This is a genomic window from Streptomyces sp. NPDC002669, assembly GCF_042889165.1.
In the GTDB taxonomy this organism is placed as follows: Bacteria; Actinomycetota; Actinomycetes; order Streptomycetales; family Streptomycetaceae; genus Streptomyces.
The window spans coordinates 170,080-218,876 of the sequence record NZ_JBIAQQ010000014.1; the positions used below are offsets into that span (position 1 = coordinate 170,080).

Consider the following 48,797-nt stretch of genomic DNA (forward strand, 5'->3'; position numbering starts at 1 on the left):
GGGCCAGGCCGGCGCCACCGAGGCGACGCTCACCCTGCCCCCGTTGCGGCTCTCCTCGGGCCGGGCCCGGCTGGACTCGGCGCTGTGGTGGGACACCGAGCCCGGGTCGGACTTCGTCTTCCTGGAGGCGTCGGCGGACGCCGGGGCGACCTGGCAGCCGGTGCCGTTCGCCACCGCGCCGATGGCGCGAAGGCCCCGCCCGGAGCCGGAGGCCCACCCCACCGGCTCCGTCTCCGGCTGGTCCGGCCGGGTGTGGCACCGGCTGGAGGCGGACCTCGCCCCGTGGCGCGGCAAGGAGGTGCGCCTGCGCTGGCGGTACGCGACGGATCAGCTGTACGTCGGCCGCGGGGTGTACGTGGACGCGGTCCGCGTCGAGGACGGCGGCCGGACGGTCTTCGACGACAGCCGCCCGGGCGACGCGGCCCGGGTGGAGGCGCGGGGCTGGACGGCGTCGGCCGACTGACCCGGTGCGGGAGGGGTGGCGGTGTCGTCCGGCCCGGCGCCCCTCCCGCACCGGCACCGAACCTGCCGTGCCGGGGAAGGGCCGTCCCCCTCCCCCGGCACGGCAGACACACCGCGACGCGTCCCGGACCGGGCGGAGCCCCCGGGTAACGGGACGGCCGGCACCGGCGTCGGAGAATGCTCCGATGACCTCATCACCGCAGAAGATGACCTCAGCGCCCCAGAACCGGACGCGCGCCGAACGCCTCGACCCCGACCGGCTGGTGGCCGCCGTGCACGCCCGGACGGGCGTACGGCTGGTGGTCGAGGGCCCCTGTCCGGGGGGCGAGGTGGGCGCCGCGTACGTCCGGTGGCCCGACGGCCACCGGTCCGTGCTGAAGTGGCGGCCGGGCACCCGGCTCGACGCGCTGCGGGCGGGCCCCCTGACGGTGTGCGAGGTGCTGCGCGGCCGGGGATACCCCTGCCCGTCGACGGAGCTGGCGCTCCAGGTGGACGACGCGGTGGTACTGGTCCAGCAGCTCCTGCCGGGCGCGCCGCCGAAGCTGCTGGACCACCGCGGTCTGGACCGGGCGCTCGCCCTCAACGAGTCGCAGGCGGGGCTGCTCGCCGGGCACCGGGACGTCCCGCCGGTGAACCTGCACCTGCTCGACGACGGCCCCGGCTACTGCCTGCACGAACCACTGCGCCGGCACAGCCGCCGGGGCGCGGCCCTGGAGCGGCGGGTCAGATCGGTGGGCGCGGCGCATCCTCCCCTCCTGGCCGGGGACGACGTGGTGCACCAGGACTTCCACCACGGCAACCTGCTCGCCGTGGACGGCGCCGTCACCGGGGTCGTCGACTGGGACGGCGCCGGGCGGGGCGATCGCCGCTTCGACCTGGTCACCCTGCGCTTCGGGCTGCACGCGGGACGCCAGCCGCCGGGGGTCGCCCGGCGGCTCGACGCCGTCCTGGACGCCCTGCCCGAGGACGTCCTGCGCCCCTGTTGGGCCCATATGAGCCTGCGCATGGCCGACTGGGCCGTCCGGCACTTCGCCCCGGGCGAGACGGAGCACTGGCTGGATCTGGCCGAGCAACGCCTGTGACGGACCGGGGCCGCCCGGACCGGGGTAGGGTCCCGGACGACCTGACAGGGCCGCCCGCCAGGGCAGTGGCACGCCGACCGCGGAAGGACCATGAAGACCACCGCCGAACCATCCGCGCCCCACCCGGCCCCCTTGCGGGTTCCGGCCTTCCGCCGGCTCGTGCTCGCCAACCTCGTCTCGGCGGCCGGCTCTTCGATGGCACCGGTCGCGCTCGCCTACGCGGTGATCGGGCAGGGCGGCGGGTCCGGGTCGCTCGGTGTCGTGCTGGCGACGAACGCGGTGCCGACGATCGTCCTCACCGTCGCGGGCGGCGTCCTCGCCGACCGGCTGTCGCGCAGCCGGATCCTGTTCCTGGGCAATCTCCTGGCGTCGGCCGCGCAGGCGGTGCTCGCGGCGCTCGTGGCCACCGGGCACGCGACGACCTCCTCGATCGCCGCGTGCGGCTTCGCCTCCGGAATCGCCACGGCCTTCACCGCCCCGGCCGCGACGGGCCTCGTGGCGCAACTCGTCGCGGCGGAGCACCTGCAACGGGCCAACGCGCTGCTCCGGCTGCCGAGCAACGCCGTCAAGGTGCTCGGTCCCGTCGTCGGCGGAGTGGTCGTGGCGGTCGGCGGGCCGGCCTGGGTACTGGCGTGCGACGCGCTCGGCTTCCTGGTCGCGGCGCTGCTGCTGCTCGGCCTGCGGCTGAGCGCGCCGGTCACGACGAGCGGGGTCCTGGCCGATCTGCGCGCCGGCTGGTCCGGCTTCCGGCGCCGCACCTGGCTGTGGACGTACACCGCGGCCGGAACGGTGGTGGTCGCCGCGTGGCTGGCCGGTTTCCAGCTGCTCGGTCCCGTGGTCTCGGCCGAGCACTACGCGGGGGCCCGTTCCTGGGGGCTGGTGCAGGGCGCGTTCGCGTTCGGGCTGCTGGCGGGGACGGCGGTGTGTCTGCGGTGGCGGCCGTACCGGCTGCTGGCCACGGCCGTCGTCACCGGCGGCGCGCTCTGTCTGCCGCCGGCGGCGCTGGGCCTGGGTCTGTCCCTGCCCTGGGTGCTGCTCGCCGCCGTGCTCGCGGGCATCGGGGTGGACGTCGCCGTGGTGGCCTGGACCACCGCGCTCCAACAGCACGTGCCCCAGGAGGAGCTGGGCCGGATGAGTTCGTTCAACGGGGTCGGGGAGCGGATCGCCGTCCCCCTCGGCTACCTCGTCACCGCGCTCGCCGCGCACGTCTGGGCCGACCGGACCGTGCTCCTGGCCTGTGCCGGTGCCATCGTGGTGACCACCCTCCTCAACCTCTGCGTGCGGGACGTGTACCGCGTCAACCGCGCCTGAACGTCCGGGCGCGGGCGCCGTCGGCCGGACCGCACCCGTGAAGCACGCGCGCCCATGGCCCCATTGACACAGTCACCGGCGCCTCCTTACTGTCGCGACAGCATTTCGAACGCGTGACGAAATTTCGAACAGTAAAGGTGATCGCCGTGCGCATCACGGGAATCAGCACGCATGTGGTCGGGACCCCCTGGCGAAACCTGACCTACGTCCAGGTGCACACCGACGAGGGAATCACCGGTGTCGGCGAGACCCGCATGCTGGGCCACACCGACGCGCTCCTGGGCTACCTCGCGGAGGCGCGGGCCAACCACATCGTCGGCTCCGACCCGTTCGCGGTGGAGGACCTCGTACGGCGCATGAAGTACGGCGACTACGGACGGGCGGGCGAGATCGTCATGTCCGGCATCGCGGTGATCGAGACGGCCTGCTGGGACATCAAGGGCAAGGCACTCGGCGTGCCCGTCTGGCAACTGCTCGGCGGGAAGGTGACCGACCGGGTCAAGGCGTACGCCAACGGCTGGTACACCACCGAGCGCACCCCCGACGCGTACCACGCGGCCGCGCGGGCGGTGGTGGAGCACGGGTACAGGGCCCTGAAGATCGACCCGTTCGGCACCGGGCACTACGAACTCGACCACGAGCAGAGCCTGTACGCCGTGTCGCTGATCGAGGCCGTGCGGGACGCGATCGGACCCGACGCGGAACTGATGCTGGAGATGCACGGCCGCTTCTCGCCCGCGACGGCGATCCGCCTCGCCCACGAGCTGGCACCGTTCAGGCCCGCGTGGCTGGAGGAGCCGGTGCCGCCGGAGAACCTCAAGGCCCTGGAGAAGGTGGCCGCGAGGGTGGACGTGCCGGTGGCCACGGGCGAGCGCATCCACGACCGGATCGAGTTCCGCGAGCTGTTCGAGAGCCAGGCCGTCGACATCATCCAGCCCGACGTCGGCCACATCGGCGGCATCTGGGAGACCCGCAAGCTCGCCGCGACCGCCGAGGCACACTACACGCTGGTCGCCCCGCACAACGTGGGCGGCCCCGTCCTGACGGCGGCCTCGCTCCAAGTCGGCTTCACCACACCGAACTTCAAGATCCTCGAAAACTTCAACGACTTCGCGGACGCGGAGATCAAGAAGGTCGTCAGGGGCGCCCCGCAGGTCGTGGACGGCTACTTCGAGCTGTCCCACGAGCCCGGCCTCGGCGTCGAGCTCGACGTGGAGGCGGCAGCCGAGTTCCCGCAGCAGCGGGCGCGGTTCGACCTGTGGGCGGAGGGTTGGGAGAAGCGCGACCCCGACGGGGGCGCACGGTGAGCCGCGCCGTCGTCGTCGAGACCCCCGGCTCCTTCCGGCTGGTCCCGCACACCCCGCGCCCACCGGGCCCCGGCGAGGCCCTGGTGCGGGTGCACGCGGTCGGGATCTGCGGCAGCGACCGCGAGGTCCACCAGGGCAACAGGCCCGCCGGGTACGTCCGTTACCCCCTCACGCCCGGCCACGAGTGGTCCGGGACCGTCGCCGGGGTGGGCGAGGGGGTGCCGGGCGCACTGGTCGGGCGCCGGGCGGTCGGCGAGGGCTTCCGCAACTGTCAGGTGTGCGAGCGCTGCCACGCGGGCGACACCACCCTGTGCACGGCGGGCTACGCGGAGACCGGCTTCACCGAGCCCGGCGCGATGGCCCCCACGCTCACCCTGCCGGCCCGGCTGCTGCACCTCCTGCCCGACGGCGCGGACCTGACGGCCGCCGCGCTCCTGGAGCCCGCCGCGTGCGTGGCCGCCGCCGCGCTCAAGGCGGGCGTGCGCCCCGGCGACCGGGTCGCCGTCGTCGGCACCGGCACCCTCGGCATGCTCGCCGCGCAGCTGCTGACCGCCTCGTCGCCCGCCGAGCTCCTGATGGTGGGCATCCGCGCCGGCCGTGAGGAGACCGCACGCGCCTTCGGGGCGACGGCGTACCGCCTCCACGACGAGGTGCGCGGCGACGAGGGCTTCGATGTGGTGGTGGAGGCGGCCGGTGCCGCGTCGGCCGCCTCCACCTCGGCCTCGCTGCTGCGGCGCGGCGGCCGGCTGGTGCTCACCGGCATCCCCTCGCCCGGCGCGGACGGGCTCGACCCGACCGACCTCGTCGTACGACAACTGGAGGTGCACACGGTGTTCGGCGCACCACCGGGCGCCTGGGCGCACGCGGTCCGCGCCTTCGCCGCCGGACTGCTCGCGCCCCTGCCGCTGGTCACCCACGAACTTCCGCTCGCCGACTTCGGCCGGGCCATGGACCTGGTCGGCGGCGGTCCCCGCGTCGGCAAGGTTCTGCTGCGCCCCTGAGGACGGTCCCGCAACCCCCGGCGGAACAGCCCCTGGACGACGGCTTCGGAGCCGGCCGCCGCCCACGGGCACGCGCCGGTACGGGGCTCCTCCGGATTTCCGTACCGCCGCGCACCCATCCCCCGAATGCCATCCGCGCCATCGAACGACCACGTCGAACGTTCCGCAAGGAGTCACCGTGTCCCAGCCGGTTTCCGCCCTCCCCCGCCGCCCCGGCGAACCCGCGCTCAGCGCCCTGGGCATCGGGGCGCCCGCCCGCTCCCCCGTCGACGCCTCGCCGCACGTCTTCCCCGACGGCGGCCTGTGGCGCACCGAGATCCCCTCCGTCGAGGGCCCCGAGGCCCTGGCCGTCGTCCTCGAGGAGGCCGCCCGCCTCGACGTGCCCGTGCACCGCGTCAGTCAGGGCAGCGGCGTCTGGATGCTCAGCGACGCCGAGATCACCGAGATGGCCGGGGCCGCGGCCGAGCGCTCCGTCGAACTCTGCCTGTTCACCGGACCGCGCGGCACCTGGGACATCGGAGGATCCACCCGGACCGACTCGCGCGGCGCCGGGCTGCGCGCCCGGGGGCACGACGCGGTGGCCGGATGCGTCGAAGACGCCCTGCGGGCAACCGAGTTGGGTGTGAAGTGCCTGCTCGTCGCGGACGAGGGCGTGCTGTGGACGCTGCACAGGGCTCGGCTCCAGGGGCTGATCCCGGCGGACACGACGCTGAAGGTCTCGGCACTGATCGGTCCGGTCAACCCCGCCGCGTACGCCGTGTACGAGCGTCTGGGCGCCGACTCGCTGAACGTTCCGTCCGATCTGACACTCGCCCAGCTCACCGAGATCCGGAGGGTTTCGGGCGCCCCGATGGACATGTACGTGGAGGCTCCGGACGACCTCGGGGGTTACGTCCGGATGTACGAGATCGCCGAGCTGATCCGTCGCGGTGCCCCGCTGTACCTCAAGTTCGGCCTGGCGAAGGCTCCTTCGCTCTACCCCTCGGGGCAGCACCTGCGCGACACCGTGCTCGCCACCGCGCGCGAGAGGGTGCGGCGCGGGCGCCTCGCCCTCGACCTGCTGGCCCGGCACGGCGCGGAGGGCGGGATGTCCCCGCTCGGGTCGCGGCTGCCGGGGACGCTCCATCGGTTCGAGAGCTGAGCCCCCCGTACGGCAGCGGCCGCCGTCACGTTCCTCCCGGGGCGGCGGCCGCCGCCACGCGCACCGGCCCCCGGTCGGCCCGCTCGCCGGCGCGGCGAGGGACGGCCGGGGCCTTCGGGTGCCCCTCCGCCTCAGCCTCCGAACGCGGTCCCCGGCAGCCCCTGTCCGGCCCCGGGGACGACCAGCAGCGAGCCGGAGAGCGGGTGAGGTGCCGTCAGGCCGGTACGCGCCGTGGTGATGTAGAGATCGCGCAGTCCGGGGCCGCCGAAGGCGCACGCGGTGGGGCGGCGCACGGGCAGCTCGACCGTCCGGTCGAGAGCGCCGTCCGGGGTGTAGCGGCGCACCTGGCCCCCGTCCCAGAGCGCGACCCACACACAGCCGTCCGCGTCGACGGACAGCCCGTCGGGGAAGCCCTCGCCCGGCCCCAGCGTCACCAACGGCCGCCGGTCGAGCGGGATTCCGCCGCCCATGCGGCAGACGTCGATGCGGCGCGTGGGGCTGTCCACGTAGTACATCAGCGAGCCGTCGGGGCTCCAGCCCGTGCCGTTGCTGACGGCCACGGACCCGAACACCTCGGTGGCGGTGCCGTCGGTCGCGACACGGGTCAGCGAGCCGCCGCCCGGGGTCTCGTCGTAGCGCATCGTGCCCGCCCACAGCGTCCCGTCGGCGGCGACGACCGCGTCGTTGCCGCGCCTGCCGGGCACGGGGTCGCGCCGCAGCCAGCCGAACGCCCCGTCCGTCCCGTACAGCCCGATGCCGTCGCGCAGGTTCACCACGAGGCCGCCGCCCGCCCGGGGCTTCGCGGCCCCGACGTGCTGCTCGGTGACCATGACCGAGCGCCGCCCGGTGGCCGGGGCGAAGGTGTGGATCCGCGAGCCCAGGATGTCCACCCAGATCAGCCGCTCGGCCACGGGGTCCCAGGTGGGCCCCTCGCCCAGCGCGGCCTTTTCGGGCACGGCGACCTCGAAGCGCGCGCGGTCCCCGGCCCTCACCTCCCGCCCCGGTGTCCCAGGCGTTCCGACAGGTCCGCCGCCCCCCTGGCCGCCAGCCCGGCCAGCTCGCCCTCGCGCCCGTCGGTCCAGCGGACCATGGGCACGGAGATCGACAGGGCGGCGACGACCCGGCCCGAGCCGTCGCGCACGGGCGCGGCGACACAGCTCACGTCCGGGTTGGACTCCTGGTGCTCGACCGCGACGCCCCGCTCGCGCACCGCGTCGAGGGCCTCGCGCAGCGCGTCGGGCTCGACGATGCTGTTGGGGGTCATCGCGACCAGTTCCGCGTCCGCGATCCGGGCCTCGAACTCGCCCTCGGGCAGCGAGGCGAGCAGCATCTTCCCCACCGAGGTGCAGTGCGCGGGGAGCCTGCGGCCGGCGGCCGAGACCATCCGTACGGCGTGGGTGGAGTCGACCTTGGCGATGTAGATGACGTCGAGGTCCTCCAGGATCGCGACGTGCACCGTCTCGCCGCAGGTCTCGGCGATCTCGCGGGCCACCTGCCGGCCCTCCGCGGCGAGGTCGAGCTGTTCCGCGTACCGGCTGCCGAGCTGGTGGGTGCGCACCCCGAGCCGGTAGCGTCCCGGCTGGTCGGGGACCGGGACCAGGTAGGCACGGGCCGCCAGGGTGGTCAGCAGCTCGTGCACGGTGGTGCGCGGGAGCTGGAGCCTGCGGGTGATCTCGGGTGCGGAGAGCGTACCGTCGCCCTGCAGGAAGAGTTCGAGGATGTCCAGCGCTCTGGTCACCGCGGGGACGAGCCGCCCCATAGCCGCTCCACCACCTTTCGTTCGATACTCCGGCCCTTGACCGGTATGACGAACGTCAGCGTATCCAGCAGGTCAGCCGCCCGGCAATGCGCCCCTCGCCCGACTTCCGGCCCCGAACCCCGCAACTCCCCGCCCTGCACGCCCCATTGACACCCCTCGGAACCGCCGCTTACCGTCTCGCCAACATTTCGAACGTGTGTCGATATATCGAACGGGACTGATCCATGCGCACCCGTACCCCCTGCACCGCGGCCGCGCTCGCGGCACTCCTCGTCCTCTCCCTCACCGCCTGCGGCCAGGAGGCCCGCGGCGGCAGCCGCTACCGGGCCGAAACCGGAAAGGGCGGCACCGTCGGCCTCGCCATGCCCACCAAGGCTTCCGAACGCTGGATAGCGGACGGCCGGAACATGGCCGAGCAGTTCCGCAAGGCGGGCTACAGGGCCGATCTCCAGTACGGCGACGACAAGGTCGAGAACCAGGTCGCCCAGATCGAGAACATGATCACCAAGGGCCACCGGCTCCTGGTGGTCGCCGCCATCGACGGCTCCGCCCTCACCGACGTGCTGCGCCGGGCCGAGGACGCGGGCATCCCCGTCATCGCGTACGACCGGCTGATCATGGGCACCGGCAGCGTCGACTACTACGCCTCGTTCGACAACGAGCGGGTCGGGATGCTCCAGGCCCGGTACATCGCCGACGAGCTGGGCCTGGACGGGCCCGGCAGGCCGTACAACATCGAGCTGTTCGCGGGCTCCCCCGACGACAACAACACCAAGTACTTCTGGAACGGCGCCATCAAGGTCCTGAAGCCGTATCTGGACAGCGGCCGCCTCGTCGTCCGCAGCGGACAGAAGAAGCTGAGCCAGGCAACGACCCTGCGCTGGGACGGCGGCACCGCGCAGAAGCGGATGGACGACCTCATCAGCAAGAACTACGGCGACGCGCGGGTCGACGCGGTGCTCTCCCCGTACGACGGGATCTCCCTCGGCATCATCTCCGCCCTCAAGAGCGCGGGGTACGGCACCCGGGGGCAGCCGCTGCCCGTGGTGACCGGCCAGGACGCCGAGCTGGCCTCGGTGAAGTCCGTCATCGCGGGCGAGCAGACCCAGACCGTCTTCAAGGACACCCGCAAGCTCGCCGCCCAGGCCGTCCGGATGGGCGATGCGGTGCTGAACGGCAGGAAGCCCGAGGTCAACAACGTGAAGGACTACGACAACGGCAAGAAGGTGGTTCCCTCGTACCTGCTGAAACCGGTCAGCATCGACAAGACCAACACCCAACTCCTGGTCACCGAGGGCTACTTCACGGCCGGGCAGCTCTCGTGACCCGGCCGGTGCTCGAAATGCGCGCGATCACCAAGGAGTTCCCGGGCGTCAAGGCCCTCTGCGGGGTGAACCTCACCGTGCGGTCCGGCGAGATCCACGCGATCTGCGGCGAGAACGGCGCGGGCAAGTCCACGCTGATGAAGGTCCTCAGCGGGGTGCATCCGCACGGGAGCTACGAGGGGGAGATCCGCTTCGAGGGCGAGCGGGTCGCCTTCCGGTCCATCAGGGCCAGCGAGAAGCGCGGCATCGTCATCATCCATCAGGAGCTGGCACTCGTGCCGCACCTCTCCATCGCCGAGAACATCTTCCTCGGCAACGAGCGGACCTCCGCCCGCGGGATCGTCGACTGGAACGAGACCCTGCGCAGGGCGAGCCGGCTGCTCGAACGGGTCGGGCTGCGCGAGAGGCCGCAGACGCCGGTCGCCGACCTCGGCGTGGGCAAGCAGCAACTGGTGGAGATCGCCAAGGCGCTCGCCAAGGAGGTGAAGCTGCTGATCCTCGACGAGCCGACGGCGGCGCTCAACGACGAGGACAGCGCCCAGCTCCTCGACCTCATCCTGGAACTGCGCGAACAGGGCATCGCCAGCATCATCATCTCCCACAAGCTGAACGAGATCCGGGCGATCGCCGACACCGTGACGGTGCTGCGCGACGGCCGCACCATCGAATCGCTGACGGTCCGCGACAACCCGTCCGACGCACCGGCGCCGGACGAGGACCGCATCATCCGCTCGATGGTCGGCCGCGACCTCGACCAGCGCTTCCCCGAACGCACCCGCCACGACGGGACCGACGAGGTCGTGCTCGAAGTGCGCGGCTGGACCGTCCGCCACCCCGTGGACCAGCAGCGCAAGGTCGTCGACGACGTCTCGCTGACCGTGCGCCGCGGCGAGATCGTCGGCATCGCGGGGCTGATGGGCGCGGGCCGCACCGAGCTGGCGATGTCGGTGTTCGGCCGCTCCTACGGGCGGTACGAGGCGGGAAGCGTCCACCTGCGCGGGCGCGAGGTGTCCACCAGGACCGTCCCCGCGGCGATGGCGGCGGGGCTCGCGTACGTCACCGAGGACCGCAAGCACTACGGCCTCAACCTCATCGACAACATCACCCGCAACATCTCGCTGGCCTCGTTGCCCGGCATGCGCCGGCGCGGCGTCGTGGACGGACACCACGAACGCTCGGTGGCCGAGGGCTATCGCACGTCCATGAACATCAAGGCCCCCAGCGTCTTCGAGCAGGTGGGAAGGCTCTCGGGCGGCAATCAGCAGAAGGTCGTGCTGAGCAGATGGATCCATGCCGACCCCGATGTGCTGATCCTCGACGAGCCGACCAGAGGCATCGACGTCGGCGCCAAGTACGAGATCTACACCGTCATCGACCGGCTCGCCGCGCAGGGCAGGGCCGTGCTGTTCATCTCCTCCGAGCTGCCCGAACTCCTCGGGATGTGCGACCGGATCTACACCATGGCCGAGGGCCGGCTGACCGGTGAGGTCGCCCGCGCCGACGCCACGCAGGAACTGCTGATGCGCCACATGACCATGAACAGAGGCTGAGGCTCCGTCATGACCACCACGACCACTCCTGCGGCGGGCGCCTCCCCCTCGTCGTCCGCCCGCCCTTCGGCCCTGAGCCTGCTGCGGGACTCCGTGCGCGCCAACATGCGCCAGTACGGCATGCTCATCGCACTCGTCCTGATCGTGCTGCTCTTCCAGATCTGGACCGACGGCACCCTGTTGCTGCCGAACAACGTCTCCAACCTGATCCAGCAGAACGGATACATCCTCATCCTGGCCATGGGCATGATGATCGTCATCATCGCGGGCCACATCGACCTGTCGGTCGGCTCCCTGGTGGCGTTCGTCGGCGCCATGTCGGCCGTGATGATGGTCAGGCACGACATGCCCTGGGTCCTCGCGCTCGCCCTGTCGCTGCTGATCGGCGCGGCGGCGGGCGCGTGGCAGGGCTTCTTCATCGCGTACCTGGGCATCCCGTCGTTCATCGTGACGCTGGCCGGGATGCTGCTCTTCCGGGGCCTCACCCAGATCGTGCTGGAGGGCCAGTCGCTGGCACCGTTCCCCGAGGGATTCCAGAACATCGCGCAGGGCTTCATCCCGGAAATGGGCCCCTACACCCAGTACCACAACCCGACGCTCGTCCTCGCTCTGGTCGCCGTCGCCTTCCTGCTGCTGCGCGAATGGCGCGATCGCAAGCGGCAGTTGGCGTACGAGCTGGAGGTGCCGCCCACCGGTCTGTGGATCGCCAAGTGCACCGCCATGACCGCCGCGGTCGTCGCCTTCGCCCTCACCCTGGCCAGCTTCCACGGCGTGCCCGTCGTCATGCTCATCATGTGCGCCCTGCTGCTCGGCCTCGGCCACGTGATGCGCAACGCGGTCGTCGGGCGCCATGTGTACGCGCTCGGCGGCAACCGGGCCGCCGCCAAACTGTCCGGCGTCAAGGACAGGCGCGTCACCTTCCTGGTCTTCGTCAACATGGGGGTACTGGCCGCGCTCGCGGGCTGCGTGTACGCCGCTCGGCTCAACGCGGGCACGCCCCAGGCGGGGCTCAACTTCGAACTGGAGGCGATCGCGGCCTCGTTCATCGGCGGTGCGTCGATGAGCGGCGGGGTCGGCACCGTGATGGGTGCCGTCATCGGCGGCCTGGTGCTCGGCGTGCTCAACAACGGCATGTCACTGGTCGGCATCGGCACCGACTACCAGCAGGTCATCAAGGGGCTCGTACTGCTGGCGGCGGTCGGCTTCGACGTCTGGAACAAACGCAGGGCGGGGAGGTGAGCAGACCGTGCGGGAGGGCCCGGACGCCACGCGGTGTCCGGGCCCTCCCGCCCTCCCACGGGGACCTTCGGAACACGCCTCAGCGGCACGCCGGGCACAGTCCCCGGTACGTGACCTCGGCCCCGGACACGGTGAAACCGAACCGTTCGCCGTCCGGCAGCCCGGCCAGCGGGTCGCCCGTCGGACGCACGTCGCGGATCAGACCGCAGCCCGAGCACACCAGGTGCTGGTGCGGGCGATGGGCGTTGGGGTCGTAGCGCTTCGCGCGGCCGTCGGTGGAGACCTCCATGACCTCGCCGAGCGAGACCATCTCCCCCAGGGTGTTGTAGACGGTCGCCCGGGAGATCTCCGGCAGCCGCTCCGCCGCGCGGGCGTGCACCTCGTCGGCCGTCAGGTGCACGTGGTCGCCGTCGAGGACCTCGGCGACGACACGCCGCTGAGAGGTCACCCGCCAACCGCGTCCCCGCAGCCGCTCCAGCAGGTCGCTCATATCGGTTCATCCATTCAGGCTCGTTGAAGTACCGGGTTCCAGCGGCAGCCGTACAGCTTCCGACCGAATTCGGAACAGACGTGCTTCTTGACCTGGACCCTGTCGATCGTAGGATCGATCCCAGCGCAGGCCAAGGGAACGGGAAAGTCCGGTACAACGGGAGACTGAGACATGAGGGGACCACTGCGGACGTGACGAGCGGTGCTCTCCGACGAACGGCGAACGCGCATGGCACGCCCTTCAGGACCGAGGGGGACGCCCGGTGCCTGGGCGTCGGGGCGTCCCACCCGCCTCCCCGAACGCGCGCTTCGCGCGGCAGTCCGTCACGAAGTCGGTGACCCCCGTACCGGCGATTCCCGTACCAGCAGCACCCGTGGACCTGTGCTCATGGCTTCTGAACGATGTGACCCGCTCGGCCCGGAAGGATTCCCATGTCTGAGAACCACGACGCGTCCGTCACCGTCCCGGAGGCGGAGGGGGCAAGCGGTGGCTGCCCCGTCGCGCACGAGCGTGCGCCGCACCCCACGCAGGGCGGCGGAAACCGCCAGTGGTGGTCCGAGCGCCTCAACTTGAAGATTCTCGCGAAGAACCCCGCCGTCGCGAACCCGCTCGGTGAGGAGTTCGACTACGCCGAGGCGTTCCGGGCCCTCGACCTGGCGGCCGTGAAGCGGGACATCGCGGAGGTGCTGACCACCTCGCAGGACTGGTGGCCCGCCGACTTCGGCCACTACGGCCCGCTGATGATCCGCATGGCCTGGCACAGCGCCGGCACGTACCGGATCAGCGACGGCCGCGGCGGCGCGGGCGCGGGGCAGCAGCGTTTCGCCCCGCTCAACAGCTGGCCGGACAACGGCAACCTCGACAAGGCCCGCCGTCTGCTGTGGCCGGTCAAGAAGAAGTACGGCCAGTCGATCTCCTGGGCCGACCTGCTGATCCTCACCGGCAACGTCGCGCTGGAGACGATGGGCTTCAGGACCTTCGGTTTCGCGGGCGGCCGCGCGGACGTGTGGGAGTCCGAGGAGGACGTCTACTGGGGCCCGGAGACCACCTGGCTCGGCGACGAGCGCTACACCGGTGACCGGGAGCTGGAGAACCCGCTGGGCGCCGTGCAGATGGGCCTCATCTACGTCAACCCCGAGGGCCCCAACGGCAATCCGGACCCGGTCGCCGCGGCCCGCGACATCCGGGAGACGTTCCGCCGCATGGCGATGAACGACGAGGAGACCGTCGCCCTCATCGCGGGCGGCCACACCTTCGGCAAGACCCACGGCGCGGGCCCGGCCGACAACGTGGGCGCCGACCCCGAGGCCGCCCCGATCGAGGCGCAGGGCCTGGGCTGGGCGAGCACGTACGGCACCGGCAAGGGCGGCGACGCCATCACCAGCGGTCTGGAGGTCACCTGGACCTCCACCCCGACCCGGTGGAGCAACGAGTTCTTCAAGAACCTCTTCGAGTACGAGTACGAGCTCGGCAAGAGCCCGGCCGGCGCCCACCAGTGGGTGGCGAAGAACGCCGAGGCGATCATCCCCGACGCGCACGACCCGTCGAAGAAGCACCTCCCGACGATGCTCACCACCGACCTGTCGCTCCGCTTCGACCCGGTCTACGAGCGGATCTCGCGGCGCTTCTACGAGAACCCGGACGAGTTCGCCGACGCCTTCGCCCGCGCGTGGTTCAAGCTGACCCACCGCGACATGGGCCCGGTCTCGCTCTACCTCGGCCCGGAGGTCCCCGCCGAGGTCCAGCTGTGGCAGGACCCGCTGCCCGAGCGCACCCACGAGCTGATCGACGCCGCGGACATCGCCTCCCTCAAGGAGCGGATCCTGGGCTCGGACCTCACCGTCCCGCAGCTCGTGTCCGCCGCGTGGGCCTCGGCCTCGTCCTTCCGCGGCAGCGACAAGCGCGGCGGCGCCAACGGCGGCCGGATCCGCCTGGAGCCGCAGCGGAGCTGGGAGGTCAACAACCCCGACGACCTGGCGGCGGTGCTGCGCACCCTGGAGGGCATCCAGGAGTCCTTCAACTCCGCGCAGACCGGCGGCAAGCAGGTCTCGATGGCCGACCTGATCGTGCTCGCGGGCACCGCGGCCGTCGAGCGGGCGGCCGCGGACGGCGGCGTGGGCGTCGAGGTGCCGTTCACGCCGGGCCGCGTCGACGCGACGCAGGAGCAGACCGACGTGGAGTCGTTCGCCGCCCTGGAGCCGGCCGCCGACGGATTCCGCAACTACGTCGGCAAGGGCAACCGGCTGCGTGCCGAGTACCTGCTGCTCGACCGGGCGAACCTGCTGGAGCTGAGCGCGCCCGAGATGACCGTCCTCGTCGGCGGCCTGCGCGTCCTGGGCGCCAACCACCAGCAGTCCGGACACGGTGTCCTCACCGACGCCCCGGGCACGCTGACCAATGACTTCTTCGTCAACCTGCTCGACCTGGGGACGACGTGGACGTCGGCGTCCGAGGCGCAGGACGTCTTCGAGGGCCGCGACTCCGCCACGGGCGAGGTCAAGTGGACCGGCACCCGCGCCGACCTGGTGTTCGGCTCGCACTCGGAGCTGCGCGCCCTCGCCGAGGTCTACGCGAGCGACGACGCGAAGGAGAAGTTCGTGCGCGACTTCGTCGCGGCGTGGGCCAAGGTGATGGATCTCGACCGGTTCGACCTCGTCTGACGCGTCCGGCGCCCCGCCGGGCGGTGGCGGGGCCGGGCACCTTCGCCCGGCCCGGCCCCGCCCGGTCGCCGGCGACCGGCATCCGGCACCGGTCGTGCTACCGGCCGATGTCGCGCAGCGCGTTCGTCGCGCAGTGCACCTCGCCGCCGCCGAGGTGGGCCCAGGAGAAGTTCTCCACCCAGTGCACCCGTACGCCGTTCGCCGCCAGCCGCCGCTCGGCCTCCGCCCGGAACAGGTCGCGTCCGGCGATCCGGGGGCCGTGCGGCGCGGGGGCCGCGAAGTCCCCGGCCGTCAGCGACAGGCCGTTGGCCAGGGCCGGGGAGAAGGCGATGTGGCGGCCGTTAGCCCCCGGTGTGTCGGTCACCCGGAAGTAGAGCACCGGCAGCCGCACCAGTTCGGCGGGCTTCAGCCCGGTCGCCCGCAGCAGGACCCGCACCTGCTCGTCGATGCGGCGTGCGGCGTCCTCGTTGTCGCCCTTGGTGGCTTCGTGGCGCAGGAACTCGTCGACGGTGGGCTTGTCCTCCGCGTCGGTGTCGGCGAACAGCCGCTGCCCGCCCTCCCCCGCCGCCCGGACCTTCTTCAGCAACCCGATCGCGAGCCGGGGGTCGGAGACGGCGAGGGTCCAGCCGCGCGCGTTGTCGGCGCGCACGACGTGCACGGTCTCGTCGGCGTGGCCGACCAGCAGCCACGAGGTGTCGATCACCACGGGTGGCTGTTCCCGCTGGTCGCGCAGCATCCGCACAAATGACGGGTCGGGGCGGCGGTCCGCCGAGCTCCCGTACACCACGCGGCCCTTCGGGTAGCCCCGGTACGGGGGCAGCGACTCGATGTTGCCGGTGAAGTTGAGGAGTTCGTCGACGCTGTCCGGGCGGTCGGTGGTGTACTGCTGGACGACGCCCACGCCCGGTCCGCGCAGGTCCTTGAAGAGGAGTCGCCCGGCCCGCCGCAGGCTCGCACTCGTGCCGTCGGGGGACTTCCAGTAGTTCGGCGAGCGCAGCAGGATCCGCATCGTCCGCGGCCCGCCGGGGCCCGGCCTGGTCACATAGGCCGGTTCGGCGATGTCCTGCCGCCAGATGTCCTTCCACCACTGGGCGCCGCCCGGCTGGAAGTCCAGTTCGCGGTCGGGGATGCCCACGGCGCGGGTCGCGGCGCGCAGCGACCCGGCGAACTCCTTCCACCCGCCGGGCACCCGGGTGGCGGTCGGGACCTCCGCGGGCTGTCCCGGGCCCTTCCCGGGGGCGGCGGCGAAGACGTGCCGGGCGCGCTGGAGGTCGTGCTGGAGGAGGACGGGGGCGACGCTCATCGCGACCCGTGTGCCGGCGGTGCGCCCGCGGTCGGTGACGGCGAGGGTGACGACGACGCGGCCGTCCCACCGGGTCCGGTCGCGGACGACGTCCCGCCCCTCGACGGCGAGGCGCACGCCGCGGCGCAGGTCGCGTGCGGTCAGGGTCCCGTCGGCACCGAGCGGGGTGTACCGGTCGCCCTCCCGTACGAAGATCCGGGCGTACGGCCGTTGCGCGGCGGGCACCGTGAGCCTGCCGACGGCGTCCTCGCCGACCGCCGCGGGCGGCACCAGGAGCGGGGTGAGGTCCTTGGCGTCCTCGGGGCCGTTCACCACCTCGTCCGCGGCGTCGTGGCAGGCCGCGAGGCGTTCGTCCACGGCCACGTCCAGCCGGTCGAGGTCGCCGGGGAGCAGGGTGCAACGGCGCGAGTCGTCGTCGAGGTTGGGCAGGAACACCGTGCCGAGCGGTGCTTCGATCCGGGGTACGGGCGTTTCGGCCGCGGGGCGCGGGGTGGCACCCGCGTCGACCGGGGCCAGCACGGACGCCGTCACCGCGGCGCAGCAGATACCGGTCACCACGGCTCGCAGCGCGGGGCGGGGCGGGTCGGCGGAGAAGTGCATGGAAGTGCCTTCCGGGACAGTGCCGTCAGGGGAAGCTGGATCGCGCTCCACTGTGCCGCCCGCCGCCCCCCGGGCACGTCCTGCACGGGGGCGAGCCGGGAGTAAACCCTTCGATGCAGTAACCGCCGGGGTGCCCCACCCACGGGCCGAAAGGCCGCTGGACCCGAGGGCCGACCGGTCCGCCCGCCGGTGGCCGGGGCCCGTCGCTCCGGGCGCCGGGCCCTGAGCGCGTCTCAGGCCGGCTGGCCCTGCGTCGACCGCTTCGCCGCGGGCACCGTGACCGGCGCGTCGCTCCGTACCGGGGCCGGGGCCGTCGACTCGCGGACGACCAGCCTCGGCCGAATGAGCAGGGAGCGTCCCGCCGCGGGGGCCGAGTCGATCCGGGCCCGCAGCTGCTGGAACGTCTCCGCGGCCATCTCCGGCAGCGGCTGGCGGACCGTGGTGAGCGGGGGTTCGAAGAGGTCGGCGAGGAGGATGTCGTCGAAGCCGACCACGGACACGTCCTGGCCCGCGCTGTGTCCGGCGTCCTTGGCCCCCCGGCAGATGCCGATCGCGCACATGTCGTTGATGGCGACGAACGCGGTGGGCGGGCGGGGGCCGCAGAGGAGTTCCCTGGCCGCGTTCCGGCCCAGTTCGGCCGCGTCCTTGTCGCCGAACTCGGCGGTGTCGGCGCCGGGCCAGACGATCGCGTCGGCCGGGTCGAGGCCGGCCGACTCCAGGGCCGTCCGGAAGCCGCGCAGTCGCTCGCGGCGGTTGACGCTGTGCACCGAACCGGAGACGAAAGCCAGCCTCCGGTGGCCGAGTTCGATCAGATGGCGGGTGGCGAGCTCGGCGCCCATCGCGTTGTCGACACTGATCGAGGCCAGTGACGGCGGGTCGCCCGCCTGCGCGGCGCGGTCGAAGGCGACCATCTTCAGACCGCGGCTGAGCAGCGGCGTCACGTGTTCGAGCGAGGGCAGCGAGGAGCAGAGCACCACTCCGCTGACCCCGTCCGCGAGCAGTTCCTCGCCGTACTTGAGCTCGCGGGCCGGGTCGCGCTCGCTGTTGCAGAGCAGCACGTGGTAGCCCTCGGCGAGCGCGATGGCCTCCAGCTCCCGGGCGAGCGCCCCCCAGAAGGGGTTGGCGACGGACGGCACGATGAGGCCGATGACCTTGATGCGTCCGGTGCGCAGCATCCGTGCCGCGCGGTTGGGCCGGTAGCCGAGCTGCTCGATCACCTGCTCCACGCGGGCCAGCGTCGCCGCCTGCATGCGGTTCGTCCGCCCGTTCAGGACGTTGGAGACCGTGCTCGCGGAGACCCCGGCGGCCTCCGCGACCTGATGGATCGTTACCCCGCTCATGCCACCTCCGGTTCGGAATCGGTCTGACCGTAGCAGTGTATCGATTTACTGAACAAGGTTCACCGGTTCACCAGTTAACGTCCCCGAAAATTCATGTGCATCAGCTGTTGACGTCCCTCTGAAGGCGTTCCTAGCATCACTGCATCGATTTACCAGCACTTCCCAGCCACTGTCGGGATGCCATCGCTGGATCGATCCACAGCCTCCGCCTCAAAAGGGGTGTCCCATGGAACTCAGAAGACGGTCGTTGCTTGCCGCCATAGGCGCGGGCACCGCTGCCGCAGCCCTCGGCGGGTGCGGAACGGGTACGTCGACGGCCGGCTCGGCCGACGGTCCCGCCGAAGGCGAGATCACCCTGCTCACCCCGATCTACGAGGGCGCCGACGGCAAGACGCTGCTGGAGAAGGAGATCCTCGGCGGCTTCCGGAAGAAGTACCCGGACGTCAAGGTGAACGTGGACTACACCACGTACGCACAGCTCAACGAGAAGATCACCACCGGTCTCGCGGGCGGTCTGCTGCCCGACGTGCTGATGATGGGCGTGGGCTGGATCCCGCCGTTCGCCGCGAAGAAGGCGATCGCCGAACTGCCGGAGAAGCTCGCCGCCGCGCACGACTACGAGAAGCGGGTGCTGGAGCCCTCCCGGTACGACGGCAAGCTGTACGCGCTGCCGGTCGTCCTCGACACCCGCATCGTCGTCTACCGCAAGGACCACTTCGCCGAGGCGGGCATCAAGAAGACCCCGGCGAACTGGGCCGAGCTGCGCGCCGTGGCCAAGCAGCTGACCAGGAACGGCAGGATCGGCTTCGACCCGTTCTCGATCGATCTGCGCCAGTGCTGGGAGACCTTCCTGTTCGCCAACGGCGGCCAGCTGTTCAGCGCCGACGGCAAGAAGGTGCTGTTCACCGACGCCCGCGGGGTCGAGGCCCTGCAGTTCTTCAAGGACCTCATCGCGGACGGCTCCGCCGACTACGCCAAGAAGACGGACGCCGGCGCCCCGGCCAACGTACAGACCGGCAGGGCGTCGATGATGATGACGACCAGCGCGCTCTGGAAGCAGGCCGAGGAGCAGACGCCGGACCTGCTGAAGGACGACAAGCTCGGGGCGTTCATCCTCGCCAACCGCAAGCCCGCCATGCTCCAGGGCGGCACCCTCGTCACCCAGTCCGCCAGTTCCAAGCACCCGGCGGCGGCCCGCGCGCTCGTCGAGTACCTGGCCACGCCCGAGTCGATCATCGGCGCCGCCAGGCAGCGTGGTTCGGTGCCCGGTCTGAAGGACCTCAGCGACACCTCGTACGTGAAGGAGAACAAGTTCGTCGACCTCTCCCTGCGGAGCATGGGTGACGCGTGTTCCGAGGGCGGCACCGCCGCCTGGATGGAGATCCGCGAGAAGATCAAGCCCACGCTGGAGCCCGCGATCGTGGGCAGCCAGTCCGCGAAGGACGCCATCGCGGAACTCGGCCGGCTCGCCGAGGCCGCCATCGGCCGGATGTAAGGACCCGTACCGTGGGAGCAACATCCGTACTCAAGGCCCGGCCCGCCCGGCCGCCCTCCCCCGCCGGGCGCCCGGTCGCGAAGAAGCGTCCCGGCCGCGCACCGGTGGGACCGGGGCGCCGCAGGCAGCGTGCCGGCATGCTCATGGTGGCGCCCGCGCTGCTGCACGCCTCGCTCTGGATCGGTCTGCCGGTCGTCGCCTCGGTGGTGCTGGCCTTCACCAAGTACGACGTGCTGACGCCGCCGCAGTTCGTGGGGCTGGACAACTTCCGGGACATGATGGGCGACGCGGTCTTCCGCAAGTCCATCGTCAACACCGTCGTCTACACCTTCTTCACCGTGCCGTTCGGCATGATGCTGGGGCTGCTGACGGCCCTGGCGCTGCACACCGGGCTGAAGGCGCGGGGCGTCTTCCGCACCGCGGTCTTCCTGCCGCAGGTGACGGCGACCGTCGCCATCGCGCTGGTCTGGCTGTGGATCTACAACCCGGGCAACGGGCTGCTGAACACGCTCCTGTCGTTCCTCGGGATCGACGGACCTGCCTGGCTCTCCTCGACCTCGTGGGCGATGCCGTCGGTGATCCTGGTCGGCATCTGGCAGGGCATCGGCATGAAGATGCTCATCTACCTGGCCGCGCTGCAGTCCCTGCCCAAGGAGCTGTACGAGGCGGCCTCGGTGGACGGCGCCTCGAAGGTCCGGCAGTTCTTCTCGATCACGCTGCCGCTGCTGAAGCCCGCGACGTTCTTCGTGCTCATCACGTCGATGATCAGCGCGTTCCAGTCCTTCGACCAGATCTACATCCTGACCGACGGCGGCCCCGCCAACAGCACCACGATGATGACGTACGAGATCTACAAGTCCGCCTTCCGGGAGTTCCGCGTCGGCTACGCCTGCGCGCAGTCGCTGGTGCTGTTCGTGCTGCTGATGGGCTTCACCCTGGTCAACCGGCGGATCATGGGAGGCACCCGTGGCCACAACTGAGCTGCACGCGCCGGGGGCCACGGGCAGGTCCCGGCCGGTGAAGAACGGCAAGCCGCTCACCGCCGGCCGGATCGCGCTCTACCTGACCCTCACCGTCGTCTCCCTGCTCATGGTGGTGCCGTTCGTCTGGATGGTGCTCACCTCGCTCAAGACGCCGGTGGAGATCGCCTCGCAGGACGCCGGACTGCTGCCCGAGCACTGGGCGTTCGGGAACTACGTCGACGCGCTGAAGGCGGCGCCGTTCGCGACGTACGCGCGCAACAGTTTCATCATCGCCTTCAGTCACACCCTCATCAACGTGGTCGTGGCGTCGATGGCCGGGTACGCGCTGGCCCGGATCAGGTTCCGGGGCAGCGAGGTCATCTTCTACCTGTTCATCGCCGCGCTGATGATCCCGACCTACACCAAGGTCCTGCCGGAGTTCCTCATCGTCCGCTTCATGCCGCTGGCCGGCGGCAACGACATCTTCGGCCAGGGCGGCAGCGGCTGGCTGGACTCGTGGTGGGCGCTCATCGTGCCGGGCGCGGTCACCCCGTTCGCGGTCTTCCTGTTCCGCCAGTTCTACCTGGACCTCCCGGTGGAGCTGGAGGAGGCGGCCAGGCTCGACGGCCTGGGCGAGTTCCGGATCTACGCCCGCATCATGACCCCGCAGGTCAAGCCCGCGCTCACCACCGTGGCGCTGCTGACCTTCGAGTCGTCGTGGAACAACTTCCTGTGGCCGCTGCTGGTGACCCGCACGGACAGCCTGCGGGTGATCCAGGTGGGGCTCTCCGTCTTCAAGACGGAGAACGGCACCCAGTGGCACTTCCTGATGGCCGGCACCACGCTGGCCACCCTGCCCATGGTCATTCTCTTCCTCATCGGCCAGCGCTACTTCGTGCAGGGATTCGCAACCGCCGGTCTCAAGTGACCGGTTCCGGTCCGAGCGGCCGGTCCTCGAAAGGTTCTCACCCCATGTCTGCTGATCTCAACGGCTCCCGCGCACTGGTGACGGGGGCGGGCCACGGAATCGGCCGCGCCATCGCCGTCGCGCTCGCCGAGGCCGGTGCCGATGTCGCCGTCCACTACCACTCCTCCGCCGACGAGGCCGCGAAGACGGTCTCCGCGATCGAGGCGCTGGGCCGCCGGGCGAAGGCGTTCCGGGCCGATGTCACGGTGACCGCCGATGTGGACCGGCTCGTCGAGGAGGCGACCGGCTTCCTCGGCGGCCTGGACGTCCTCGTCTGCAACGCGGGCCATCTGATCGGCCGGGCCACCGTCGCCGAGATGTCCGACGACCACTTCGACAAGGTCCTCTCCACCAATCTGACGTCCACGTTCCGTACCGTGCGGGCCGCCCTGCCGCACCTGAAGGAATCCTCGGCCGGGCGCATCGTCACCATGTCCTCGCTGGCCGCGCACAACGGCGGCGGTCCCGGTTCGGTGGCCTACGCGGCGGCCAAGGCCGGGGTCCGCGGCTTCACCAAGGGCCTGGCCAAGGAGCTCGGCGGCACCGGCATCACGGTCAACACCGTGGCCCCCGGCTTCATCAAGGGCACCGCCTTCCACGACACGTTCACCGCCCCCGAGGCGCAGCAGGCGATGGAGGCGGGCATCCCGGTCGGTCGGGCCGGCACGCCGGAGGACGTCGCCGCCGCGGTCGTGCACCTGGCCTCGCCCTCGTCCGGTTTCCTGACCGCCACCACGGTGGACATCGACGGTGGCGTGTGGCCGCGTTGAGGCGGATCGCCCGGGAGCGGGGCGGCTGGTGGCACGCGTACGTCTGCCCGGCGCACGGCGTGGAGCTCGACCACGGTGATCTGCTGGCCGGGGTGTTCCCCGAGGGCGGTGCGCGCTGCGCGTACGGCTGCCGGGTGGACGACGAGGCGGTGCGCGGCGCCTGGCTGGTGCTGTCGCACCAGGCGTGGGCGCGGCACCTACGGGTGCTCGCGCACCGCGGGGAGCGCGCCGAGTCGGTGGCACGGCTGGTGGAGTACGCCGGGCTGTACGCGGAGCTGGCCACCGAGCGGCACGGCGAGGCGCAGGGCTGGATGCTGCGCGGCCGGCTGTTCCACCAGGCGCTGACCGACGCCATCTGGGCGGTGAACATCGGGCACGCCGTGCTCACGCTCGCCGAGCGCTCCACCGACGACCTGGCCGGGGTGCTGCCGCTGCTGGACTCGCTGGAGGAGGCCGCTCTCGGCGCCCGGGACCTGCTCACCGGCCAGGGCCACCTGGCCTCCAACTACACCGCGTGGCTCAACGCGGCCGGTGCGGCGACCAGCCGTGCCGCGGCCGCGGCGCGCGGCCTGGAGTGGGACGGCGGGAAGCGGTGGCTGGAGGGCGAGCACGGGCTGTACGCGCATCTGCGGGTCGCGGTCGCCGAGGACGGCTGGGAGTGGGAGGGCAGCACGTACTACCACGGGTTCGTGCTGCGGGCCGCGCTGCTGGCGCTGCGCGGCACCGACCCCGCCGCCCTGCCGTCCGACGTGGTGGACGTGCTGGCCGGGATGACGGACGTGCTGGCGGCGATCGCCACCCCGGGCGGCATCCTGCCGGCGCTGCACGACGGCCCGTACCTGCGCGGTCCGCTCGCCCTGGAGTGGCTCGAACTCGTGGCCCTGGCCCAGCAGCTGGTGCCCTCCCCCGCTCTGGACGCGGTGGCCGGGCGGGCCCGGGCCGAGCTCGGCGGGAGCGACGACGGACTCGACGGCGAGCTGGGCGGCTGGTTCGCCGGGCCGCCGCTGCCGGAGCGTCCGGCGCCCGGCCCGGTGACGGTGTTCCCGACGGCCGGGTACGCGGTGCTGCGCCACGCGGGCGTCCACGCGCTGCTGGACTTCGGTCCGCACGGCGGCTCGCACGGGCACCGCGACAAGCTGTCGTTGTACCTGTACGGGGACACCACCCCCTGGCAGCCCGATCCCGGTCAGGTGCCGTACGCGCACATGGAGTTCCGTGAGCTGTACGCCTCGACCGGGGCGCACCCCGCGTTCCGGGCCGGCGGCGCGGAGCAGGCCGAGTGCGCCGGCCGGCTGCTGGGTTCGGACGGTTCGTCCGTCACCGTCGAGGTGACGGAGGCGTACGAGGGGGTGCGGGCGGTGCGCCGGGTCGTGCTCGGCGGCAGCTATCTGGTCGACCTGCTGACCGTGGACGCCGGGACCGAGCAGAGCCTGGCCGCGCAGCTGCGCCCCGGTGTCGCACTGGACGTCCAGCTCCAGCCCTCGGGCGAGGTGCACACCACCTGGTACGGCGACGAGACCCTGCACGGCCGGCACACCCACACCCCGGGCCGGACCGTGCGGCCGGTCTCCCGGCCGGGCCCGGGCCCGGCGGACGATCCGCAACGGGTGTGCACCCGGGTCGACTTCACCGCGCGCGCGGAGCGGGTCACGTTCGCCTCGGTGTACCAGGCGGCGTCGGCCGGCCCCGCCGTGAGCGAGGTGCGGCTGGACGGCGACGGAGTGCTGACCGTCGCACTGACCGACGGAAGTTCCGCACGGTTTCGGACGGAGGACTGACCCTTGCTGCTCTCGGCGACCCCGCCGCCCGGCCCCCGCCCCGCCCAGGAGGCGCGGCTGTACGAGGAGGCCGCCCGCCACCGCGGGCTGACCCCGCCCCGTACCCATCCCCTCGCCAGCATCACCTGGCTGGGGCCCGCCGCCTCCAACCCGGCGCTCGCGTACCGGATCGGCGGCGATCCGGCCCACCTGGCGGAGAGCCGACGCTGGATCGAGGCGGCGGTGCGGCTGCCGCACTGGGGCCGGGCGCACATGCCGGACCACGACCTGGACGCCGGCTGGCTGCTGCACCACCTCGCGCTCGCCCATCGGTGGATCGGCGACGAACTGCCGGACGACGTGGCGGCGCTGCTGCGGTACAAGCTGCTGCTCCAGGGGCGGCGGATGTACGAGTTCGCGGTGGCGAGCGAGGGCGGCTGGTGGTCGTCCTCGTACTGGCAGAACCACAACTGGATCTGTTACGCGGGCCTGGCGACCGCCGGTTACGTGCTGGGCAAGGAGGAGTGGACCGAGCGCGCCAGGGAGAACCTCGGCACGGTCCTCGACCTGATGCCGGACGACGGTTCGCACGCCGAGGGGGTCGTCTACTGGCGCTACGGAGTGCCGTTCCTCGCCATCCACCTGGACCTCCTCCAGGAGGCGGAGGGCATCGACTGGTGGGAGCGGGGCGGGTTCCTCCGCAACACCTTCCGCTACCGGCTGCACCAGACGGCGCCCGGCTTCGCGTTCAACGTCGACCACGGCGACTGCCACGACCGGCGCAGCGGGCACAGCGCCGCCCTGTACTACCGTCTCGCGGCCCGCTACGGCATCCCCGAGGCGCAGTGGATGGGCGATCTCGCCTCGGGCGAACTGCTGTGGCAGGAGGCGTCGGAGAGCGGGGTACGGCCGGGCATCCTGCCGGAGGCGTACCTCGAACACCTCTGGTACGACCCGTCCGTGGCCGCCGCGCCGCCCACCGGGACGCGGGCGTTCTTCCCGGACCTCGGGCTGCTCTGCGCCCGTACCGGATGGGACGACGACGCCACGCTCGTCTCGTTCAAGGCGAGCCCCGGCGGCGGGCACAAGGCGTGGGAGACCTCGGCGAAACACCGGGCGGAGAAGGGCTGGGACACCCTCAACCAGGGGCACCACCACCCCGATTCGGGCTCGTTCGTGCTGGTCTCGCAGGGCGCTTTCCTGGCGGTCGACGAGGGCTACAGCAACCGCAAGCGGGCCGCGCACCACAATCTGCTGCTGGTGGACGGGCAGGGGTACGCGGACGAGGACCGGTACCACGTGTACCGGGACATCCCCCACGAGCGGCAGGCCCGGCAGCGCGACGTGCTGGTCGCCGACGGCTGCGGCTGGGCGCACGCCACGGCGGAGATCGCCGCGATGTACGACCCGGCGCTCGGGGTGCGGCGGCTGGACCGGACGCTGGTGTTCACCCCGGCGGGGCGGCTCGTGCTGCTGGACCTCGCCGAGGCGGACGCGGAGCGGGAGTGGACGTTCCTGCTCCAGACCGACCGGCCGACCGAGCCGCGGCCGGACGGCGGCCGGCTGATCCGGTCCGGGGCGGCCTCGGCGCTGCTGCGGCAATTCGCCCCGCTGGACGCCCGGGTCGTCTCCGAGGTCACCGAGGTCGAGGCCAATCCGACGTCCAGCACGCCGGAGCTGCGCCTCACCCGCACCCTGCACACCCTGCGTGCGACGACCGCGCGTTCGTCGAACGGCCTCTTCCTCACCGCGATCGTCCCGGGTCCCGGCCCGGTCCACGCGCGGCGGGCCGAATGCGCGGCGGGCGAGGGCGTCGTCCTCGGCGAGGAGACGGTGCTCCTCTCGCCCGTCGCCCGCCGCATCCGTACCGAAGCGGTGTCGGCCGACGCCGCTGCGGTGCTGCTCGAAAGTGCCGGGCGCGCCCCGTACGTGGTGGCGGCCACCCGGCTGGAGCTGGACGGCCGGGTGCTGCTCGACGTCCCGGAGCCGTACACGGGAAAGGTCGGCTGAATCATGCGGGCAACGCTCTCGTCCGGCTGGCCGACGCTGCTGCGGCGGCTGGAGTTCATCGCCTACCCGGCCGCCGCCGGGGCCGCGTTCACCGTGCTGGCGCTCGGTGTCGTGACCTGGCTGCCCGCGCTCGCCGCGATGGGGTACGCCCTGCAGCGGTGGCGGGCGGAGGGCGACAGCCGGTGCTTCGTCCACACGTTCACCGCGTTCCCCCGGTACTGGCACGCCCTGTGGCGGCACTCGCTGGTGTCCACGGTCGCCGGGTTCGTCCTGGTCGCCAACATCGTCCACCTGCTGGGCCGTCCGGAGCCGTGGACGTTCGTGCTGCTCGCCGCGCAGGTGGGCATCGCCGCCGCGCTCGCCATCCATCACGTGGCGCTCGCGGCGGAGGCGGGCCGCTCGCCGCACGGCACGGTCCGCACCTGGTCGCGCGGGGCGCTGGCCCTCGGCTTCGGGTCACCGGCCCGGGGCACCGCCCTGCTCGGCGCGGTGGTCTCCGCCGCGCTGTTCTCCCTCGTCGTACCGCTGGGTCCCCTGCTCCTCGGTCCCAGCATTCCCGTACTGCTCGCCCTGTCCTTCGCAGACCCCAGGAGGCACATCCCATGAGCCGTGTACTGCGCACCGCCCTCGTCGCCGCACTCGCCGCCGGCGCGCCGCTCGCCTTCCCCCCGCCGTCGGTGGCCGCCGAGGCCGCCACCGCGTACTACGTGTCGCCGTCCGGCAGCGACACCAACTCCGGTACGTCGGCGGGCGCCCCGCTGGCCACGATCCAGAAGGCGGTCGACCTGGCGCCGACGGGCGCGGTGATCAACCTCGCCGCGGGCACGTACAAGCAGGACGTCGTGACCAAGCGCTCCGGCGTCACCATCACCGGTCCGGCGAACGCCGTGGTGAAGGGGGCCGGGGACGCCCGGATCATCCAGGTGCAGCACGACTCGACGACGCTCAGCGGTTTCACCGTGGACGGGCTGCACGGTTCGTCCTCCGACGTGTCGGGCTACCGCCTCAAACTCATCTATGTCATGAGCACGACCCCCGGTAACGGTGTGGGCGCCCTGCGCATCAACGGGATGACGCTGAAGAACGCCGCCGACGAATGCCTGCGGGTGCGCTACCTGGTGACCGGCGCCGACATCTCCGGGAACACCATCACCAACTGCGGGGTCGCCGACTTCAAGTTCGGCGGGGGCGGCAAGAACGGCGAGGGCATCTACCTCGGCACGGCCCCCGAGCAGCAGGGCGCGAACGGCGCCCCGGACGCGGCCCCCGACATCAGCAGGAACAACCGCATCCACCACAACACCATCGCCACCCAGGGCAACGAGTGCGTGGACGTGAAGGAGAACTCGACCAACAACTACGTCGAGTACAACGACTGCAGCGGCCAGAAGGACTCCAGCTCCGGCGGCCTGGACGCCCGCGGCAGCGGCAACATCTTCCGCTACAACACCGTTCACGACAACGTCGGCGCGGGCATCCGGCTCGGCGGCGACACCGCGACCGACGGCATCGACACCAGCGTCTACGGCAACACCATCACCAGCAACGCGGGCGGCGGCATCAAGTTCATGCGCACCCCGCAGGGCCCGGTGTGCACCAACACCATGAGCGGCAACACCGGTGGCGACGCGGTCGGCACCTACGGCAGCGAGTACGACCCGACGGGTGTGTGCCCCCGGTGACCGGGCGGGGACCCGCGAGACGCGGGGTGCTGACGGCGGCGGCCGGCCTGGCGGCGGTCGCGGCCACGGCGCCGGGGGCACGGGCGGCCGAGCAGTCGGGCGGCGGGAGCCGGTCGCGCTGGACGACGTCCTGGGCGACCGCGCAGACCGCGCCGACCGCCACCGACACGATGGCGGGCGCCGGGCTGACCGACGCCACCTTCACCGCGCACGTACGGCTGTCCGCGGGCGGGAACGTACGGCTGCGCTACGGGCACGCCTTCGGCACCGTCCCGGTCCTCGTCGGCCCGGTGACGGCGGGCGGCAGAGCGGTGACGTTCGGCGGGCGGCGCCAGGCGTGGCTCGCCGCCGGTGCCTCGCTGACCAGCGACCCGGTCGAGGGCCTGCGAGCCACCGAGGCGGCGCGGCTGACGGTGGAGACCCGGCTCCCCGGCCCCACGGGGCCGCTGTCCTTCCACCGCAACACCCACGCCTCGCACTCCGTCGACGGCGAGCGCACCACCTCGGTGTTCCTGCTGACGGGCGTCGAGGTGACGGGGGCGCACGGGCCGGTGGTCGCGGTGCTGGGCGACTCCATCACGGAGGGCGTGGGCACGCCGGACGACGCCGATCTGCGCTGGCCCGACCAGCTGGCCAGGCGCCTGCCCGGCTCCGCCGTCGCCAACCTCGGCATCAGCGGCAACCGGCTGCTGCTGGACGACGCCCGGTTCGGTCCCGGCGGGCAGGCCCGCTTCGACCGCGACGTGCTGTCGCTGCCGGGACTGCGGACCGTACTGGTCCACCTCGGCGTCAACGACCTCCAGCAGCCGCCGAGCCAGACCGATCCGGCGCGCGTCCTGGCCGGGTACCGGCAACTGGTGCTGCGGGCCCGCAACGCCGGGCTGCGGGCGGTCGGCGCGACCATCACCCCCTTCGAGGGCTGGATCCGCTGGACGCCGGAACTGGAGGAGGTCCGGCAGCGGATCAACGCCGCCGTACGGACCGGGCACGTCTTCGACGCCGTGGCCGACTTCGACGCCGCGCTGCGCGATCCGCACCGCCCCTCGCGCATGGCGCCCGCGTACGACAGCGGCGACGGACTCCACCCCAACCCCGCCGGTCACGCCGCGCTGGCCGCGGCCGTCGACCGCCGACACCTTCTGTGAGGGCCGCATCATGAACCCAGGAAGCACCCCGGGCACCACCCGGCGCACCGTTCTCGCGGGGGCGGCGGCGCTCGGCGCGGCCGTCGCCCTGCCGCTGACGCCCGCCGCGTCGGGCACCGCGCACGCGGCCGAGGACACCGCCGCCGCCCTGCGCACCCGCTGGCACACCCTGCTGACCGGCGGCCCCGGGCTCGACCCCGCCGACCCGCGGATCGCCGCGGCCGTGGCCCGGGTCGGCCGGGCCGCGACCACCGCCGCCAAGGGCCTCGACCCGACCCGTACCGACGGGCTGTTCCCCGATCTGACCAGCACCGCGCTCTCCAACCACGTCACCACCTCGTTCAAGCGGCTCGCCACGGTCGCCACCGCGTGGGCCGTCCCCGGCACCCCGCAGTACGGCGACACCGCGCTGCGCGATCTGCTGCTGGCCGGCCTCGACTGGATGCTGACCCACCGTTACGGCCCCGAGCACACCCGGTTCGACAACGACTGGGACTGGGAGATCGGCTCCGCGCTCGCCCTCAACGACGCGACCGTGCTGCTGTACGACGTGCTCGGGGCGGAGCGGCTGACCCGGATCACCGCGGCCGTGCGGCACTACACCCCCGACCCGAACCTCTGGCGGGCCGACCGGCAGATCGCGACCGGGGCCAACCGGGTGTGGATCTCCACCGTCGTCGCCGTCAACGCCGTGCTCCGCGACAGCGGGGACGACCTGGCCCGGGTCCGTGACGCGCTCTCGGACGTCGAGGGCTCGGGCGCCAACAGCGTCCTCGCCTTCAACGACACGAGCGCCGCCGCGGAGGGCACCGGCGAGGGCTTCTACTCCGACGGTTCGTTCCTCCAGCACTACAAGCACCCCTACAACGGCGGGTACGGCAAGGAGCTGCTGAACAACCTGTCCCGGCTGCTGAACCTCCTGGCGGGCACGGCGTGGCAGGTCACCGACCCGGACCTGGACAACGTCCGCCGCTGGGTCGACGACGGCTTCGACCCGCTGCTGGTACGCGGCGACGTGATGGCGTCGGTGTGCGGACGCGAGATCGCCCGCCCCAGCAAGCAGGGCCACGTCTCGGCGCAGACCGTCATCGAGGCGGTGATCCGGCTGATCCCGAGCTTCCCCGGCGAGGCCGCCGACCGGTTCACCGCCCTGGTCAAGCAGTGGATCACCGAGGACACCCACCGCGACTTCCTGGCCGTGACCGACCTCGCCTCGCTCGTCGCCGCCCAGCGGGTCCTGGCCTCCGCGGTCCCGGCGCGGGGGCCGCTGGTCGCGCACAAGCAGCACCCCCGGATGGACAAGGCGGCCCACCACCGGCCGTCCTTCGCCCTGGGCATCTCCGCGTACTCGTCCCGGATCTACAACTACGAGTCGATCCAGAACGAGAACCTGCACGCCTGGCACCTCTCCGACGGCATGGTCCTGCTGTACACCGACGACCTCGGGCACTACAGCGAGGACTACTGGCCGACCGTCGACCCGACGCGCCTGCCCGGCACCACCGTCGTCGCGGGCCGGCAGGCGGACGGGGCGGGACAGCGCACCACCAGCACCGCCGACTGGGCCGGCGGGACCGCGCTGCCGGGCACGACGCTCGGGGCGTACGGCATGGAGCTGCGCGCGTACGGAAGTTCGCTGCGCGGCCTGAAGAGCTGGTTCTGCCTGGACGACGTAATCGTCTGCGTCGGTTCGGGCATCACCGCCGACGCGGGCACCGTGGAGACGGTCGTGGAGAACCGCAAGCTGCGCGACCCGGGGGCGGCCCTGCTCGTCAACGGCGCGGCGATGCCCCCGGACGCCGGCTGGTCGGGCCGGCTCGACGAGGTCCGGTGGCTGCACGTGGCCGGGACCGGCGGCTACGTCTTCCCCGAGCCCGCCACCCTGAACGGTCTGCGCGAGGAGCGCACCGCGACCTGGCGCGAGATCAACCTGAAGTACGGCACGGACACCCCGGTCACCCGCCCGTACCTGACGCTGTGGCAGGACCACGGGACGGCGCCGGGCGGGGCGGGCTACTACTGGCTCCAGGCCCCGGCCGCCTCCGCGGAACGCACCCGGCAGTGGGCGGCCGCTCCCCCGGTGGTGCCCGTCGCCCGCACCACCGCCGTGCACGCGGTGCGGCGTTGCGCGGACGGGCTGCTCGCGGCGAACTTCTGGACCGCGGGCACCGCGCAGGAGCTGGCCTCGGACGGCCCGGCCTCGGTCCTCGTGCGGCCGGACGGGAAGACGGTGAAGGTGGCGCTGTCCGACCCGACGCAGTCGCGCTCCTCGGTCGTGCTGGACCTGGCGCGGCCCGGCCTGGACGTCGCCTCCGCCGACCCGGGCGTGAGCGTCGCCAGGACCGGCCGCGGCATCCGGATCACCGCCGACACCGCCGGGCGCCACGGCGCGACCCTCGGCCTCACCCTGAAGAGGAGCTAGACCCTTGCTGTTCGACATGGATCTCGACCGGTTGCGCGCGTACCGGCCGGAGCCGGAGGAACCGGCCGACTTCGACGCCTTCTGGGAGAAGACCCTCGCCGAGACCGCCCGCCACGACCTGGCCGCGCGGTTCGTCCCGTACGACGCCGGGTTCGCGACCGTCGACGTGTTCGACGTGACGTTCCGGGGCTGGGGCGGGCAGCCGGTGAAGGCATGGCTGATGCTGCCGCGGACGCGTTCGGGCCCGCTGCCCGCCGTGGTGCAGTACATCGGCTACAACGGCGGCCGGGGCATCCCGTACTCCTGGCTGACCTGGAGCGCGCTGGGGTACGCCCATCTGGTCATGGACAACCGGGGCCAGGGCGGCGGCGGCAAGAACACCGCGGACACCCCGGACATCGGCCCCGACGGGCACGGCTCCTCCTCCCCCGGCTTCCTGACCCGCGGCATCGAGGACCCGTACCGCCACTACTACCGGCGGCTGATCACGGACGCGGTGCGGGCGGTGGACGCGGCGAAGGCCCACGAGGCGGTGGACGCCGCACGGGTGGCGGTGCTCGGGGGCAGCCAGGGCGGCGGGCTCGCGCTGGCCGTCGCCGGGCTGCGGGACGACGTCGCGGCGACCGTCGCCGACGTGCCGTTCCTCTGCCACTACCGGCGGGCCTCGCAGATCACGGACGCCGGACCGTACGCGGAGATCGCCCGCTGGCTGTCCGGGCACCGCTTCCGGATCGACGAGGCGATGGAGACCCTGTCCTACTTCGACGGGGTCAACTTCGCGGCGCGGGCGAGTGCCCCGGCGTGGTTCTCCGTCGGCCTGATGGACCGGATCTGCCCCTCGTCCACGGTGTTCGCCGCGTACCACCGCTACGCGGGACCGGCCGAGATCGAGGTGTTCACGTACAACGGGCACGAGGGCGGCGCGGAGTACGACCTGCCGCGCAAGCTCGGCGCGCTGCGGGGCGTGTTCGGCCGGTAGTGGGGCGTGGGAGGGGGCCGGTGGTGGCCGGCCCCCTCCCGTCACCGGCCCAGGGCCGCCATCGCGGCGTTGTGGCCGGGCACCCCGCTGACCCCGCCGCCGCGCACGGCGCCCGCCCCGCACAGCAGCACGTTGGCGTGTGCCGTCTCCACGCCCCACCGCCCGGTCTCCCCGGTGGCGTACGGGAAGGAGAGGTCCCGGTGGAAGATGTGGCCGCCCGGCAGCCGCAGTTCCCGTTCGAGATCGAGCGGGGTCTTCGCCTCGATGCACGGCTCGCCGTTCGCGTCGAGCGCCAGGCAGTCGGTGATCGGCTCTTCCAGGTGCGCGTCGAGGGCGGCCAGGGTCGCCGTGAGCAGTTCGGCGCGCGCCGCCGCGTTGTCGGCGGCGAAGAGCCGGGCCGGGGCGTGCAGACCGAAGAGGGTCAGGGTCTGGTGGCCACTGGCGGCGAGGCCGGGGCCGAGGATCGACGGGTCGGTCAGCGAGTGGCAGTAGATCTCGGACGGCGGGGTGGTGGGCAGCCGCCCCGCGGCCGCCTCCCGGTGGGCGGCGGCGAGCTGCCCGTACCCCTCGGCGATGTGGAACGTACCGGCGAACGCCCGGCGCGGGTCGACGGAGCGGTCGCGCAGCCGGGGCAACCGGGTGAGCAGCATGTTCACCTTCAGCTGCGCCCCTTCGGCCGGGGCGGGCGGCTCCTCGCCGAGAAGGGCGGCGAGGGCCTGCGGGGAGGCGTTGACCAGCACCCGGCGGGCGGCGACGACGTGTTCCGCCTCCGGTGAGCGGACGGTGACCTCGGCCCGGGTCCCGTCGGTCTCGATCCGGGTCGCCTCGTGGCCGACCCGGATCTCCGCCCCGGCCCCGCGGGCGGCTCCGGCCAGGGCGTCGGTGAGGGCGCCCATGCCGCCGACGGGGACGTCCCAGTCGCCGGTGCCGCCGCCGACGACGTGATAGAGGAAGCAGCGGTTCTGGATCAGCGAGAGGTCGTGCGCGTCGGCGAAGGTGCCGATCAGGGCGTCGGTGAGGACGACTCCGCGCACGAGGTCGTCGCTGAAGTTCTTCTCGACGGCGACGCCGATGGGTTCCTCGAAGAGCGTCCGCCATGCCTCCTCGTCACCGATCCGCCCGCGCAGCGCGGCACGGTCCGGCAGGGGTTCGGTGAGCGTCGGGAAGACCCGTTCGGCGACCTGCCGCGTCATGCCGTAGAAGCGCTGCCACGCCCGGTACTCCCGGTCCGAGCCGGTGAGCGCGGCGAAGGAGTCCCGGGTGCTCTCCCCGCCGACGAGGAGCCCGGTGGCGCGGCCTTCGCGCACGGTGGGGGTGTAGGAGGAGACGTCCCGCTTGCGTACGGCGAAGTCCAGTCCGAGATCGCGGACGATCTTCGACGGCAGCAGGGACACCAGGTACGAGTAGCGCGACAGGCGGGCGTCGACCCCGGCGAAGGGACGGGTGGAGACGGCCGCTCCCCCGGTGGTGGCCAGCCGTTCCAGGACGAGGACCGACTGTCCGGCACGGGCGAGGTAGGCGGCGGCGACCAGTCCGTTGTGGCCGCCGCCCACGATCACTGCGTCATAGCTGTCGGGTGCGGGCATGACCCTTCGTAGCACGGCACGATCACACCTGGCCAGAGATGGCGGTGCCGGGAGCCTGCTGTCCGCGGCGCAACGCCGCGACCTGCCGGTACAGTTCGACGGCCTCCGTGCCCCTGCCGAGCTGCTCCAGGCAGTGCGCCTCGTCGTTGCGGGCGGCGAGGGTGTCGGGGTGGCCGGCGCCGAGCAGCCGCTCGCGGGCCCCGGCGACCCGGCGGTAGGCGGTGAGGGCGTCGGCCCAGCGGCCCAGCCAGCCGAGGCCGACGGCGACCTCCCGGCGGCTGACGAGGGTGTCGGGGTGATCGGGGCCCAGCACCCGTTCACGGATCGCGCACACGTCCCGGGCCTCGGCGAGCGCCTCCTCCCAGCGGGCGAGGCGCCCCAGGTTGACGCCCAGGCCGTGGCGGGCGCGGAGCGTCTCGGGGTCGGTGGGGCCGCCCACCCGGGTCCGGTCGTCGACCAGGGCGCGGTACAGCTCCAGCGCCTCCTCGCTGCGGCCCATGCGGCCGAGGCCGATGCCGACCTCGTAGCGGGCGGAGAGGGTGTCGGGATGGTCGGGGCCCAGCACGCGTTCGCGGCCGCGGGCCACTTCCCGGTAGGTCTGCAGGGCCTGCGGCCAGCGGCCCAGCCGGCCGAGCGTGTACGCCACCTCGTACAGCGTGACCAGGGTGTCGGGGTGCTCGGCGCCGAGGAGCCGGGCGCGGGCCGCCGCCACCTCCTCGGCCATGCGGTACGAGTCCTCCAGGCGGCCGAGCCGGCCGAGGTTGAAGGCCAGGTTGTGGCGGCAGCGCAGGGTGTCGGGGTGGTCGGGGCCCATCGACCGTTCCCGTGAGGCGAGGACCTCCGCGTACACCTGGTGGGCCTCGAAGTACCGGCCGAGCCGGCCCAGCACGTACGCCGTCTCCTGGCGGGCGGCGAGGGTGTCGGGGTGATCGGGCCCCAGTACTCGTTCGCGGCCCCGGGCGACCCGGTCGAACTCCCGCAGGGCGTCCGGGGCGCGCCCGGTGCGACTGAGGGTGAAGCCGACCTCGTACCGGCTGGCGAGGGTGTCGGGGTGGTCGGGGCCCAGGGCGTGTTCCCGTTCGGCGGCGACCGCGCGGTGCACCTCGCCGGCCTCCTCCCAGTGGCCCAGCCGCCCCAGGTTGAGGCCCGCGCTGTGCCGGCTGGCGAGGACGGAGAGCAGCTCCGGCGACGGGGTCGGGCGCCCGTCCGCGACGAGCGGCAGTCCCCCGGTGAGGCCGCGCAGGTCGGTGCCGGTGGTCCACTCGCCGGTGAGGCCCGCGGAGTGGTCGGGCAGGGCCACGGGCAGCCGGGTGCCGGCCGCCTTGTGCCCGGTGGTCATCCCCCGGGTCCAGGCCGGCAGCTGCTGTCCCGGGCGCACGACCGGGACGGGCGGCGCGAGCCACACCCGCCCCGACAGCTCCGGGCTCGGCTGTACGCCGGTGCGGCCGATGACGATCCGCTGCTTCAGGGCGCCCGCGTCGACGGGCCGTTCCTCGGGGGTCTTGGCCAGCAGTTCCAGGACGACGCGGTCGAAGAAGTCCGGGAGTTCGGCCCGGTGGGTGCGCGGGGGCCGGGGCTGGGTGTCCCGGTGCCCGACCAGGATCGACCAGGAGTCCTCCAGGTCGAACGGCGGTGCCCCGGTGGCGATCTCGTACAGGACGCAGCCCAGCGAGTAGAGGTCGCTGCGGTGGTCGATGTGGCCGCCGCTGATCTGCTCGGGCGACATGTAGTGCGGGGTGCCCATCGCGATGCCCGTGCCGGTGAGGCGGGAGGAGCCCATGTCGTGGCCCAGCCTGGCGATGCCGAAGTCGCAGATCTTCACCGTGCCGTCGGTCAGCCGCATGATGTTGGCGGGCTTGAGGTCGCGGTGCACGATGCCCTGCCGGTGGGTGTAGCCGAGGGCGTCGGCCACCTGTTCCGCGATGTCGACGATGTCGGCCACCGGCAGCGGGTGCTGTTCGTTGTCCTCCAGGAGCTGGCTGAGGTTGCGGCCCTCCAGGAGTTCCATGACCAGGTAGAGGACGCCCTCGTGCTCGCCGAAGTCGTGGACGACGGTGACGCCGCGGTGCTGGAGCGCGGCGGCGACGCGGGCCTCGCGGCGGAAGCGTTCGCGCAGGACGCGGGTGAAGGACTGGTCGTGCTGCGGCCCCATCGGCTTGAGGCACTTGACGGCGACGTGCCGGCCGAGCGACTCGTCACGGGCGCGCCACACCTCGCCCATGCCTCCGCGCCCGATCAGATCGAGCAGCCGGTACCGGCTCTGGATCAGCCTGGTGTCCGCCATCGCCTGCTGTCGCCCCCGTCGTTCCGCCTGCCGTCTGCTGCTGCGCCCTCCCCGGCCCGTCCAGTATGGCTGCCCGGCTGCTCGGTTTGTACGGGGTGGGGCGGCCGTGGCGGCCGAGTCGCGCGGTGGCGGCGGGCGCGCCGGCGGGGCCGGGCCCGCCCGAAAAGGCTCCGTTGCGGGGCGCGCGCCGCTCCTCCTAGGGTTGCCGCCATGGCCGATACGACCGGATTACGTGCTTCGGCACCGCTCATGGGCGTGGAGGAGGAGTACTTCCTCGTCGACCCCGTCACCCGTGAAGTCGTCCCGTACGCGGCCGAGGTGGTGGGGAGGGCCGCGGAGGACCTGGGGGACCTGGTGTCCCGGGAGTTGGGCCGGTACCAGGTGGAGACGAAGACCCCGCCGTGCCGCACCTTCGGCGAACTGCACGGGGAGCTGCGGCATTTGAGGGAGGCCGTCGGGGGCGCCGCCGAGGCCGTGGGGGCCCGGGCGGTCCCGGTCGGCGCGGTCGTGCTCGGCTCCCCGGTCCCGATGCCGATCAGCGAGGGGTCCCGCTGCGAGGAGCAGTTGCGGGACTACCGGGGCCTGGTCGACGAGCACCTCATCTGCGCGACCCATGTGCACGTGGGCGTCCCGGACCGGGAGCGCGCCGTGCTCGTGAGCAACCATCTGCGTCCCTGGCTTCCGCTCCTGATCGCGCTGTCGGCGAACTCGCCGTTCTTCTGCGGGCGTGACACGGGTTATGCCAGCTGGCGCCACATGATGTGGCAGCGGTGGCCGGTTTCCGGCCCCCCGCCGTACTTCCGCGACCACGACGAGTACGAGGCCCTCCTGGAGGGCCTGACCGTCGGCCGGGCCCTGGCGGACCACCGCACGCTCTTCTGGGACGTCCGGCTCTCGTCCCGTTACCCGACCATCGAGGTGCGGGCCGCCGACGTCCCCGTGACGGCCGGGGAGAGCGCCCTGCTGGCCGTGCTGGTGCGGGCGCTGACCGTCACCGCCCTGCGGGACGTCGAGGCGGGACGTCCCTGCCCCCGGCCGCCCGCCGAGCTGCTGCGGGCCGCGTGCTGGCGGGCGGCGCGCGACGGGCTGCGCGGCCGGGACATGGATCCGCACACGGGGCGGCTGTCCCCGGCCGGTGACCGCGTGCCGTCCCTGCTGCGCCGCATCGGCCCCGCGCTGGAGGAGACCGGCGACCGGGAGACCGTCGTCGCGCTGCTGGACCGGCTGGCGGCCACCGGGACGGGCGCCGACCGCCAGCGCGCCGTCCACGCCCGCCGGGGTTCGCTCGTCGACGTCGTGGACGCCCTGGTGACGCGGGACCCGGCCGTCGAACTGCGCTGACCGGGACCTGCGGTCAGCTGTCGAAGCCGAGGCCGAAGCGGTCGAGCGCCTTGAGCCACACGTTGCGGCGGCCCTGGTTGCGGTCGGCGCGGGCCATGGACCACTGAGTGATGCCGATGCCGACGGAGCGGACGGGTTCGGGCGGGAACGGCAGGGGCTTGCGGCGGACGAGTTCCAGCTCCGTGCGCTCGGTGCGGTCGCCCGCGAGCAGGTCGAGCATGGTCTCGGCGCCGAAGCGGCTGGCGCCGACCCCGAGGCCGGTGAACCCGGCCGCGTAGGCAACCTTTCCCCGGTGACTCGTGTCGAAGAAGACGCAGAACCGCGTGCTGGTGTCGATGGCCCCGCCCCAGGCGTGCGTGAACCGGACCCCTTCGAGCTGCGGGAAAGTGGTGAAGAAGTGCCGGGCGAGGGTGGCGAACGTCTCGGGCCGCTGGTCGTGTTCGGCGCGTACCCGGCCCCGGTAGTGGTAGACCGCGTCGTAGCCGCCCCACAGTATGCGGTTGTCGGCGGAGAGCCGCACGTAGTGGAACTTGTTGGCGCAGTCCGAGAAGCCCTGGCGATTCCGCCAGCCCACGGTGGCCAGTTGTTCCTCGGTCAGCGGTTCGGTCATCAGCGCGTAGTCGTACACGGGGACGGTGTACGGGCGGTGGCGCCGGAGCGGGGACGGGTACGCGTTGGTGGCGAGCGCGACCCTGCTCGCGGTGACGCGGCCGTAGGGGGTGCGGACGGCGATCACCGCTCCGTGCTCGTCGAGCCCGGTGGCGGGCGTGTGCTCGTACACCCGGACGCCGAGGTCGAGGCAGGCCCGTCCGAGCCCCCAGGCGAGCCGGGCGGGGTTGACCATCGCCACGTCCTTGTTCCACATGCCGCCGATGAACGTCGGCGAGTCGATCTGCGCGCGGACGGCCTCGGCGTCGAGCAGGAGCGGATCGCCGCCGTACCGGGCGGATGCCTCGGCCGTCTCCGCCAGGTCGTCGAGCTGGTAGGGCTCGGTGGCGACGTCGAGGGCGCCGGTGCGTTCCCAGGAGCAGTCGATGTCGTACCGGGCGACCGCTTCCTCGATCGCCCGGAGGTTCTCGCGGCCGAGCTGTTCGAGCCGTCCGATCTCGTCGGGCCAGCGCTCCAGGCCGTTGCCCAGTCCGTGGGTGAGGCCGGCCTCGCAGAATCCGCCGTTGCGGCCGGAGGCGGCGCCGCCAACCCGGTCGGCCTCGACGAGCACGACGTCGGCGCCCGGGTCGCGTTCCTTGGCGACGAGGGCGGTCCACAGACCGGTGTAGCCCCCGCCGACGACGAGCAGGTCGCAGCTGGTGCCGCCGACGAGCGCGGGCCGGGGCTCCGGCCGCTGCGGGTCGTCGAGCCAGAACGGGGCCGGGGCGGCGTCGGCGAGTGAGGCGAGAGGGTTCACGGGTGGCGCTCCTTCGGATCACGGAGGCGGCCGGAGCCCGGCCCCTCCGAAGTACCGCCCATGAGACTTCGTCGGCGTCTTCAACGTCAATGGTGTTGACGTAAGCCCGGACCGAGTCGGTTATCCCTCGCCGGACGCGGGCTTGAGCGCCGCCACCGCGTCGAGCATCAGCTCCAGCGCGAAGGGGTAGCCGCTGCCCCTCATGTCGGCGGCGAGCAGCGGGAAGGCGGCGGCGATGTGCGGGTGCGTGTCGGGGGTGAGCCTGCCGTACGCCTCCTGCCAGACCTCGTTGTCGGCCTCCTGGGCGGCCGGCGGCAGGGCGAGGGCCGCGGCGTCCTGGGCCGCGAAGGCCAGGGCCTGGTCCACGAAGGCGTGGTAGATCCGCACCGCGAGCCCGTCCGGGAAGCCCGCCTCCCGCAGCACGCCCAGGATCGTCTCGACCGCGCGCATCTCGTGGGGGCGGCCGGTCGTCCGGTGCGCCGCGAGCAGGGCGGCCTGGGGGTTCGACCGGTACGAGTCGTGGATGCGCAGGCCGATGGCGCGCAGGTCCGCCCGCCAGTAGCCGGTCGGGGTCCAGCCCTGCTGGGCGCGGCCGATCAGCTCGTCGGCGACGGCGAGCAGCAGGGCGTCGGTGTTGCGGAAGTAGCGGTACAGCGCGCTGGGGTCGGCGCCCAGCGCGGCGCCGAGACGCCGCACGGAGAGCGCTTCGGCACCGCGCCGTTCGATCAAGTTCAGCGCGGTCGCGACGATCAGCTCCTCGGAGAGCACCGCGCCCCGCTTGGTGGGCCTGCGGCGCTGCCGTCGGCCTTCGGGAACCACCCGTTCCGTCATGCCCCGACCTTACGTCAACACCATTGACGTGTGAAGCGTCGCCCTGTTCCATGACGGCCGTCGCCGCTTGCCGGCGCCCCGCATCCCTTCCCCGACGCCCGTCGCCCCGTGCCGACCGCCGTCCCACCCGTTCTGGAGCAGCCCATGACCGCAGCCGATCTGGTCTTCACCCGCGGCCCCGTCTTCACCGCGGATCCGGCCCGCACCCGGGCGTCCTCGCTCGCCGTGGTCGGCGAGCGGATCGCGGCCGTCGGCCACGACGAGGTGCGGGAGCTGATCGGCCCGCGCACCGAGGTCGTCGACCTGACCGGGAAACTGCTGGTGCCCGGCTTCCAGGACGCCCATGTCCACGCCGTGGGCGGCGGGGCCGAGATGGCCGAGTGCGATCTGGCCGGGACGGTCGGGGCCGCCGCGTACCTGGACCTGATCGGGACGTACGCGAGGACGCACCCCGATCACGAGTGGATCACCGGGGGCGGCTGGTCGATGGAGAGTTTCGAGGGCGGGCTGCCCACCCGGCAGCTCCTCGACTCCGTCGTGCCGGACCGCCCGGTGCTGCTGTCGAACCTGGACCACCACGGCGCCTGGGCCAACACCCGCGCGCTCGAACTGGCCGGGATCACCGCCGGCACCCCCGACCCCGCCGACGGCCGGATCGAGCGCGAGCCGGACGGCACCCCCAGCGGCATGCTCCAGGAGGGCGCGATCGCCCTGGTCGCCCGGCTGGTACCGGCGGCCACCCCCGCGGACCGGCTGGCAGGACTCCTGCGCGCCCAGAAGCTGCTGCATTCCCTGGGCATCACCGGCTGGCAGGACGCGCTGCTCGGTGAGTTCGGCGGCCGGGCCGACGCGTCGGACGCCTACGCGACGGCGGCCCGCGACGGCTCGCTCACCGCCCGGGTGACCGGTGCCCTGTGGTGGGACCGGGAGCGGGGCGCCGAACAGATCCCCGAACTGGTCGCCCGGCGGGCCGAGTTGGGCCACGGACGGTTCCGGGCGGGGTCGGTGAAGATCATGCAGGACGGCATCGCGGAGAACTTCACCGCCGCGCTGACCGCCCCCTACCTGGACGGCTGCGGCTGCGCCACCGCCAACAGCGGCCTCAGCTTCGTCGACCCCCTCGCGCTGCGGGGATACGTCACCGAACTGGACGCCCTCGACTTCCAGGTCCACTTCCACGCCCTGGGCGACCGGGCCGTCCGCGAAGCCCTGGACGCCGTGGAGGCCGCGGTGACCGCCAACGGCCGACGCGGCAACCGCCACCACCTCGCCCATCTCCAGGTCGTCCACCCCGACGACGTCCCGCGGTTCGCGGCGCTCGGCGCGATCGCCAACATCCAGCCGCTGTGGGCCGCCCACGAACCCCAGATGGACGAGCTGACCATCCCCTTCCTCGGCCCCGAACGCGCCTCCTGGCAATACCCCTTCGGCGACCTGGTACGGGCCGGCGCCACCCTGGCCGCCGGCAGCGACTGGCCCGTCAGCAGCCCGAACCCCCTCGAAGGCATCCACGTCGCCGTCAACCGCCGCGCCCCGGAGGCCACCGACGACCGGATCTTCCTGCCCGAACAGCGCATCGACCTCACCACCGCCCTGGCCGCCTACACCGCGGGCTCCGCCCATGCGAACGGCCACGACGACGCGGGCAGTCTGCGCCCCGGCAACCTCGCCGACCTGGTGGTCCTCGACCGGGACCTCTTCGCGGCCCCGCCGGAGGAGATCGCCGGGGCCCGGGTGGAACGGACCTACATCGGCGGCAGCCTCGTCCACCCGGTCTGACCGATGGCACGGCGGCCGGAGTCACGCGGGGGGCGACTTCGGCCGCCGCGAGGACTCCCGCACCTCGAGCCGAGTGGGCACCAGCAGGCCGGACGGTTCGGTGCGGCCCAACTCCAGTACGTTCATGAGAAGTTCGGTGCCCGCCCGGGCGATCTCCTCGGGGCGCAGGCTGAGCGTGGTCACCGCCGGCCGGGTGTGCTCCGCGGTGGCGTCCTCGCTCACGCACACCAGGAGCAGGTCGTCGGGGACCTCGCGGCCGCCCCGGCGGGCCGCCTCCAGGACGAGGGGCGGACTCGCCTCGGCGACCACGAGCAGGGCGTCGGGACGCCCGTCCTCCTCCCCGCTGCCGGCCAGGGCCGCCTCGACCGCCGCGACGACCGGCCCGTTCCCGGGGGCGGCGACGCGAGTGATCCGCTCCGGCAGCCCGTGCGCGGCGCACCAGTCCCGGTACGCGGCGAGCACCCCGGCGTGGAAGCCGGTCGTGCTGTCGGGCAGCACCATCGCGGGACGCCGGGCCCCCTCCTCCCGGAGGTGGTCCAGCGTCCCGCGGGTCGCCTCCGCGGCGTCGACGTCCACCCAGTGGGCGCCCTCCCGGCCCTCGACGGAGCGGTCGCTGAAGACCGGGATGCGGGCGGCGAGCAGGTCGTCGACGATCCGGTCGCCCGCGACGGGGTCGGCGACGACCACCGCGTCGAGCGGCAGGTCGGCCCATTCGCCGTGCAGGGAGCCGGCGGGCAGCAGCACCACCGCGTAGCCGCGTTCGAGCGCGGTCGCCGCGGTGGAGCCGGTCAGCCTGGCGAAGTACGGGGACTCCAGGAACGTCCACGGGGCGTGGGCGAGCTCCCCGACCACGTACCCGATCAACCGGGCCCGTCCCGCGCGCAGTTGGCGTGCGGTGGCGTTGGGCCGGTAACCCATTCTCCGCGCGGCTTCGCGCGCCTTCTCCCGCACCGCCGGGGAGAGGCGTCCGGTGCCGTTGAGCGCCGCCGAGACGGTGGTCTTGGACAGGCCCGCCTCCCGGGCGACGTCGACGAGCCGGACGCGCGGGCCGGCCTGCGCGGGCTTTCCTGCGTGGCGTGGGGCTTCGGTCATACGATTGATGTTGCCACCCCCGTGACCTCTGCAAAACCGTTCCCGCAAAGTCTTGTGCGGGAACGTTCCCGCATTAATACTCGCTCCATCCCCCAGCGCCCGTCACAACACCCGTAAAGGGGTTGGTCCGCATGCGCATGCGCAGAACCGCCGTCCTGATCGCCTGCACCACCGCACTCGCGGTCGCCGCCACCGCCTGCTCCGGCGCCAACACCTCCCAGCGAAAAGGCATCGTGACCGACTACCAGGTCACCCCCACCTCGCCGCCGGCGAAGGGCGGTCTGGACTCCGTCACCTGGTCCCTCTACGCGGAGCCGTACACCCTGGACTACGCCCTCGCCTACGACTACCCGCCCAACACGGTCCTCGCCAACGTCTGCGAGCAGTTGATGCGGGTCACCCCAGACCACCGGATCGAGCCCGGCCTCGCGGTCAAGTACGACCGACCCGACCCGCGCACGCTCGTCTACACCCTGCGTCCGGGCGTCAGGTTCCACGACGGCACGACCATGACGGCCGACGACGTGGTCGCCTCCCTGAAGCGCCAGATGGAGCCGGCCGTCGGCTCGGCCTGGGCCTCGGCGTTCAAGAACGTCGAGACCATCGAGAAGACGGGCCCGCTGGAGGTGACGCTGCGCCTGTCCAGGCCCGACGTCCTGCTGCACGAGATGATGGCCGCGTCGCCCGGCACCATCGAGAGCGCCGCGTACCTGAAGAAGGCCGGCAAGGACTACGGCACCGCGAAGGGCGGGGTCAACTGCACCGGCCCGTTCGCCCTCGACGAGTGGTCCAGGGGCGACAGCGTGACGCTGAAGGCGTTCCCCGGCTACTGGGACCGCTCGCTCGCCCCCAAAACGAAGTCCGTGAGGTTCACCTTCATCGAGGACCCGGCGGCACGTGCCAACGCGTTCCTCTCCGGCACCGCCGACGGCGGCTACATGGTGCCGTCGTCGGCCCTGGCCCAGCTGCGCGACAGCGGCAAGGGAAAGGTCTACTTCGGCCCCAACACGACGACCGCGGGCCTCGCCGTGCTCGACCTCAAGGGCACGCTCGGCGACGTCAGGGTCCGCAGGGCCCTGTCGATGGCGCTCGACCGCAAGGAGATCGTCAAGGCCGCGGCGGGCGGCGTGGGCACCCCGGCCAAGGCCCCGGCGGCACGCGGCGCCTGGGCACTGGTCCCGGACCGGACCGACAAGTACTTCGACGCGCTCCCCGAACCCGAGTACGACATCGCCGCGGCGAAGAAGCTCGTGCGGGGGGCCGGTGCGGAGGGCAGGAAGGTCACGCTGGTGACCAGCACGCTCGCCCCCGAGATCAGCGTCGTCGCCAACGCCGTGCAGGGCGCCGGCCGGCAGATCGGGCTCGACGTCCGGCTCAAGTCCGTCTCCCCGGACGCGTACAGCAGCATCTTCGTCGACCCGTCGGCCCGCGCCGGCCTCGACCTGGTGATCACCAACGGCTACGACAACACCCCGGACCCGCTGGAGTTCTACCAGCTCCTGCGCACCGGCGACTTCGGGAACTACGGGAACTACTCCAACCCCGAGTTCGACGCCGCCTTCGACCGTGCGAACGCCGAACCCGACCCGGGAAAGCGCGCCGATCTGACCGCCGAACTCCAGCGGATCGCCCTGCGGGACCTCCCGTCCATCCCGGTGTACGAGGCCCCCTACTCGGTCTTCCTCGGCAACCGCGTCACCGGTGCGCCGACCGGCATCGCCCAGCTCTACTACCCGTGGGCGGCGAGCATCGGGGCGGCGAAGTGATGGCCCGTTTCATCACCGGACGACTGCTCGGCCTGGTGGCCGTGCTGTTCGTGACCTCCCTCGTGGTCTTCGGCTCCGTCCATCTCGCGCCCGGCGACCCGGTGTCCTTCCTGCTGCACGGCCGTCCGGCGACCCCGGAGGCGGTGGAGGCGCTGCGCGCCCAGTACCACCTGGACGACCCGCTGCCGGCGCAGTACGCGAAGTGGCTCGGCTCGGCGCTGCAGGGCGACTTCGGGCGCTCCGCCCAGTACCACCAGGACGTCTCCTCCCTCATCGGCTCCCGGATGTCGGGGACGCTGCTGCTCATCGGGTACGCCGCGGTGCTCGTGGCACTGCTCGGGGTGGCCGCCGGGATCGGTGCGGCGCTGCGCCCCGGGCCGTTCGACCGCGGTGTGCTCATCGGCACCGGAGTGGCCACCGCGACGCCCGCGTTCGTCACCGCGATCGTGCTGGTGTCGGTCTTCTCCGTGCGCCTGGGCTGGTTCCCCGGTCCCGGCGGCACGCCCTCCGGCCTGTCGGAGCGGCTGTACCACCTGACGCTGCCGGCCTTCGCCCTGGCGCTGTCCTTCGCGGGGCTGCTCGCGCGGGTGACCCGCTCGGCGATGCTCGACGAACTCGGGCGGGAGCACGTGGAGGTGGCGCGCGCCCGCGGTGTCGCGGGGCGGACCGTGGTGCGCAGGCACGTCCTGCGCAACGCGCTCGGCCCCGTCGTCACCGTCGGCGGGACGATGCTCGCCGGACTGCTCATCAGCACGTCGATCGTCGAGACCGCCTTCGACGTACCCGGCCTCGGCTCCCTGCTCGTGCAGGCGGTGACGGCCAAGGACTTCGCCGTGGTCCAGGCGATCACGCTGCTCAGCGTGGCGGCCTTCGCCGTGGTGAACCTCGTCGTCGACCTGCTCGTCCCGCTCATCGACCCCCGTCTGTCCCTCCGGGGGGAAGGCTCCTCATGACCTCACCAGCAACCGCGGCCGAGGCGGCGCGCGCGAAACCCCTCGGGCCGTCCCGCCGTCCGGGCCTTCGCGGCCTGCGCGTGCTCGGCCGGGGCCCCCTGTTCTCGATCTCCGTCGCGGTGCTCGCCGTGCTCGTCCTGGTCGCCCTGTTCGCCCCGCTCATCGCCCCGTACGACCCCGAGGCGCTCGACCTCTCGGCCAGCCTGGTCGGGACGACCGGCGACCATCTGCTCGGCACCGACCAGTCCGGGCGCGACATCCTCTCCCGGCTGATCCACGGCGCCCGCACCGGACTGCTCGGCCCGCTGCTCATCGTCGTCGTCTCCGCCCTCCTCGGCACGGTGCTCGGCACGGTCGCGGCCTGGCGGGGCGGCTGGGCGGACACGTTCCTCTCCCGGTCGATGGACCTGGTGTTCGCAATACCCGGCCTGCTCCTCGCGATCCTGCTCGTCTCCGTGATCGGTTCGGGCATGACGGCCCCCGTGATCGCCATGGCCGTGGCCTACACGCCGTACGTGGGCCGGCTGGTGCGCGGGATCGCCCGGCAGGAGAAGGCCCGCCCCTACATCGAGTCCTACCGGGTGCAGGGCTGGTCGGGCTGGACCATCTGCCTGCGGCACCTGCTGCCCAACATCGCGCCGACGGTGTTCGCACAGTCCGCGATGAACTTCGGGTACGCGCTGATGGACCTCGCGGCGCTGTCCTACCTCGGCTTCGGGGTCCAGCCGCCGACCGCCGACTGGGGCGCCATGATCAACGACGGTCAGGCGGCCGTCCTCCAGGGAGCGATGCTGCCCGCTCTCGCGCCCTCGGCCTGCATCGTGCTCGCCGTGGTGGCGTTCGGCATCGTCGGCGAGGGGATCGCCGACCGGATCGCACGGCGGGAACGGTGAACCACATGACCGAACGGACAACCCCCACGCGTGACATGGGCACCGGTGTCCCCGGCGACCCGCCCGTCCTGGAGATCGACGGGCTCGGCGTCCGGCTGCCCGGCGACCGGGCCGCACGGCCGATCCTGGACGGGGTCGGCCTCCGGGTCGCCCCCGGAGAGACCGTCGGCCTGGTCGGCGAGTCCGGCTCCGGCAAGTCCGTGGCCTGCCGCAGCGTGCTCGGCCTGCTGCCGGCCGGCGCGCACACCACCGGCCGGGTGCGGGTCGCCGGCCGGGACGTGCTCGCCATGGACCGCGCGGAACTGGCCGCGCTGCGGACCCGCCGGGTCTCCATGGTCTTCCAGGACCCCCGTGCCTCCGTCAATCCGCTGCGCCGCGTCGGTGACTTCCTCACCGAGGGGCTGCGCGCGGCCGGCACCTCTGCCGCGGCGGCCACGGCCCGGGCCGAGGAACTGCTCGACGCGGTCGGCATCCGCGACCCGCGGGGCGCGCTGCGCCGCTATCCGCATCAGTTCTCCGGCGGCATGCTGCAACGCGTGGTGATCGCCGCGGCGCTCGCGTCGGAGCCCGCGCTGCTCGTCGCCGACGAACCGACCACCGCGCTGGACGTCACGACCCAGGCGGAGATCATCTCGATCCTCACCGGGCTGCGGGCCGAGCACGGCACCGGTCTCCTGTTCGTCACGCACGACCTGGAACTGGCCTCCGCGATCTGCGACCGCGTGTACGTGATGTACGCGGGCCGGATCGTCGAGACGCGGGGTACGGACGAGCTGTTCGACCGGCCGCGACACCCGTACACGGCGGGGCTGCTCGCCTGCACGCCCCGCATCGAACGGGACGCGCCACCGCCCCGGCCCGTCCCCGGCCGCCCCGTCTCGCTCGCCGAGGCCCCGCCGGGGTGCGCCTTCGCCGCGCGCTGCGCCCACGCGCTGCCGCGCTGCACCGAGGAGGCCCCCGTACTGGCGCGGTACGGCGACGGTCTCGCCGCGTGCCACCGCGCCGACGAAGGGATCACGCTGTGAAGCCGACCGCCACGACGACGGAGAACGGCCTCGTGGTCGAGGGGCTGTGCAAGCGGTACGGCGACCACCTGGCGGTCGACGACGTGTCGTTCGCCCTGGCCCCGGGCACCTGCCTCGCCATCGTCGGGGAGTCCGGCAGCGGCAAGACGACCACCGTGCGGATGCTCGTCGGGCTGGAGCGCCCCGACGGTGGCACCGTGCGTCTCGACGGCCGGGACCGCTCGGCCCGGGCCCGCGGCCGGGACGAGCGCCTGGCCCGTGCCAGGGAGATCCAGATGGTCTTCCAGGACCCGTACCTCTCGCTGGATCCCCGGGTCCCGGTGGCGGACTGCGTGGCCGAGGTGCTGCGGCTGCACACCCGGCTCGACCCGGCGGCCCGTGCCGCCCGGGTGCGGGAACTCCTGGAGCAGGTGGGCCTCGGCGAGCGCGAGGCTGCGGCGCTGCCCCGGCGGCTGTCCGGCGGCCAGCGCCAGCGGGTGGCCATCGCGCGGGCCCTGGCGGTCGAGCCGCGGGTGCTCGTCCTCGACGAGGCGGTCGCGGCGCTGGACGTGTCCATCCAGGCCCAGATCCTCGACCTGCTCGCCACGATCCGCCGGGAGGCGGGGATCGCCTACCTCTTCGTCACGCACGACCTCGCCGTGGTCCGGCACGTCGCGGACGAGGTGCTGGTGCTCAAGGGGGGACGGGTCGTGGAGACCGGCTCGGCCGATCGGGTGCTGGACTCGCCGGAGCACCCGTACACGAAGCTGCTCCTCGGCTCCGTCCCCCGGCGCGGGTGGGACGCCTCCCGCGTGGCGTCGGAGCGTCGGCCGGCGCGGTGACCCCCGGTGGTCCGGTGCCGTACGACGGCCGCCGTACGGCACCGGACCACCGGAGAACCAGAAAGTAGGGTGGAGGACCGGGACTGCGCCGCGGGCTTTCCCGAGGGGGGCCGGTCGGCCCTCTCCCGGCCGTCGGGAACGGGCGATCATGAGAGGTGGCAGCCATAGGACCGAGGCACGGGAAAGGGGACCGGGGATGAGGCACCGAAGTGTCGCCGAGCTGATGACGCCCACGGCCGTCAGTGTCGTGCCGGGCACGCCC

At 72.8% G+C, this 48,797-nt stretch carries 38 protein-coding genes (1 of these 38 running past the window's edge); 28 read left to right on the forward strand and 10 right to left on the reverse strand.

Annotated elements, in window-relative coordinates; genetic code table 11:
- From ACFYW1_RS21905 to ACFYW1_RS21930, 6 genes are all read left to right on the forward strand, one after another.
- Positions 1-463: the 3' portion of a serine hydrolase gene (locus ACFYW1_RS21905; protein WP_388995496.1), read on the forward strand. The gene continues 1,388 nt to the left of window position 1, outside the view; 463 of the gene's 1,851 nt are visible here — the last part of the coding sequence; its start codon lies off the left edge, out of view; it ends in the stop codon at positions 461-463.
- Positions 464-647: 184 nt separating this feature from the next.
- Positions 648-1,544, forward strand: coding sequence for a phosphotransferase (locus tag ACFYW1_RS21910; RefSeq protein ID WP_388995499.1), 897 nt, complete (start codon positions 648-650; stop codon positions 1,542-1,544).
- A 90-nt stretch (positions 1,545-1,634) separates the two neighbouring features.
- Complete coding sequence (locus ACFYW1_RS21915; RefSeq protein ID WP_388995502.1) at positions 1,635-2,855, forward strand: MFS transporter; 1,221 nt, start codon at positions 1,635-1,637, stop codon at positions 2,853-2,855.
- A gap of 146 nt (positions 2,856-3,001) precedes the next feature.
- Entirely contained in the window at positions 3,002-4,162 is a 1,161-nt protein-coding gene (locus tag ACFYW1_RS21920) for a mandelate racemase/muconate lactonizing enzyme family protein (protein ID WP_388995505.1), read from the forward strand.
- Positions 4,159-5,163, forward strand: coding sequence for a zinc-binding dehydrogenase (locus ACFYW1_RS21925; protein ID WP_388995508.1), 1,005 nt, complete (start codon positions 4,159-4,161; stop codon positions 5,161-5,163). The genes ACFYW1_RS21920 and ACFYW1_RS21925 overlap by 4 nt, the downstream gene beginning before the upstream one ends.
- A gap of 178 nt (positions 5,164-5,341) precedes the next feature.
- Entirely contained in the window at positions 5,342-6,304 is a 963-nt protein-coding gene (locus tag ACFYW1_RS21930; RefSeq protein ID WP_388995511.1) for a hypothetical protein, read from the forward strand.
- A gap of 131 nt (positions 6,305-6,435) precedes the next feature.
- On the opposite strand, the gene ACFYW1_RS21935 is transcribed toward ACFYW1_RS21930, so the two are convergent.
- A complete protein-coding gene (locus tag ACFYW1_RS21935) occupies positions 6,436-7,296 on the reverse strand; it encodes an SMP-30/gluconolactonase/LRE family protein (protein WP_388995514.1) in 861 nt (286 codons plus the stop codon).
- On the reverse strand, positions 7,293-8,063 hold the full coding sequence (locus ACFYW1_RS21940; protein ID WP_388995517.1) for an IclR family transcriptional regulator: 771 nt from the start codon (positions 8,061-8,063) through the stop codon (positions 7,293-7,295). The genes ACFYW1_RS21935 and ACFYW1_RS21940 overlap by 4 nt, the downstream gene beginning before the upstream one ends.
- A 224-nt stretch (positions 8,064-8,287) precedes the next feature.
- Here ACFYW1_RS21940 and chvE point away from each other — a divergent pair, with 224 nt between their 5' ends.
- The 3 genes from chvE to mmsB are packed head-to-tail and all read left to right on the forward strand — an operon-like array spanning position 8,288 to position 12,177.
- On the forward strand, positions 8,288-9,388 hold the full coding sequence (chvE, locus tag ACFYW1_RS21945) for a multiple monosaccharide ABC transporter substrate-binding protein (protein WP_388995519.1): 1,101 nt from the start codon (positions 8,288-8,290) through the stop codon (positions 9,386-9,388).
- 17 nt (positions 9,389-9,405) lie between these two features.
- On the forward strand, positions 9,406-10,938 hold the full coding sequence (mmsA, locus tag ACFYW1_RS21950) for a multiple monosaccharide ABC transporter ATP-binding protein (RefSeq protein ID WP_388995522.1): 1,533 nt from the start codon (positions 9,406-9,408) through the stop codon (positions 10,936-10,938).
- A 9-nt stretch (positions 10,939-10,947) separates the two neighbouring features.
- Positions 10,948-12,177, forward strand: coding sequence for a multiple monosaccharide ABC transporter permease (gene mmsB / locus ACFYW1_RS21955; RefSeq protein WP_388995525.1), 1,230 nt, complete (start codon positions 10,948-10,950; stop codon positions 12,175-12,177).
- 79 nt (positions 12,178-12,256) lie between these two features.
- On the opposite strand, the gene ACFYW1_RS21960 is transcribed toward mmsB, so the two are convergent.
- A complete protein-coding gene (locus ACFYW1_RS21960) occupies positions 12,257-12,667 on the reverse strand; it encodes a Fur family transcriptional regulator (RefSeq protein WP_388995528.1) in 411 nt (136 codons plus the stop codon).
- 431 nt (positions 12,668-13,098) lie between these two features.
- On the opposite strand from ACFYW1_RS21960, the gene katG reads away from it, so the two are divergent.
- Positions 13,099-15,327 carry a catalase/peroxidase HPI gene (gene katG / locus ACFYW1_RS21965; RefSeq protein WP_388995530.1) on the forward strand — a complete coding sequence of 743 codons (2,229 nt, stop codon included), beginning with the start codon at positions 13,099-13,101 and terminating at the stop codon, positions 15,325-15,327.
- 97 nt (positions 15,328-15,424) lie between these two features.
- On the opposite strand, the gene ACFYW1_RS21970 is transcribed toward katG, so the two are convergent.
- Positions 15,425-17,230, reverse strand: coding sequence for a protein-arginine deiminase family protein (locus ACFYW1_RS21970; protein WP_388995533.1), 1,806 nt, complete (start codon positions 17,228-17,230; stop codon positions 15,425-15,427).
- 233 nt (positions 17,231-17,463) lie between these two features.
- Complete coding sequence (locus ACFYW1_RS21975; protein ID WP_388995536.1) at positions 17,464-18,570, reverse strand: LacI family DNA-binding transcriptional regulator; 1,107 nt, start codon at positions 18,568-18,570, stop codon at positions 17,464-17,466.
- A 226-nt stretch (positions 18,571-18,796) separates the two neighbouring features.
- Here ACFYW1_RS21975 and ACFYW1_RS21980 point away from each other — a divergent pair, with 226 nt between their 5' ends.
- The 11 genes from ACFYW1_RS21980 to ACFYW1_RS22030 are packed head-to-tail and all read left to right on the forward strand — an operon-like array spanning position 18,797 to position 32,759.
- Positions 18,797-20,065 (forward strand): ABC transporter substrate-binding protein, encoded by a 1,269-nt coding sequence (locus ACFYW1_RS21980; RefSeq protein ID WP_388995539.1) that lies wholly within the window; start codon positions 18,797-18,799, stop codon positions 20,063-20,065.
- An 11-nt stretch (positions 20,066-20,076) separates the two neighbouring features.
- Positions 20,077-21,045, forward strand: a complete 969-nt coding sequence (locus tag ACFYW1_RS21985; protein WP_388995542.1) for a carbohydrate ABC transporter permease — start codon at positions 20,077-20,079, stop codon at positions 21,043-21,045.
- Positions 21,032-21,955 carry a carbohydrate ABC transporter permease gene (locus ACFYW1_RS21990; protein WP_388995546.1) on the forward strand — a complete coding sequence of 308 codons (924 nt, stop codon included), beginning with the start codon at positions 21,032-21,034 and terminating at the stop codon, positions 21,953-21,955. Before ACFYW1_RS21985 ends, ACFYW1_RS21990 begins: the two co-directional genes overlap by 14 nt.
- A 44-nt stretch (positions 21,956-21,999) precedes the next feature.
- Positions 22,000-22,764, forward strand: coding sequence for an SDR family NAD(P)-dependent oxidoreductase (locus tag ACFYW1_RS21995; RefSeq protein WP_384221245.1), 765 nt, complete (start codon positions 22,000-22,002; stop codon positions 22,762-22,764).
- Positions 22,752-24,542, forward strand: a complete 1,791-nt coding sequence (locus ACFYW1_RS22000; RefSeq protein WP_388995549.1) for a heparinase II/III family protein — start codon at positions 22,752-22,754, stop codon at positions 24,540-24,542. Before ACFYW1_RS21995 ends, ACFYW1_RS22000 begins: the two co-directional genes overlap by 13 nt.
- A gap of 3 nt (positions 24,543-24,545) precedes the next feature.
- Positions 24,546-26,531, forward strand: a complete 1,986-nt coding sequence (locus ACFYW1_RS22005; RefSeq protein WP_388995552.1) for a hypothetical protein — start codon at positions 24,546-24,548, stop codon at positions 26,529-26,531.
- Positions 26,532-26,534: 3 nt separating this feature from the next.
- A complete protein-coding gene (locus ACFYW1_RS22010; protein ID WP_388995555.1) occupies positions 26,535-27,137 on the forward strand; it encodes a DUF624 domain-containing protein in 603 nt (200 codons plus the stop codon).
- Positions 27,134-28,213, forward strand: coding sequence for a DUF1565 domain-containing protein (locus ACFYW1_RS22015; RefSeq protein ID WP_388995558.1), 1,080 nt, complete (start codon positions 27,134-27,136; stop codon positions 28,211-28,213). The genes ACFYW1_RS22010 and ACFYW1_RS22015 overlap by 4 nt, the downstream gene beginning before the upstream one ends.
- On the forward strand, positions 28,210-29,358 hold the full coding sequence (locus ACFYW1_RS22020) for an SGNH/GDSL hydrolase family protein (protein WP_388995561.1): 1,149 nt from the start codon (positions 28,210-28,212) through the stop codon (positions 29,356-29,358). Before ACFYW1_RS22015 ends, ACFYW1_RS22020 begins: the two co-directional genes overlap by 4 nt.
- A gap of 10 nt (positions 29,359-29,368) precedes the next feature.
- Positions 29,369-31,780, forward strand: a complete 2,412-nt coding sequence (locus tag ACFYW1_RS22025) for a polysaccharide lyase 8 family protein (RefSeq protein ID WP_388995564.1) — start codon at positions 29,369-29,371, stop codon at positions 31,778-31,780.
- A 4-nt stretch (positions 31,781-31,784) separates the two neighbouring features.
- On the forward strand, positions 31,785-32,759 hold the full coding sequence (locus ACFYW1_RS22030) for an acetylxylan esterase (protein ID WP_388995567.1): 975 nt from the start codon (positions 31,785-31,787) through the stop codon (positions 32,757-32,759).
- A 41-nt stretch (positions 32,760-32,800) separates the two neighbouring features.
- Here the strand turns inward: ACFYW1_RS22030 and ACFYW1_RS22035 are convergent, their stop codons facing one another.
- Both ACFYW1_RS22035 and ACFYW1_RS22040 read right to left on the reverse strand, forming a co-directional pair.
- Positions 32,801-34,345 carry a phytoene desaturase family protein gene (locus ACFYW1_RS22035; protein ID WP_388995570.1) on the reverse strand — a complete coding sequence of 515 codons (1,545 nt, stop codon included), beginning with the start codon at positions 34,343-34,345 and terminating at the stop codon, positions 32,801-32,803.
- A 22-nt stretch (positions 34,346-34,367) separates the two neighbouring features.
- Positions 34,368-36,629: a tetratricopeptide repeat protein gene (locus tag ACFYW1_RS22040; RefSeq protein WP_388995573.1), complete on the reverse strand. Its 2,262-nt coding sequence runs from the start codon at positions 36,627-36,629 to the stop codon at positions 34,368-34,370.
- Positions 36,630-36,839: 210 nt separating this feature from the next.
- Here ACFYW1_RS22040 and ACFYW1_RS22045 point away from each other — a divergent pair, with 210 nt between their 5' ends.
- Positions 36,840-37,970 carry a glutamate--cysteine ligase gene (locus ACFYW1_RS22045; protein ID WP_388995576.1) on the forward strand — a complete coding sequence of 377 codons (1,131 nt, stop codon included), beginning with the start codon at positions 36,840-36,842 and terminating at the stop codon, positions 37,968-37,970.
- Positions 37,971-37,983: 13 nt separating this feature from the next.
- Here ACFYW1_RS22045 and ACFYW1_RS22050 read toward each other — a convergent pair whose 3' ends face one another.
- Both ACFYW1_RS22050 and ACFYW1_RS22055 read right to left on the reverse strand, forming a co-directional pair.
- Positions 37,984-39,375, reverse strand: coding sequence for an NAD(P)/FAD-dependent oxidoreductase (locus ACFYW1_RS22050; RefSeq protein WP_388995579.1), 1,392 nt, complete (start codon positions 39,373-39,375; stop codon positions 37,984-37,986).
- Between the two features lie 120 nt (positions 39,376-39,495).
- Positions 39,496-40,206, reverse strand: a complete 711-nt coding sequence (locus tag ACFYW1_RS22055; RefSeq protein ID WP_388995582.1) for a TetR/AcrR family transcriptional regulator — start codon at positions 40,204-40,206, stop codon at positions 39,496-39,498.
- Positions 40,207-40,350: 144 nt separating this feature from the next.
- Between ACFYW1_RS22055 and ACFYW1_RS22060 the strand changes: the two genes are divergently transcribed.
- Positions 40,351-41,985: an amidohydrolase gene (locus tag ACFYW1_RS22060; protein ID WP_388995585.1), complete on the forward strand. Its 1,635-nt coding sequence runs from the start codon at positions 40,351-40,353 to the stop codon at positions 41,983-41,985.
- 21 nt (positions 41,986-42,006) lie between these two features.
- Here the strand turns inward: ACFYW1_RS22060 and ACFYW1_RS22065 are convergent, their stop codons facing one another.
- A complete protein-coding gene (locus ACFYW1_RS22065; protein ID WP_388995588.1) occupies positions 42,007-43,077 on the reverse strand; it encodes a LacI family DNA-binding transcriptional regulator in 1,071 nt (356 codons plus the stop codon).
- A 131-nt stretch (positions 43,078-43,208) separates the two neighbouring features.
- Here ACFYW1_RS22065 and ACFYW1_RS22070 point away from each other — a divergent pair, with 131 nt between their 5' ends.
- The 5 genes from ACFYW1_RS22070 to ACFYW1_RS22090 are packed head-to-tail and all read left to right on the forward strand — an operon-like array spanning position 43,209 to position 48,535.
- Positions 43,209-44,843, forward strand: a complete 1,635-nt coding sequence (locus ACFYW1_RS22070; RefSeq protein WP_388995591.1) for an ABC transporter substrate-binding protein — start codon at positions 43,209-43,211, stop codon at positions 44,841-44,843.
- Positions 44,843-45,796: an ABC transporter permease gene (locus ACFYW1_RS22075; RefSeq protein ID WP_388995594.1), complete on the forward strand. Its 954-nt coding sequence runs from the start codon at positions 44,843-44,845 to the stop codon at positions 45,794-45,796. The genes ACFYW1_RS22070 and ACFYW1_RS22075 overlap by 1 nt, the downstream gene beginning before the upstream one ends.
- Entirely contained in the window at positions 45,793-46,689 is an 897-nt protein-coding gene (locus ACFYW1_RS22080) for an ABC transporter permease (protein ID WP_388995597.1), read from the forward strand. Before ACFYW1_RS22075 ends, ACFYW1_RS22080 begins: the two co-directional genes overlap by 4 nt.
- A gap of 5 nt (positions 46,690-46,694) precedes the next feature.
- Complete coding sequence (locus ACFYW1_RS22085; RefSeq protein WP_388995600.1) at positions 46,695-47,714, forward strand: ABC transporter ATP-binding protein; 1,020 nt, start codon at positions 46,695-46,697, stop codon at positions 47,712-47,714.
- Positions 47,711-48,535, forward strand: a complete 825-nt coding sequence (locus ACFYW1_RS22090; RefSeq protein ID WP_388995603.1) for an ABC transporter ATP-binding protein — start codon at positions 47,711-47,713, stop codon at positions 48,533-48,535. Before ACFYW1_RS22085 ends, ACFYW1_RS22090 begins: the two co-directional genes overlap by 4 nt.
- Positions 48,536-48,797 lie beyond the last annotated feature (262 nt).

What these genes read in the sequence shown, in the direction of transcription:
- ACFYW1_RS22065 (WP_388995588.1), bottom strand. Translation starts at nt 43,077, where the DNA reads ATGACCGAAGCCCCACGCCACGCAGGAAAGCCCGCGCAGGCCGGCCCG.
- ACFYW1_RS22080 (WP_388995597.1), top strand. Translation starts at nt 45,793, where the DNA reads ATGACCTCACCAGCAACCGCGGCCGAGGCGGCGCGCGCGAAACCCCTC.
- ACFYW1_RS22085 (WP_388995600.1), top strand. Translation starts at nt 46,695, where the DNA reads ATGACCGAACGGACAACCCCCACGCGTGACATGGGCACCGGTGTCCCC.
- ACFYW1_RS22035 (WP_388995570.1), bottom strand. Translation starts at nt 34,345, where the DNA reads ATGCCCGCACCCGACAGCTATGACGCAGTGATCGTGGGCGGCGGCCAC.
- ACFYW1_RS22010 (WP_388995555.1), top strand. Translation starts at nt 26,535, where the DNA reads ATGCGGGCAACGCTCTCGTCCGGCTGGCCGACGCTGCTGCGGCGGCTG.
- ACFYW1_RS21915 (WP_388995502.1), top strand. Translation starts at nt 1,635, where the DNA reads ATGAAGACCACCGCCGAACCATCCGCGCCCCACCCGGCCCCCTTGCGG.
- ACFYW1_RS21995 (WP_384221245.1), top strand. Translation starts at nt 22,000, where the DNA reads ATGTCTGCTGATCTCAACGGCTCCCGCGCACTGGTGACGGGGGCGGGC.
- ACFYW1_RS22070 (WP_388995591.1), top strand. Translation starts at nt 43,209, where the DNA reads ATGCGCATGCGCAGAACCGCCGTCCTGATCGCCTGCACCACCGCACTC.
- ACFYW1_RS21975 (WP_388995536.1), bottom strand. Translation starts at nt 18,570, where the DNA reads ATGAGCGGGGTAACGATCCATCAGGTCGCGGAGGCCGCCGGGGTCTCC.
- chvE (WP_388995519.1), top strand. Translation starts at nt 8,288, where the DNA reads ATGCGCACCCGTACCCCCTGCACCGCGGCCGCGCTCGCGGCACTCCTC.
- ACFYW1_RS21940 (WP_388995517.1), bottom strand. Translation starts at nt 8,063, where the DNA reads ATGGGGCGGCTCGTCCCCGCGGTGACCAGAGCGCTGGACATCCTCGAA.
- mmsA (WP_388995522.1), top strand. Translation starts at nt 9,406, where the DNA reads ATGCGCGCGATCACCAAGGAGTTCCCGGGCGTCAAGGCCCTCTGCGGG.
- ACFYW1_RS22075 (WP_388995594.1), top strand. Translation starts at nt 44,843, where the DNA reads ATGGCCCGTTTCATCACCGGACGACTGCTCGGCCTGGTGGCCGTGCTG.
- mmsB (WP_388995525.1), top strand. Translation starts at nt 10,948, where the DNA reads ATGACCACCACGACCACTCCTGCGGCGGGCGCCTCCCCCTCGTCGTCC.
- ACFYW1_RS22025 (WP_388995564.1), top strand. Translation starts at nt 29,369, where the DNA reads ATGAACCCAGGAAGCACCCCGGGCACCACCCGGCGCACCGTTCTCGCG.
- ACFYW1_RS22055 (WP_388995582.1), bottom strand. Translation starts at nt 40,206, where the DNA reads ATGACGGAACGGGTGGTTCCCGAAGGCCGACGGCAGCGCCGCAGGCCC.
- ACFYW1_RS21960 (WP_388995528.1), bottom strand. Translation starts at nt 12,667, where the DNA reads ATGAGCGACCTGCTGGAGCGGCTGCGGGGACGCGGTTGGCGGGTGACC.
- ACFYW1_RS21980 (WP_388995539.1), top strand. Translation starts at nt 18,797, where the DNA reads ATGGAACTCAGAAGACGGTCGTTGCTTGCCGCCATAGGCGCGGGCACC.
- katG (WP_388995530.1), top strand. Translation starts at nt 13,099, where the DNA reads ATGTCTGAGAACCACGACGCGTCCGTCACCGTCCCGGAGGCGGAGGGG.
- ACFYW1_RS22015 (WP_388995558.1), top strand. Translation starts at nt 27,134, where the DNA reads ATGAGCCGTGTACTGCGCACCGCCCTCGTCGCCGCACTCGCCGCCGGC.
- ACFYW1_RS22040 (WP_388995573.1), bottom strand. Translation starts at nt 36,629, where the DNA reads ATGGCGGACACCAGGCTGATCCAGAGCCGGTACCGGCTGCTCGATCTG.
- ACFYW1_RS21970 (WP_388995533.1), bottom strand. Translation starts at nt 17,230, where the DNA reads ATGCACTTCTCCGCCGACCCGCCCCGCCCCGCGCTGCGAGCCGTGGTG.
- ACFYW1_RS22060 (WP_388995585.1), top strand. Translation starts at nt 40,351, where the DNA reads ATGACCGCAGCCGATCTGGTCTTCACCCGCGGCCCCGTCTTCACCGCG.
- ACFYW1_RS22045 (WP_388995576.1), top strand. Translation starts at nt 36,840, where the DNA reads ATGGCCGATACGACCGGATTACGTGCTTCGGCACCGCTCATGGGCGTG.
- ACFYW1_RS21910 (WP_388995499.1), top strand. Translation starts at nt 648, where the DNA reads ATGACCTCATCACCGCAGAAGATGACCTCAGCGCCCCAGAACCGGACG.